Annotated in this window: 49 protein-coding genes, 1 tRNA gene and 1 pseudogene (2 of these 51 only partly in view); 17 read left to right on the forward strand and 34 right to left on the reverse strand. The window is 40.2% G+C overall.

The features are described from left to right. Window positions 1–1,177, reverse strand: partial view of a class I mannose-6-phosphate isomerase gene (locus tag KQP79_RS04125; RefSeq protein ID WP_061447790.1) — the 5' portion only. It extends 554 nt beyond the left edge of the window; the window shows 1,177 of its 1,731 coding nt (coding positions 1–1,177); the start codon lies at window positions 1,175–1,177; its stop codon lies off the left edge, out of view. A gap of 141 nt (window positions 1,178–1,318) precedes the next feature. Between KQP79_RS04125 and KQP79_RS04130 the strand changes: the two genes are divergently transcribed. Continuing rightward, window positions 1,319–2,047 (forward strand): GntR family transcriptional regulator, encoded by a 729-nt coding sequence (locus KQP79_RS04130; protein ID WP_004312375.1) that lies wholly within the window; start codon window positions 1,319–1,321, stop codon window positions 2,045–2,047. 119 nt (window positions 2,048–2,166) lie between these two features. Here KQP79_RS04130 and KQP79_RS04135 read toward each other — a convergent pair whose 3' ends face one another. Beyond that, window positions 2,167–2,958, reverse strand: coding sequence for a hypothetical protein (locus KQP79_RS04135; RefSeq protein WP_061447789.1), 792 nt, complete (start codon window positions 2,956–2,958; stop codon window positions 2,167–2,169). A gap of 703 nt (window positions 2,959–3,661) precedes the next feature. Beyond that, on the reverse strand, window positions 3,662–3,796 hold the full coding sequence (locus KQP79_RS04140) for a hypothetical protein (protein ID WP_262912949.1): 135 nt from the start codon (window positions 3,794–3,796) through the stop codon (window positions 3,662–3,664). 236 nt (window positions 3,797–4,032) lie between these two features. Between KQP79_RS04140 and KQP79_RS04145 the strand changes: the two genes are divergently transcribed. Beyond that, the gene (locus KQP79_RS04145) at window positions 4,033–4,467 is read left to right on the forward strand and encodes a DUF6078 family protein (RefSeq protein WP_008776266.1); all 435 of its coding nucleotides are present in this window, start codon (window positions 4,033–4,035) and stop codon (window positions 4,465–4,467) included. A 155-nt stretch (window positions 4,468–4,622) separates the two neighbouring features. Here KQP79_RS04145 and KQP79_RS04150 read toward each other — a convergent pair whose 3' ends face one another. Genes KQP79_RS04150 through KQP79_RS04160 form a run of 3 tightly spaced genes read right to left on the reverse strand, consistent with a single transcriptional unit; the run spans window position 4,623 to window position 10,206 of the window. After that, a complete protein-coding gene (locus KQP79_RS04150) occupies window positions 4,623–6,002 on the reverse strand; it encodes a TolC family protein (RefSeq protein ID WP_061447788.1) in 1,380 nt (459 codons plus the stop codon). Continuing rightward, on the reverse strand, window positions 5,999–9,139 hold the full coding sequence (locus KQP79_RS04155) for an efflux RND transporter permease subunit (protein WP_009038786.1): 3,141 nt from the start codon (window positions 9,137–9,139) through the stop codon (window positions 5,999–6,001). Before KQP79_RS04155 ends, KQP79_RS04150 begins: the two co-directional genes overlap by 4 nt. Next, entirely contained in the window at window positions 9,136–10,206 is a 1,071-nt protein-coding gene (locus KQP79_RS04160) for an efflux RND transporter periplasmic adaptor subunit (RefSeq protein ID WP_004312366.1), read from the reverse strand. The genes KQP79_RS04155 and KQP79_RS04160 overlap by 4 nt, the downstream gene beginning before the upstream one ends. Window positions 10,207–10,385: 179 nt before the next feature. On the opposite strand from KQP79_RS04160, the gene KQP79_RS04165 reads away from it, so the two are divergent. Continuing rightward, window positions 10,386–11,246 (forward strand): AraC family transcriptional regulator, encoded by an 861-nt coding sequence (locus KQP79_RS04165; protein ID WP_004312365.1) that lies wholly within the window; start codon window positions 10,386–10,388, stop codon window positions 11,244–11,246. On the opposite strand, the gene KQP79_RS04170 is transcribed toward KQP79_RS04165, so the two are convergent. After that, window positions 11,236–12,588, reverse strand: coding sequence for an MATE family efflux transporter (locus KQP79_RS04170; protein WP_032856310.1), 1,353 nt, complete (start codon window positions 12,586–12,588; stop codon window positions 11,236–11,238). The genes KQP79_RS04165 and KQP79_RS04170 overlap by 11 nt on opposite strands. Window positions 12,589–12,693: 105 nt before the next feature. Between KQP79_RS04170 and lysS the strand changes: the two genes are divergently transcribed. From lysS to KQP79_RS04185, 3 genes are read left to right on the forward strand one after another with little or no spacing between them, the layout of a single operon-like run. Beyond that, a complete protein-coding gene (lysS, locus tag KQP79_RS04175; RefSeq protein ID WP_004306657.1) occupies window positions 12,694–14,421 on the forward strand; it encodes a lysine--tRNA ligase in 1,728 nt (575 codons plus the stop codon). Between the two features lie 26 nt (window positions 14,422–14,447). Then, window positions 14,448–15,443, forward strand: coding sequence for an NAD(P)H-dependent glycerol-3-phosphate dehydrogenase (locus KQP79_RS04180; protein ID WP_004299378.1), 996 nt, complete (start codon window positions 14,448–14,450; stop codon window positions 15,441–15,443). Window positions 15,444–15,461: 18 nt separating this feature from the next. Then, a complete protein-coding gene (locus tag KQP79_RS04185) occupies window positions 15,462–16,799 on the forward strand; it encodes a glucose-6-phosphate isomerase (RefSeq protein ID WP_008650174.1) in 1,338 nt (445 codons plus the stop codon). Between the two features lie 157 nt (window positions 16,800–16,956). On the opposite strand, the gene KQP79_RS04190 is transcribed toward KQP79_RS04185, so the two are convergent. Then, on the reverse strand, window positions 16,957–17,463 hold the full coding sequence (locus tag KQP79_RS04190) for a DUF5035 domain-containing protein (protein ID WP_008650173.1): 507 nt from the start codon (window positions 17,461–17,463) through the stop codon (window positions 16,957–16,959). Window positions 17,464–17,653: 190 nt separating this feature from the next. On the opposite strand from KQP79_RS04190, the gene KQP79_RS04195 reads away from it, so the two are divergent. From KQP79_RS04195 to KQP79_RS04210, 4 genes and pseudogenes are all read left to right on the forward strand, one after another. Continuing rightward, entirely contained in the window at window positions 17,654–18,475 is an 822-nt protein-coding gene (locus tag KQP79_RS04195; RefSeq protein ID WP_004306654.1) for a hypothetical protein, read from the forward strand. 23 nt (window positions 18,476–18,498) lie between these two features. Beyond that, window positions 18,499–19,182 carry an HAD family hydrolase gene (locus KQP79_RS04200; RefSeq protein WP_004312359.1) on the forward strand — a complete coding sequence of 228 codons (684 nt, stop codon included), beginning with the start codon at window positions 18,499–18,501 and terminating at the stop codon, window positions 19,180–19,182. Window positions 19,183–19,301: 119 nt separating this feature from the next. Next, window positions 19,302–22,157, forward strand: a pseudogene (locus KQP79_RS04205) (bifunctional fucokinase/fucose-1-phosphate guanylyltransferase); the annotation flags it as partial. Window positions 22,158–22,769: 612 nt separating this feature from the next. Continuing rightward, a complete protein-coding gene (locus KQP79_RS04210; protein WP_004326194.1) occupies window positions 22,770–23,198 on the forward strand; it encodes a hypothetical protein in 429 nt (142 codons plus the stop codon). Between the two features lie 411 nt (window positions 23,199–23,609). Here KQP79_RS04210 and KQP79_RS04215 read toward each other — a convergent pair whose 3' ends face one another. From KQP79_RS04215 to KQP79_RS04275, 13 genes are all read right to left on the reverse strand, one after another. After that, window positions 23,610–24,215, reverse strand: coding sequence for a hypothetical protein (locus KQP79_RS04215; RefSeq protein WP_009038807.1), 606 nt, complete (start codon window positions 24,213–24,215; stop codon window positions 23,610–23,612). 188 nt (window positions 24,216–24,403) lie between these two features. Further along, window positions 24,404–24,790 (reverse strand): hypothetical protein, encoded by a 387-nt coding sequence (locus KQP79_RS04220; protein WP_009038808.1) that lies wholly within the window; start codon window positions 24,788–24,790, stop codon window positions 24,404–24,406. Beyond that, on the reverse strand, window positions 24,783–25,184 hold the full coding sequence (locus KQP79_RS04225; RefSeq protein ID WP_004312356.1) for an aspartyl protease family protein: 402 nt from the start codon (window positions 25,182–25,184) through the stop codon (window positions 24,783–24,785). Before KQP79_RS04225 ends, KQP79_RS04220 begins: the two co-directional genes overlap by 8 nt. A 4-nt stretch (window positions 25,185–25,188) precedes the next feature. Next, window positions 25,189–26,433: a WG repeat-containing protein gene (locus KQP79_RS04230; RefSeq protein ID WP_081104605.1), complete on the reverse strand. Its 1,245-nt coding sequence runs from the start codon at window positions 26,431–26,433 to the stop codon at window positions 25,189–25,191. Next, a complete protein-coding gene (locus tag KQP79_RS04235; protein ID WP_009038810.1) occupies window positions 26,420–26,695 on the reverse strand; it encodes a hypothetical protein in 276 nt (91 codons plus the stop codon). Before KQP79_RS04235 ends, KQP79_RS04230 begins: the two co-directional genes overlap by 14 nt. A 941-nt stretch (window positions 26,696–27,636) precedes the next feature. After that, window positions 27,637–28,092 (reverse strand): JAB domain-containing protein, encoded by a 456-nt coding sequence (locus tag KQP79_RS04240; RefSeq protein WP_032850951.1) that lies wholly within the window; start codon window positions 28,090–28,092, stop codon window positions 27,637–27,639. Window positions 28,093–28,100: 8 nt separating this feature from the next. Then, on the reverse strand, window positions 28,101–29,186 hold the full coding sequence (locus KQP79_RS04245; RefSeq protein WP_032850952.1) for a DUF3871 family protein: 1,086 nt from the start codon (window positions 29,184–29,186) through the stop codon (window positions 28,101–28,103). After that, complete coding sequence (locus tag KQP79_RS04250; protein ID WP_009038813.1) at window positions 29,152–30,039, reverse strand: AAA family ATPase; 888 nt, start codon at window positions 30,037–30,039, stop codon at window positions 29,152–29,154. The genes KQP79_RS04245 and KQP79_RS04250 overlap by 35 nt, the downstream gene beginning before the upstream one ends. Before the next feature lie 94 nt (window positions 30,040–30,133). Next, the gene (locus KQP79_RS04255) at window positions 30,134–30,403 is read right to left on the reverse strand and encodes a hypothetical protein (RefSeq protein WP_008644571.1); all 270 of its coding nucleotides are present in this window, start codon (window positions 30,401–30,403) and stop codon (window positions 30,134–30,136) included. Between the two features lie 330 nt (window positions 30,404–30,733). After that, entirely contained in the window at window positions 30,734–31,408 is a 675-nt protein-coding gene (locus KQP79_RS04260) for a hypothetical protein (RefSeq protein ID WP_008644575.1), read from the reverse strand. Window positions 31,409–31,642: 234 nt separating this feature from the next. After that, window positions 31,643–33,913, reverse strand: a complete 2,271-nt coding sequence (locus KQP79_RS04265) for a DEAD/DEAH box helicase (protein ID WP_061447787.1) — start codon at window positions 33,911–33,913, stop codon at window positions 31,643–31,645. Window positions 33,914–34,013: 100 nt separating this feature from the next. Then, a complete protein-coding gene (locus KQP79_RS04270; RefSeq protein WP_009038816.1) occupies window positions 34,014–35,309 on the reverse strand; it encodes a phage integrase SAM-like domain-containing protein in 1,296 nt (431 codons plus the stop codon). 142 nt (window positions 35,310–35,451) lie between these two features. Next, window positions 35,452–35,524 (reverse strand) — tRNA-Arg (locus KQP79_RS04275). A gap of 221 nt (window positions 35,525–35,745) precedes the next feature. Here KQP79_RS04275 and asnA point away from each other — a divergent pair. Both asnA and KQP79_RS04285 read left to right on the forward strand, forming a co-directional pair. Next, window positions 35,746–36,783, forward strand: a complete 1,038-nt coding sequence (gene asnA / locus KQP79_RS04280) for an aspartate--ammonia ligase (protein WP_004306648.1) — start codon at window positions 35,746–35,748, stop codon at window positions 36,781–36,783. 6 nt (window positions 36,784–36,789) lie between these two features. Continuing rightward, window positions 36,790–37,452, forward strand: a complete 663-nt coding sequence (locus KQP79_RS04285) for a uracil-DNA glycosylase (RefSeq protein ID WP_004312349.1) — start codon at window positions 36,790–36,792, stop codon at window positions 37,450–37,452. A gap of 169 nt (window positions 37,453–37,621) precedes the next feature. Here KQP79_RS04285 and KQP79_RS04290 read toward each other — a convergent pair whose 3' ends face one another. Further along, complete coding sequence (locus KQP79_RS04290) at window positions 37,622–40,336, reverse strand: putative LPS assembly protein LptD (protein ID WP_015531394.1); 2,715 nt, start codon at window positions 40,334–40,336, stop codon at window positions 37,622–37,624. An 89-nt stretch (window positions 40,337–40,425) separates the two neighbouring features. Then, window positions 40,426–40,962 carry an HDIG domain-containing metalloprotein gene (locus KQP79_RS04295; protein WP_004312347.1) on the reverse strand — a complete coding sequence of 179 codons (537 nt, stop codon included), beginning with the start codon at window positions 40,960–40,962 and terminating at the stop codon, window positions 40,426–40,428. A 70-nt stretch (window positions 40,963–41,032) separates the two neighbouring features. Here KQP79_RS04295 and KQP79_RS04300 point away from each other — a divergent pair, with 70 nt between their 5' ends. The 3 genes from KQP79_RS04300 (at window position 41,033) to KQP79_RS04310 (ending at window position 44,260) form a co-directional block, all read left to right on the forward strand. After that, complete coding sequence (locus KQP79_RS04300; protein WP_032856306.1) at window positions 41,033–42,199, forward strand: exo-beta-N-acetylmuramidase NamZ domain-containing protein; 1,167 nt, start codon at window positions 41,033–41,035, stop codon at window positions 42,197–42,199. A 217-nt stretch (window positions 42,200–42,416) separates the two neighbouring features. Then, window positions 42,417–43,751 carry a TPM domain-containing protein gene (locus KQP79_RS04305; RefSeq protein WP_061447785.1) on the forward strand — a complete coding sequence of 445 codons (1,335 nt, stop codon included), beginning with the start codon at window positions 42,417–42,419 and terminating at the stop codon, window positions 43,749–43,751. Window positions 43,752–43,894: 143 nt separating this feature from the next. After that, a complete protein-coding gene (locus KQP79_RS04310; RefSeq protein WP_008650146.1) occupies window positions 43,895–44,260 on the forward strand; it encodes an MmcQ/YjbR family DNA-binding protein in 366 nt (121 codons plus the stop codon). Between the two features lie 222 nt (window positions 44,261–44,482). Here KQP79_RS04310 and KQP79_RS04315 read toward each other — a convergent pair whose 3' ends face one another. From KQP79_RS04315 to KQP79_RS04365, 11 genes are all read right to left on the reverse strand, one after another. Beyond that, the gene (locus KQP79_RS04315; RefSeq protein ID WP_004312343.1) at window positions 44,483–44,953 is read right to left on the reverse strand and encodes a GNAT family N-acetyltransferase; all 471 of its coding nucleotides are present in this window, start codon (window positions 44,951–44,953) and stop codon (window positions 44,483–44,485) included. A gap of 249 nt (window positions 44,954–45,202) precedes the next feature. Further along, window positions 45,203–46,306, reverse strand: coding sequence for a PDDEXK nuclease domain-containing protein (locus tag KQP79_RS04320; protein ID WP_004312342.1), 1,104 nt, complete (start codon window positions 46,304–46,306; stop codon window positions 45,203–45,205). Between the two features lie 98 nt (window positions 46,307–46,404). Beyond that, on the reverse strand, window positions 46,405–47,205 hold the full coding sequence (locus KQP79_RS04325; protein ID WP_004312341.1) for a GNAT family N-acetyltransferase: 801 nt from the start codon (window positions 47,203–47,205) through the stop codon (window positions 46,405–46,407). A gap of 31 nt (window positions 47,206–47,236) precedes the next feature. Continuing rightward, a complete protein-coding gene (locus tag KQP79_RS04330) occupies window positions 47,237–48,091 on the reverse strand; it encodes a class I SAM-dependent methyltransferase (RefSeq protein WP_004312340.1) in 855 nt (284 codons plus the stop codon). Window positions 48,092–48,134: 43 nt separating this feature from the next. Beyond that, window positions 48,135–49,496 carry a MobV family relaxase gene (gene mobV, locus KQP79_RS04335; RefSeq protein WP_004312339.1) on the reverse strand — a complete coding sequence of 454 codons (1,362 nt, stop codon included), beginning with the start codon at window positions 49,494–49,496 and terminating at the stop codon, window positions 48,135–48,137. A gap of 191 nt (window positions 49,497–49,687) precedes the next feature. Continuing rightward, entirely contained in the window at window positions 49,688–50,656 is a 969-nt protein-coding gene (locus KQP79_RS04340; protein WP_005833207.1) for a toprim domain-containing protein, read from the reverse strand. A 152-nt stretch (window positions 50,657–50,808) separates the two neighbouring features. Further along, window positions 50,809–51,873, reverse strand: coding sequence for an AAA family ATPase (locus KQP79_RS04345; protein WP_004307986.1), 1,065 nt, complete (start codon window positions 51,871–51,873; stop codon window positions 50,809–50,811). Window positions 51,874–51,877: 4 nt separating this feature from the next. After that, entirely contained in the window at window positions 51,878–52,165 is a 288-nt protein-coding gene (locus KQP79_RS04350; protein ID WP_004307985.1) for a helix-turn-helix domain-containing protein, read from the reverse strand. Window positions 52,166–52,296: 131 nt separating this feature from the next. Beyond that, window positions 52,297–53,226 carry a hypothetical protein gene (locus KQP79_RS04355; protein ID WP_004307982.1) on the reverse strand — a complete coding sequence of 310 codons (930 nt, stop codon included), beginning with the start codon at window positions 53,224–53,226 and terminating at the stop codon, window positions 52,297–52,299. Window positions 53,227–53,338: 112 nt separating this feature from the next. Continuing rightward, window positions 53,339–54,532, reverse strand: a complete 1,194-nt coding sequence (locus tag KQP79_RS04360; RefSeq protein WP_004307981.1) for a site-specific integrase — start codon at window positions 54,530–54,532, stop codon at window positions 53,339–53,341. Window positions 54,533–54,714: 182 nt separating this feature from the next. Continuing rightward, on the reverse strand, window positions 54,715–55,668 hold the full coding sequence (locus KQP79_RS04365; protein WP_061447784.1) for a bile acid:sodium symporter family protein: 954 nt from the start codon (window positions 55,666–55,668) through the stop codon (window positions 54,715–54,717). 81 nt (window positions 55,669–55,749) lie between these two features. Here KQP79_RS04365 and KQP79_RS04370 point away from each other — a divergent pair, with 81 nt between their 5' ends. Together KQP79_RS04370 and KQP79_RS04375 are read left to right on the forward strand one after the other, a co-directional pair. Further along, complete coding sequence (locus KQP79_RS04370; protein WP_061447783.1) at window positions 55,750–57,009, forward strand: N-acetylmuramoyl-L-alanine amidase family protein; 1,260 nt, start codon at window positions 55,750–55,752, stop codon at window positions 57,007–57,009. A gap of 9 nt (window positions 57,010–57,018) precedes the next feature. Beyond that, window positions 57,019–57,671, forward strand: partial view of an MlaD family protein gene (locus tag KQP79_RS04375; protein WP_004307978.1) — the 5' portion only. The gene runs 241 nt beyond the window's last position; only the first 653 of its 894 coding nucleotides appear in the window; its start codon is at window positions 57,019–57,021; its stop codon lies off the right edge, out of view.

The raw sequence follows: 57,671 nt of genomic DNA on the forward strand, positions 1-57,671 counted from the left end.
TGTTGACATACTTTTCTGCGTCGAACACCAATTCGCCTTTTTGTGCCTTACGCAAATCGTCGATCATCGCTTCTTTATCAACGCCCGTTTTCACTCCCAGATAAACTACGGCATCTTCTTCCGCATCTACCATGTAGTAACTTTCATCCTGTGTATAGTACATACCGAAACTATCACGGATAAATTGAGTGGTAGGATGCACCTGCAAACTCAAATTACCTCCACCTATCGTATCCAAAAAGTCGAAACGGATGGGGAAGTCTTTTCCAAAGCGTGCTTCCACCGGTTCACCAAGCAACTCTTTACTTTTCAGCAAAACCAAATCGACCGAAGGAAGTTCGAAGCGCACTCCGTTCACCTCAAAATAGAGGCTGTTTTCTTCGGGCACACAGTCAAAGCACCAGCCAAAATTTTCGCGTTCACGATCCAAGTCGCAAACTTCTTTCATCCATTGACCACCCCAGGGAGCCGGATCGAAGAAAGGAACTACCCGGAACGGTGTTTTCACCGTTGCCTCTACCCCTTTAAAGAAAGTATCCTTATCAATCATCTTCGGTGTTCCGGCCACATGGGTGTCAATCCAGAATTCTACCCTGTCAAACAATCTTTCCTTATACCTATCACATACTCTCCAATCATTGAAATAGCCTCTCTTGTATTGCAAAGAAACGGCATCTTTCCGATTGTCTATCCCTAAAGCTTTTACCTCATGCCGACGGAAACGTTGTTGAATTTCCCAACGTGCCATATCCGCATATACAATCATCGCATCCTGCGGAGCCACCATGGCAGCTCCCGTACCTATTATTACAATAGTATCCTCCGCTTCACTAATTTGCTTTTGCGCAGCAGCCAATTTATCCGCATCAAAATAATCTTCCAGCTTCAAATTGGTCACATAGCCAAACAACACATCTTCCGTCATGAAGCGTTCCGTCAAAGTTTGGATCTCTTGTTCCGGTTTCATCAAATCACGTACATTCATCACCTTTCCGGAGAATTCTTTTGAAAAAGCATCCAGCACTTCTTCTTCATATACTCCAGTATATAAATCCACTGCCAGCACTTTTCTTGCATCCATTTGCTTTTTTAACACAGAAATGATAGCATCCCAACCCTGAACAAGCATCCCCGCCAACTTCGTAGAAGGAAATTTATCATAATTAGCTTTTCTCATATTATAGTTGTTTTTAATTTTATATGTTCATACATATTTTAGATTGTGCAAATATATAGATTTTATTTTTATTCCAAACAAAACTTGGATTATTTTTTGATAAATCTTATATTTGCTGAAAATAAACCAATCCGGATAGATATGAAAATAGACCATAATAGTGATAAGCCTCTTCATATTCAAGCAGAAGAGATACTTAGAAGACTCATAGAATCTGAAGAGTACAAAAACGGGAAGCTATTTCCCAATGAAGTCGAATTGTCTGAACAATTACACATTTCAAGGAACACATTAAGACAAGCTATCAACAAACTCGTATTTGAGGGACTTCTAGTACGAAAGAAAGGATACGGAACGAAGGTGGTAAAGAAAGGTATCGTAGGCGGAGTAAAGAACTGGCTTAGTTTCTCGCAGGAAATGAAGATGTTAGGTATCGAAATTCGTAATTTCGAACTACATATCAGTTTGAAACGTCCGACTGAAGAAATCGGCACATTCTTTAATTTAGGTTCTAACCCTGATGCCCGCTGCGTAGTAATGGAGCGCGTCAGAGGAAAAAAGGAATACCCGTTTGTCTACTTTATCTCTTATTTCAATCCGAACATTCCATTGACTGGAGAAGAAGACTACACACGCCCATTATATGAAATGCTGGAAACTCAATATAACATAGTGGTAAAAACCAGCAAGGAGGAGATTTCAGCGAGACTTGCAGGGGAATTTATCGCAGAAAAACTGGAAATAAAATCCAGCGATCCTATATTAATAAGGAAAAGATTTGTTTATGATGTGAACGGAGTGCCGATTGAATACAACATCGGATACTACCGGGCAGACAGTTTTACTTATACAATAGAGGCGGAAAGATAAAGAGTATGTTCATACATACACGATATAAAAAGACTATTTTAAAGGCCGAAATTCTTATCTTCCTTTAAAATAGTCTTTTTACATTCCATTTCTTTGCATTATGCTTTATCCATCATTTATCATCTCTTCTCAAACCGACCAACAGAGTGTCCGGCAAGAATCCGGTCCAAACTTTCATCCACAACACCTATCATCTGAAGCTTGGACAATAAATGATAATAGGAGATTTTTCCTACTCCTTCTATTCTCAACAGGCTTTTCCACCCTCTTCCCGATACGATTTCCAATAAGTCCTTTACCGTTCGAGCATCTTGATTATACAAGACATTAGCCAACCGCGTATCAGCTACTTTACAAACGGGTAATTGAAGTATCCACTCCTCCTGCTCAATATTTATATTCTTATTATTATCTGCCAAAGATAAAAAACGGGCATTGATAGCACGTTTTCGATAAGTAGCCAATATATCTTTCTTCAGTTTTAATCCTTTAAGTATAGAGTTATAAATTTGCAATGTCTTTTCATAGGTAATTCGATGCCTACCAGCCACTTTCTCTACTGATTCTCCTATAGAAATAGAATAGAAAACATTGCGGGCAACAGGGTGAAGAATCAATGCTGCCAGTTCACGAATGATTATTTGATATAGAGGTTTACAAGTCTTCTGTGTTCTCAATACATATAGCAGATCATCGTATTTGGAAATGATAAAGTCACGTTCCAATTTCTTTTCTTCTACGATTTTGGAAAGGTAACCTGCTTCTAAACCAAGTCTTTTGTGAGCTTCCAGATAAGCATCCAAACTCTCATCATCCAAAAACAACTGATCGTTGATTCGGGAACTCGTAATATATCCAAGATTTGCCCAATTCTTTAAAATAGCTTCTTGGATGTCGCGTCTTTCAGACATCTGTTTTGTTGTGAGCCAATTTGACATAAAAAAACGGAACTAGATTAATAATATCAACTAGTTCCGTACCTTTTATTATAAAAGAGTACGGAGCTGTCACAATCCCGCAAACAGGAGGTAGTAGCGGCTACCTTTCAGACACGGGCAGACAGCCCGTACCCTATGAGAAGTCATAGAAGTACAGGCGTCTCCCGGTGTCTGAAAAAAAATCCGCTACGATTTCCTGTTCACCGAGGAAACGCACAATCGCATACCATAAAACGGCATGCTACGTTCCAATGACAAAGGTACAAATTCTTTTCGGAAAATAACAAGAGAGATTTATAAATGTTTAGGAAAGAAAACGAATGATGATTGTATAATTAAAGCGTATGTATATAAAAAGCAGGCTTCAATAAGTTTTTCGTTTCATATATAGAATAAAAGGTGTGTCGTTTTGTTTCGTATACAAAACAAAATATTTGATAAAGCTGCTCTAATCTATTTCATAATATCATTCAAGTCAAAATAAAGCAAACGTGTAGCAGAATCCACATCTTCACTATTCAAAGGAATAAATCCATTCTTATCATAAAAAGAAACAGCTGCCGCATACACATCTACAGTTAAAAAGCGACAATCCGTTTTATTTTCAAGTACATTACTTACAGCTAACAAAGCTTCCCGATAAAGAAAAGATTCGTATTTTATTTTTTTAAGATTTTCATTGCCAGTTCATAATCTTCCAACCTTTTTCCCGCTGCTCCGGCGTTTCACTACGCTTCTCTTTCATCCGTTCTTCAAATCGCCGAGCATCTTCTCCGAAAAGTATCGGAGTTTCCTTAATTGGTCTTGCCATACCTATACAACTCCTTTCTTTTGGTTTATACGCTACTAAAACAATTGAATAAATCAGGAAGTGCAAGTTATTACGAAGTTATCTTTTACTCACCAGCTTTATTTTGCATACGAAATAAAGTAAATAGCCTGTATTATTATTTTGTATATAGAACAAAAGACGTACCTTTGCTCTTGCAAGCAGAATATAAAATAAAAAAAGGATAACAACAGCAAACTATAAAAGCATCGAGAATCATGAACAAAAAAATTGACTTTAACGACGTCCCAAAAAATTATTTATACTGCACCTATAACAAATGTCCGCGCCGCAATGAATGCCTACGCCATCAAGCTACGCTCCGTATACCGCAAAACGTTCCTGATTTCCGAACAGTCAATCCCAACCACATAATAGGAAACGAGAATAACTGCAGTTTTTTCAAGCCATACCGTACTTCACGCTTTGCCTGCGGAATAGACCACATATTGGACAACATTCCATATTCTACGGCTGTCATCATCCGCAAAGAATTATATTCTTTGATGGGGCGCAGCATGTTTTACCGCATCCGCAACAAAGAACGGATGCTGCATCCTGACGAACAAAAGCAGATTATCGCTGTCTTTCTAAAACATGGTATCGAAAACAAACCTGAATTCGACCAATATATTGATTTATTCGATTGGTAAGACCTTTATCAGAAACACTATAAAACGGCGTTTCCGGATATTCTGACAAGGGACAATACTCACACCTATGAGAAAAAATACTCATACCAATGGGAATATATTCTCATAGGTATGAGTATTTTTTCTCATAAGGGTAAGTATCATTGAGAATCTTATCATATCTCCGACGAGAGTTGTCCCGCCGCTTTCAAATAAGCCACATAATTCACATACAATTGGAAATGGGCATCCACTTTCGTCTGATAAGCCTGCTGCCAAAGCACTTGTGCTTCCAGATAATCCGAAAGAGTTTCCAGTCCCACTTCATATTGCTTACCACTGACTTTCATATTCTCCTCTGCCTGTTCCAGCGAACGTTCGGAAAGCTCCGTTTCCAACCGGGCCTCATCCAGATTATTGGCAGCTTGCATCAACTCCAGCAACATCTTTTCATTGACATTTTCCTGTTCAAGACGGGCTTGTTCCAACTTCACTTTGGCAGACTTTACTTTATTGGTACGTTCGCCAAAATGAAACAGAGGAACAGAGACATTCAGGAATACGGAAAAAGCACCCTTCTTCATCAAAGTTTCATCATTGACTTCCAATCCGTGAAGATAATCATAACTACCTCTGACGCCGATACGCGGTAACAGCTCACTACGATTCAGCTTTACCTCCTGCTCGGCAATGGCTATTTGTTTGTTCAAGATTCCATATTCAGGACGGGCGGTAATATCAGAAACCTGCACTTTCCATTCCTGCTCCACTTCCGGAAAATCATCAGATATATCAATCTGTGCTGTCAAAGGGCGTCCGATGTAATGACAGAGATTCATACCCGCAAGACGGAGGGCGTTATCAGCCTTTCGCAAAGAAAGTTCACTCTCGTTGAGCTTCACCTGCACTTTCAGTACATCATTTTGCGGTTTCATGCCATGTCGGTGAGCACTCTTCACATTTTTGAAAAGTTCCGTTAGTAAGTTATGATATTTTTCCGCCACTTTTCTCATTTCCTTGGCTTTCACTAACTGCACGTATGCTTTATCTGTATTCAGAATAACTTCCGAAGTAGTTAAGGCTTCGTTCAAGTGTGCCATTTCTTTTCCCAGTAGTGACATTTTATAGGCAGCACGGATTTTTCCTCCCATATAAAGAGGTTGCTCCACTTGTATACCGCCCGAGTAAACAGTTCCGACCTTATAATCCAGATTCAATCCGGGAAAATAAGCGAAACCGCTCGATACCAGTTCTCCGGTAGCAGGATTGGGCAGGAAAACCGGAAGGTTTCCTCCCGGAACTCCGAGACTTCCATCCGCTGTGCTATAAATACCCGTTCCGTTGGCTGTAAAATTAGGGAAGAAATTGGCTTTATAACTAAGAGACATCAATCGGGCTGCTTCCGTCTGCTTATTAGCGGCAGCCATATCCTTATTATATTTCAGTGCCATTTCACGGCATTGCGCCAGACTTAGTTTTTCTTGCGCGGCAAGAGAAACCGACAGGCCGAACAATACACCCGCTACACTAATGGCTACAAGAATTTCTTTTTTCATTTGTCTGTCTTTTTTATATGAAAGAATAATGCATACAAAATCGGGATAAAAAGCAACGTTATCAACGTGCCGAACAGCAACCCACCCATGATAGAAGCCGCCAACGAACCAAACATGGCATCCGGCAACAATGGAATCATTCCCAAAATCGTAGTCAGCGAAGCCATCATCACGGGACGGAGACGACTTTGCGAACTGTCTATCAATGCCGTCACAGGTTCTACTCCCTGATTAATCTGCAAAGTGATCTCATCCATCAAGACAATACCGTTCTTAATAATCATACCGATCAACCCCAATGTACCGACGATAGCCACAAAGTTGAATGTCTTCCCGGTAAGCAGCATTACAGCAACAACACCGACAAATACCAGCGGAATAGTACAGAAGATGATAACCGGTTTCCGGTAATCTTTGAACAGCATGATTAGAATGGATATCATCAGAATGATAGCAAACGGGAAATTCTTGAACAGATATTGCATAGACTTTGTGCTGGCGTTCCTCTCGCCTTGCCATTGAAGCCGATATCCGTCAGGCAGCGGAATCTGTTCAATCTGCGTGGCAATGGATTGCCGCGCCTTCTCCGTTTCTACCCCCGGAACAGGAGAACATTGCACCCGTTGGCTACGCTGCCCGTTATAACGGGGAACCACCGGATCTTCCCACTTCACATCAATCCGCTTACTGATTTGTTTTAACGGAGTTGTTCCCATCAACGTTTCCACCAGTTCTTCTTTTGATAGTGTTCCTGTCTTCAGTTTCATCATCATTTCCTGTGTCAGCAAACCGTTCAGAGAAGGAAGAGACGAGAATATCTGCGTATTGTCCAGGTTTTCAATCGGATTTCCGTGTTCGTCCAGGCAACGCAAGTAGATATTATCTTTGTGAATACCTTCGTAGAAAGACCCGATAGGGATGCCGCTGGTAGCGGTCAGTAGAGATAGGCTTACATCATTACGGCTCAATCCGATAGCACGTGCCGCAGGCTGGTCATATTCAATAGTCAGTACCGGAATTTGCGGTTCCCAGTCCGTGGTAATCAGGTAAACATCCGGGCAATTCTCCATAATCTTGCGGGCACTGTCTGCCAACTGATGCAAAACAGCAGGATCAGGACCGGTAAATTGCGCTTCAATAGGATATTTTTTGAACATCAGATTGTAGCGGTTCATCTTTACGTAAGCATCCGGATAATGTTGTGAAAGATATTGTTGAATTTCCGCCATGTTATCCACCAAATCGTCCGGAGAGGTGAAGTCGATAATCAGTTCACCGTAAGATAAGGAAGGATTGGCTACGTTACGCACCAAGTTATAACGGGCAGGTGTACCACCGATAGAAGTAGTGACGTGTGTAACTTCCGGACGCTTTTTCAGGTAAACTTCGATTTCTTCCAAGTCATGTGCTACACGAGTGGAGTTAGTCCCTTCCGGCAATTTATATTCCATGTAAAGCTGATCGTAGACCATATCCGGGAAAAAGCCCTGCTTCATAAACCGATAACTGAAAGCCGAAAGCAATACCAAAGCAATCATTGTAAACACAAAACTCCAACGATGTGCCAGACTGAATTTCAATAATGAACGGAGCACAGCATAAATCTTTCCTTCATACACACGTTTTCCGGCAGCAGTAGTTGCCGCAGAGATTTCCGGATGCAAAATCCGGTCAGCCATCAACGGGACGTGCACCAAAGCCAGCACCCAACTAAGCAATAAGGAAACAGCGAGTACGATAAACAAATCGCGCGTATAAACGCCTGCCGTATCAGGAGACATAAAGATAGGAAGAAAAGCGATGATGGCAATCAGAGTAGCTCCCAGCAAAGGCATCGCTGTCTGCCGTCCGATGGCAGTCATTGCCTCCATCCGACTCTTTCCGGCTTTCAAATCTACCAAAATACCGTCGATGATAACAATCGCATTATCCACCAGCATCCCCATCGCAAGCACGAACGAGGCCAATGAAACACGCTGCATCGTACCATCCATAAAATAAAGGAACAGGAAGGAACCGAATACCGTCACTACCAAACTGATACCGATAATCACCCCGCTCTTAAATCCCATAGCAATCATCAGAATAACAACTACGATAATCACAGATTCTATCAGATTAAGAATGAACGTCCCCAACGAACTGCCTACGCGTTCCGGCTGATAGAAAACTTTATGACACTCTACTCCTGCTGGAAGGCGTTCGACTTTCAGTTGCTCCAATTTCTTTTCCACTTGATGCCCCACTTTGATAATGTCGGCATCCGAAGAAGCGGCCACCATTATTCCTATCGCACGCTGACGGTCATAAAACAATTCGTTGCGGGTAGGATCTTCATAATCTTTCTCAATACGGGCTATATCACTCAACCGCAACTGATCGGCATCATGTCCCTGAATCAGCATACGACCGATATCCTCCACCGTCTTAAACTTGTCACTGACTGTCACCCGGATACGATTATCGCCATTATCATAGTAACCAGTATAAGTCGTTTGGTTCTGTCCGTTCAATGTGGCTAGCACTTCGGCGGGTTTCACACCCAAGTTAGCCATCCGGTCTTGCAAAAGAGAGATATTAATACATTCGGGACGTTTACCGTATAAGTCGACGCGTTCCACCCCATCCAGTTCGCTGACTTCACGTTTCACCAGTTCTGAATAATCAGACAGTTCCCTATCGGAAAGTCCGTCACCCGTCAAAGCGAAAAACATTCCGTAAACATTTCCAAAATCATCTTTTACAATAGAAGGACTGGCACCTTCGGGAAGTTCTGCCTGTGCGTTCGCCACTTTACGACGCAACAGATCCCAGCATTGTTCTACGTCCGTCTCTTTGACAGTCGTTTTCAGTTCTACCTGAATCAGGGAGAGATCGTTGTAGGAATAACTTTCCACATTATCTATATTCCCCATGGAGCGAATATTCTTCTCCAGTACATCCGTCACCTCTAATTCTACCTGATGCGCAGACGCACCGGGATAGGTGGTGACTACCATGGCAAGCTTTACCGTTATTTCTGGGTCTTCCAGTTTACTCATTTCATAACTGGAATAAGCTCCTCCTACAATCAGTACGGCAATCAGGAAGTAGATTAACTTCTTGTTCTCAAATGCCCATTTACTAATATCAATCATAGCAGTCCTCCCACATTGGTTTCAGCAGCCGGAAGAAGCGGTTCCACCTGTTCTCCCTCTTTTACATGATGCACCCCCGAAGCGACAACCAAATCACCGGGATTCGCTCCGTCTGAAGTAATCAGGCATCTGCCGTCGCTAAGCAGACGGGTGACGGTCACATCACAACGGCGAATAGCGTGACTGGAAGCATCATAAAGAAAGATACTCGTACGCCCGTTCTCACGAAGAATCGCTCCACCGGGAACCGACAGGTTACGCACATCTCCTTCACTACATTCGATAGTTACCATTGTATTCATGCCGGGCGATGGAACTACCTGTTTATCTTCTTTTTTCAGTTGAAGCCGCATGGTGTACAACTGATTGGCATTTGCCTTAGGGGTGACACTAATCAGTTCCAAAGCATATCTTTGATGAGGATAAATATCGAATGTACAATAGTAGCGGGTAAACTGCTGTCGACGAATATATTCCACTGCCGGAAGATTAATCTCCACCTCCGGGCTTCCCTCACTGATGATGGAAACGACGGGCATACCGGCAGCTACCGTCTCATGGGAATCAAAAAGACGTTTCTGCACATATCCGCTAAAAGGAGCATACAAACGGGTGTATGCCAACTGGTCTTTAGCATGGTTATATTTGGCGGTAATCTGTCTCAATCCGTACACGGCCTTATCGTTAGCATCCGGTGTTGTCACATTTTCCTTATAAAGTGCCATCACCCGTTCCGCCTCCGCTTTCACACTTTGATATTCTGCTTCTGTCGCATCCAGCTGAATCTGATAGTCTGTCGGATCTAATTCTGCCAGTAATTGCCCTTTACGCACATAGGCACCGTCATTTACATGCATATACTGAATAGTACCACTCACCCGGAAAGACAGACTTATGTCCTGTGCCGCTTTCACCCGTCCCGGAAACTGCAAAGCTATTTGTCTGTCGGCAGAAAGTACGGTATCAATCTTCACTGCCGGCTTACTGTCTGTGTTTTGTACACGTTGCCCACACGAAGTCAACAGAACTGCTAAAAATCCTGTTAATAAGAAGTCTAATCGTCTCATATTTTCACTTATTAGTTAGTTGCCACAAAAGTATCCCAAGCAAACATGAGGAGAAAGGTTGATTTAGACGAAACATTGTTCTATTTGTACGTTACCTAAGATAAAAAGCCGAAATAGTTTGCTATTTGTATTTATTTGTTTATTACTTTGTAAAGAAATTCATTTCAACGAAAAGGAATATGGAACCACTGATGCCATTCAAGTATGTTATAATATCTCCGGAAGATACTTCCATGAAAGAAGGATGCATTATTTCCGAATTCAACCAATGCGGACTTTTCCTCTGCCAGAAAGGACAGGCGGAAATCCTGTTGGGAGGTAGACCATATCAGATTAACAAAAGGAATCTTTTCATATATACAGCAGCCAACCTTCTACAGATACGCCAAAGAAGCGCAGACTTGGAAGGAATCATGATAGAGGTCGACCTGGATTATGTCATACCAATAGTAAACAAAGTAGCTAACTCGGAAAATTTGCTTTATTTGCGGGAAAATCCCTGCCTGTCGCTCTCTGAAGAGCAATATACATTTGTAGAGAACTTGCTCAAATCTGTAGAAAAACGAATTAACAGGGAGAATATCTGTAACAGTTCCCGTCAGAAACAACATTTAATTTCTGAATTAATCAAATCCTGGGGACAGGTGATATGCTATGAGTTATTAAACATTTATTTCAGTAACGAACCCCAAACACCACTGCCACAGGATAAAAAGGATAAGATCTTCCAAAATTTCATGATTACCCTTTATCGATATTATCGTCAGGAACGTGATGTTACTTTTTATGCAGACAAGCAATGCTTGTCCGCCCGATATTTTTCTTCTGTCATCAAGGAGAAATCAGGGAGCAGTGCTTTGCAGTGGATTATACAGAATGTCATTACAGAAGCTAAATATCTGCTCGATAATACCGATTTAAGTATTAAGGAAATAGCAACCAAACTCAACTTCCCCACACAATCATTCTTCGGGAAATATTTCAAGCAGTATGTCGGTATATCTCCTAAAGAATATCGGAACAAACTTATCAAACAGTAACTTTCTTAAACTGCCGGAACTGCCACCACAACATTCCTCCGGATATAAGACTAGCCGCCAAATCTGCCACAGGCATACTGGCCCAAACGCCCATTTGTCCATAATAGTGAGGTAGAATCAATAAACAGGGAACGAGAAATAACATCTGCCGCGTCAGCGACAAGAAAATGGCTTTACTTGCCATTCCAATACTCTGGAAGAAGTTGGAAGCTACCATCTGAAACCCAACAATCGGGTAGAAAAATACCACAATACGAAAACCTTTAGAAGCAATGCTGATTAACTCTTCGTCCGAAGTAAAGATGGAAGATACGATTTCCGGAATAAACATACCGATCAGAAAACCAATCGTTGTCACTACAGTTGCACAACAAATGGTTACTTTCAGTACTTCCGTCACACGAGGATAGAGCTTCGCACCAAAATTATATCCCGCAATGGGCTGCATCCCTTGGTTTAGTCCCAATACAATCATAATAAAGACAAAAACAATACGATTAACAATACCGAATGCACCGATCGCCAAATCACCTCCATGCTCTTTTAATCCCTGATTAATCAGAATCACAATAAAGCAAGACGCCATATTCATCAGAAAGGGAGACATACCAATAGCCAGCGAATCCAACACGATTTTCCGTTTCAAACGAAAAATCCCCTTTTTCAACCGTATCAGTTCATCTTTGCGGCAGAACAGATGAAGCTGCCAGACCAATGCAATCAACTGCGCACAAACCGTAGCCGTAGCCGCCCCACGGATTCCCCAGTCGAATACAAAAATAAACAATGGAGCAAGCAATACATTGATTATCACTGTCGTTATTGTTGCCATCATCGCTTTCTGCAGATGGCCCGAAGCACGGAGCACTGCATTCAGCCCCAGATATAAATGGGTAACCACATTTCCGAGCAAGATAACCTGCATAAATTCACGGGCATACTTCACCGTTTCATCGCTTCCTCCGAAAAAGTAAAGTATCGGATCGAGAAAAGGAAGAACGATTACCGTAAAAGAGATACCTATAATAAGGTTTAATACAAACACATTTCCCAAAACCTGCTGTGCGGTATCATAATCTTTCTGTCCTAGCTTCACCGAAATCAATGTAGCCGCACCGACACCGACCAACGAGCCGAAAGCCGCGGCAAGATTCATTAGCGGGAAAGTTAATGCCAACCCGGAAATAGCCATCGCACCTACCCCGTGACCGATAAAAATACTATCTACCATATTGTAAAGAGAAGACGCCGTCATGGCGATAATTGCCGGAATGGCATACTGCATTAAAAGCTTCCCAATCTTTTCCGTACCCAACGCAGTGGGTGTCTTTTGTCCTGTCATACCTATTAGTTTGAGACGGCAAAGATACAAAAAAGAGGTGGATTACAGGATATATGAGAAAAGTTTCGTATTTTTGCCTCCAAAATTGAGTTAATACGTAACGAAATGAATATATTAGAACTAAGTGAACAGGAAATCATTCGACGCAACAGCCTGAATGAGCTTCGTGCGATGGGTATTGATCCATACCCTGCAGCAGAGTATGTAACCAATGCTTTCTCTACAGATATTAAAGCTGAATTTAAAGACGACGAGGAGCCACGCCAAGTTTCCGTAGCCGGCCGTATCATGAGCCGCCGCGTGATGGGTAAAGCATCTTTCGTTGAATTGCAAGACTCTAAAGGTCGCATCCAGGTGTACATCACCCGCGATGATATCTGCCCGGGAGAAGACAAGGAACTGTACAACTCTGTATTCAAACGCCTGCTCGACTTAGGTGACTTTATCGGTATCGAAGGTTTCGTGTTCCGCACACAAATGGGTGAAATCAGTATCCATGCTAAGAAACTGACTGTACTTGCAAAGTCTATCAAACCGTTGCCTATCGTTAAATACAAAGACGGGGTAGCTTATGACTCTTTTGAAGATCCCGAACTCCGTTATCGCCAACGCTATGTGGACCTGGTAGTGAACGACGGTATCAAAGAAACATTCCTGAAACGTGCCACTGTTGTGAAAACATTGCGCAATGCTTTGGACGAAGCCGGTTACACGGAAGTGGAAACTCCCATCTTGCAATCTATTGCCGGTGGAGCAAGCGCACGACCGTTCATCACTCACCATAACTCACTGGACATGGATCTTTACCTGCGTATCGCAACAGAACTTTATCTGAAGCGACTGATCGTAGGTGGTTTTGAAGGTGTATATGAAATAGGTAAGAACTTCCGTAACGAGGGTATGGACAAAACCCATAACCCGGAGTTCACTTGTATGGAACTCTACGTACAATATAAGGATTACAACTGGATGATGAATTTCACCGAAAAGTTGTTGGAACGTATTTGTATCGCAGTAAACGGTAGCACAGAAACAGTGGTTGACGGAAAAACCATCAACTTCAAAGCTCCTTACCGCCGTCTGCCTATTCTGGACGCTATCAAAGAAAAGACAGGATATGACCTGAACGGCAAGAGCGAAGAGGAAATCCGCCAAGTCTGCAAAGAACTGAAGATGGAAGAAATCGACGAGACGATGGGTAAAGGCAAGCTGATTGATGAAATTTTCGGAGAATTCTGCGAAGGTACATATATCCAGCCGACTTTCATCACCGATTATCCGGTTGAAATGTCTCCGCTGACCAAGATGCACCGCTCTAAACCGGGACTGACCGAACGTTTCGAACTGATGGTGAACGGTAAAGAGCTGGCTAATGCCTACTCGGAATTGAACGATCCGCTGGATCAGGAAGAACGTTTCAAAGAACAAATGCGTTTGGCCGACAAGGGAGACGACGAAGCGATGATTATCGATCAGGACTTCCTGCGCGCTTTACAATACGGTATGCCTCCTACATCGGGTATCGGTATCGGTATCGACCGTCTGGTGATGTTAATGACCGGACAGACTACCATTCAGGAAGTATTGTTCTTCCCGCAAATGCGCCCGGAAAAAGTAGTGAAAAAAGACGCTGCTGCCAAATACATGGAATTGGGAATCGCAGAAGACTGGGTTCCGGTGATTCAAAAAGCCGGTTACAACACAGTTGCCGACATGAAAGATGTCAATCCGCAGAAGCTGCACCAGGACATCTGCGGCATTAACAAGAAATATAAATTAGAACTGACCAATCCGTCGGTAAACGACGTAACTGAGTGGATACAGAAAATTTAATAAGTTCTTCATCCAAATCCATACAAATGAAATTACCCGGCAAGATAGCGATAATGGGCGGAGGAAGTTGGGCTACAGCCATCGCAAAGATGTGTCTGGCCCAAGAGGACTCTATCAATTGGTACATGCGGCGAGACGACCGCATTGCCGATTTTAAACGATTAGGGCACAATCCGGCTTATCTGACAGGAGTGAAATTTGATACGAGACGCATCACTTTCAGTTCCAACATCAACGATGTTGTGAAAGAATCGGATACACTGATCTTCGTCACTCCCTCTCCTTATCTGAAGGCGCATCTGAAAAAGTTGAAAACCAAGATAAAAGATAAGTTTATCATCACCGCTATCAAAGGAATCGTACCCGATGACAACGTTATTGTATCGGAATACTTCACAAAAGAATATGGTGTGCCACCAGAAAACATAGCAGTCCTTGCAGGTCCCTGCCACGCAGAAGAAGTAGCTTTGGAGCGACTCTCCTACCTGACTATCGCCTGCCCTGATAAAGACAAGGCACGTATCTTCGCACGCCGTCTGGGAAGCAGTTTTATCAAAACATCTGTCAGTGATGACGTGGCGGGTATCGAATACAGTTCGGTGCTCAAAAACGTGTATGCCATTGCTGCCGGTATCTGTAGCGGACTGAAATATGGCGACAACTTCCAGGCTGTATTGATTTCTAACGCCATTCAGGAAATGAATCGTTTCCTGAACACGGTGCATCCGTTGAACAGAAACGTGGATGAATCTGTTTATCTGGGGGATTTATTGGTGACCGGCTACTCCAACTTTAGTCGTAACCGTACTTTCGGAACGATGATAGGTAAAGGGTATTCCGTGAAGAGTGCGCAAATTGAAATGGAAATGATTGCAGAGGGTTACTATGGTACGAAATGTATCAAAGAAATCAATAAGCATCATCATGTCAATATGCCGATACTGGACGCTGTGTATAACATCCTATACGAACGTATCTCACCAATGATCGAGATTAAATTGCTGACTGACTCTTTTAGATAATCTTTAAACAAGAACGATATGATTAGTTTAAACATTGAAAAGACATTTGGATTTATCTCCAAAGAAAAGGTTTTTGCTTACGAAGCTGAAGTAAAAGCCGCACAGGAAATGCTTGAAAAAGGTACAGGCAAAGGTAATGACTTTTTAGGATGGTTGCATTTGCCTTCTTCTATCACTAAAGAACACTTAGCCGACCTGAACGCTACAGCAAAAGTATTAAGAGATAACTGTGAAGTAGTAATCGTTGCCGGTATCGGTGGCAGCTATCTGGGTGCCCGTGCCGTAATCGAAGCTTTGTCTAACAGCTTCACTTGGCTGCAGGAAAAGAAAACGGCTCCTGTCATGATCTATGCAGGACACAATATCAGCGAAGATTATCTGTACGAACTGACTGAATATCTGAAAGATAAGAAATTCGGTGTCATCAATATTTCTAAATCAGGAACTACTACCGAAACTGCTCTTGCTTTCCGTTTGCTGAAAAAGCAATGTGAAGATCAGCGCGGTAAAGAAACTGCAAAGAAAGTAATCGTTGCTGTGACGGACGCTAAAAAAGGTGCTGCCCGTGTTACAGCTGACAAAGAAGGATATAAAACATTTATCATCCCTGACAACGTAGGCGGACGTTTCTCTGTACTGACTCCGGTTGGTTTGCTGCCTATCGCAGTAGCCGGATTTGATATCGACAAACTGGTTGCCGGTGCTGCCGATATGGAAAAAGTATGCGGATCGGACGTTGCATTTACTGAAAACCCGGCTGCTATTTATGCTGCTACCCGCAATGAGTTGTACAGGAATGGCAAGAAGATCGAAATCCTCGTTAACTTCTGCCCGAAACTGCACTATGTAAGCGAATGGTGGAAACAGCTTTACGGAGAATCGGAAGGAAAAGACAATAAGGGTATCTTCCCTGCATCGGTAGATTTCTCTACAGACCTTCATTCTATGGGTCAATGGATTCAGGAAGGCGAACGTTCTATCTTCGAAACTGTGATTTCAGTAGAGAAAGTTAACCACAAACTGGAAGTTCCTTCTGACGAAGCAAATCTGGACGGCTTGAACTTCTTAGCCGGCAAGCGTGTGGACGAAGTGAACAAGATGGCCGAACTGGGAACGCAGCTGGCTCACGTAGACGGTGGCGTACCTAATATGCGCATCGTACTTCCGGAATTGAGCGAATACAACATTGGTGGTCTGCTCTATTTCTTCGAAAAGGCTTGTGGTATCAGCGGTTATTTGTTGGGCGTGAACCCATTCAACCAACCGGGTGTGGAAGCATACAAAAAGAATATGTTTGCCTTGCTGGACAAACCGGGTTATGAAGAGGAATCAAAAGCAATCCGTGCAAAACTATAAATCAAGAACGTTTTATAAACGGTAAACTATAAACAATGAACGGTGAACAACTATGCTATATACATGGATTTGTTCACCGTTCATTATTATATTCAATTGATTGCAGTTTCCGATTGTACCGCTTATTGCCCGTTGTACCGTTTACTGCTCACCACTTCTACTTCTCATCTTCCACTTTCGTCTTCAAACCGATTTCTTCCTGTGCTCCTTCACATTCGGCTTTGGAAGAAAGATAGAACTCTAATTTCACATCACCGTTCTTATCTACCTGTTTAATGGTCGCAATCACCATAATTTTGGCTTTTGACACCCCATCCTTAAAACGAAGCTGTCCTTTTTCCACATCTGTCAGATTTCCCTCTGTAGATACTTCTGTTTGCTCATAAAAGAGTTTGGTATCCACTTCATCGTCATTCTGAAGTTTAAAGGTTTTCAGTTCTGCCCCATTTCCATCCAAAAGCAGAAAGGCTTTCACTTCATCTCCCACTTTCAAGGCGGGCAGTTCCTCCCTCTGATTCGCATAGTCTTTTTCATCGGAACTGGTATTTTCACCGTCCGATTCGATCTTCGCATAAAGCTTTTCTATCTTGATAACAGGACTTTCCCCACTATCAGAGCAGGCGCCTAAAAACAATGGTAGCAACAATAATACTCTCTTTTTCATGCTATCGTCGAGTTTATAACGTTACAAAAATACACATATTCTTCTAAACAGCAAATAATTATGTAGTTAATCGCTTGGGAGCGTCATTTGCAACTATCTTCCCTTTCTAACTTATCTCTCATTTTTTATCGTTATCTTTGCCTCGTATACAGTTGTAGATGAAGCGAATCAAACTTAAAAAACAAATAGAATGGCAGGAAATTTATTAAAGAAGTCCAGTGGACTCATGCTACTATGTAGCGTATCATTGCTAATGATAGTCATGACCGGTTGTCAGGAAGCCAAACTCAAAACTGTAATCGGGATAGCCAACAAACAGTGTCCGCTGGACATGGGAGAAGTCGGCAATATTACCAGTATCATCTACGACGGGGATAACGTAGTGTACACTCTCAACATGAACGAGGAAATTACCAATATTAAGATTTTGAAAGATAATCCGGAAAGCATGAAATCATCTATCAAAATGATGTTTCAGAATCCGGCTGCTGATGTAAAGGAAATGCTGAAATTGATGGCTAAGTGTAATTCCGGATTACACATGATATTTGTAGGGAATAAGTCGGGCGAACAAGCGGTTTGCGAACTTACTGCCGAAGAATTGAAAGAGGTTATCAATACAAATGCCGACCCGGCACAAAGCGGACAGACAAAGCTTGAAGCGCAACTGAAAATGGCGAATCTGCAATTTCCAATGCAGGCCAGTGAAGAAGTCGTTGTCGAAAAAATCGAAATCATAGGTGAATCGGTTGTTTATATATGCAGTGTGGACGAAGAGTTGTGTCCTATCAGCCAGATTGAAGAAAACGCAGCTGAAGTGAAAGAGGGTATTGTGTCAACGCTAGCAAGTCAGACCGATCCTGCCACCCAGATATTCATAAAAACCTGCGTGGAGAACAATAAAAATATTACCTACAGATATATCGGCAAGGATTCCGGGAAACAATACGATGTAGTTATTCCCGTGTCTGATCTGAAGAAAATGCTCATAAAAAATAAAATATCATCTTAAAAAGATTCCGCAACGTACAAAGTATGAAAAAGAAACTGAAAGCCGTCCTGTTTGACATGGACGGCGTACTCTTTGACTCTATGCCTTATCATTCGGAAGCCTGGCATAAAGTAATGAAATCTCATGGGCTCACTCTTAGTCGCGAAGAAGCATATATGCATGAAGGACGGACAGGAGCCTCTACAATCAATATTGTTTTTCAACGTGAATTGGGTAGAGAAGCCACACAGGAGGAGATAGAAAGTATCTATCAGGAGAAAAGTGTTTTGTTCAATTCATATCCCGAAGCAAAGCCTATGCCCGGTGCATGGGAGTTACTGCAAAAAGTGAAGAAGGACGGGCTGATTCCGATGGTGGTCACCGGCTCCGGTCAGTTATCCCTGCTCGAACGGCTGGAACACCACTATCCGGGAATGTTTCACAAAGAACTGATGGTTACAGCGTTCGATGTAAAATATGGCAAACCCAATCCCGAGCCGTATTTGATGGCTTTGAAAAAAGGAGGGATCAAAGCGGATGAAGCGGTTGTAGTAGAAAACGCTCCGTTAGGAGTGGAAGCCGGACACAACGCGGGTATTTTCACCATAGCAGTCAATACGGGTCCTTTGAACGGGCAAGTGTTGCTGGATGCCGGGGCTGATTTATTATTTCCATCCATGCAGGCACTTAATGACACCTGGGACATGATGACTGAAAATGACATCTAAAAGCTGAAAAGAAAATTTATTCTTCAAAACAGAAGAAAAATATTGAAAAGCAGGAATATAAATAGTATTTTTACGGGAGTTTAATTCGCTTAGATTCTATCTAAGCCAACGCAGATTCTACTATGCAAAAGTTATTATCTTTACCACCCAATTTGATCCATTGCTTCCACGAACTGGAAGAAGTTAACCATACCGATTGGTTTTGTACATCAGACCCCATAGGGAGCAAACTAGGCTCCGGCGGCGGAACCACATGGTTATTGCAAGCTTGCCATCAGGCATTCGCTCCACAAGAGTCTTTCAGCAACTGGATAGGACACGAAAAAAAAATATTGCTCCATGCAGGCGGACAAAGCCGTCGGCTACCCAGCTACGGCCCTTCCGGCAAAATATTAACTCCTATCCCGATCTTCAGTTGGGAAAGAGGACAAAAGCTGGGACAGAATCTGTTATCATTGCAGCTCCCGCTCTATGAAAGGATTATGAATCAGGCTCCGGCCGGTCTGAATACGCTGATTGCTAGCGGAGACGTATATATCCGTTCGGAAAAACCGCTTCAGGATATTCCGAACGCAGATGTAGTATGCTACGGGCTGTGGGTGAATCCTTCATTGGCAACTCATCATGGCGTGTTTGTTTCCGACCGGAAAAAACCGGAGGTGCTCGATTTCATGTTGCAGAAACCTTCTTTGGAAGAGTTGGAAGGATTGTCGAAAACTCATCTTTTCCTGATGGATATCGGCATCTGGATTTTGAGTGACCGCGCCATAGAAGTATTGATGAAACGGTCATTGAAAGAAGGTACGAAGGATATTACTTATTATGACTTATACTCGGACTATGGTTTGGCTTTGGGAGAGCATCCTAAAACGAAAGATGAAGAAATCAATCAGTTATCCGTAGCTATATTGCCGTTGCCAGGTGGAGAATTCTACCATTACGGCACAAGTCACGAACTGATTTCTTCTACTTTAGCCATACAGGACAAGGTACGGGACCAAAGAAGAATCATGCACCGGAAAGTAAAGCCAAATCCGGCTATCTTTATACAGAATTCCATCACACAAGTTTCTCTTTCTGCCGACAACGCCAATTTATGGATTGAGAATAGCCATGTGGGAAAAGAATGGAAATTAGGTTCCCGCCAGATTATTACAGGAGTTCCTGAAAACCAGTGGAGCATCAATTTGCCGGATGGGGTTTGCATTGACATTATTCCTATCGGTGAGAATGAGTTTGTTGCGCGTCCGTATGGATTGGATGATGTATTCAAAGGAGCGTTGGACAAAATAACGACTACTTACCTTAATGTTCCTTTTACCCGTTGGATGGAAGATAGAGGAATTACCTGGGAGGATATAAAAGGGCGTACAGATGATTTACAATCGGCATCCATCTTCCCCAAAGTGGCTTCTGTGGAAGATTTAGGCATATTAGTACGCTGGATGACCTCGGAGCCACAACTGGAAGAAGGGAAAAAACTTTGGTTGAAAGCAGAAAAAGTTTCTGCAGACGAAATATCCGCAAACGCCAACCTCAAGCGTCTTTACGAACAGCGCAATGCTTTCCGCAAGGAGAACTGGAAAGGATTGGCGGCCAATTATGAGAAGAGCGTATTCTATCAACTCGATTTGCTGGATGCCGCAAATGAATTTGTACGTTTCAATCTGGGCATGCCTGACGTCTTGAAAGAAGATGCTGCCCCCATGTTACGGATACACAACCGGATGCTTCGTGCACGTATCATGAAACTACATGAAGACAAGGATTGTGCCAAAGAGGAACAGGCAGCCTTTCAACTGCTTCGCGACGGTTTATTGGGGGTAATGAGCGAACGAAAGAGCCATCCCATACTCAACGTTTATTCCGATCAAATCGTATGGGGACGCAGTCCTGTGCGTATTGATGTGGCCGGAGGGTGGACGGACACACCTCCCTACTCTCTTTATTCAGGGGGAAGTGTTGTAAATCTTGCTATCGAACTAAACGGTCAACCACCGCTACAAGTATATGTGAAACCATGCAAGGAATATCACATCACTCTTCGCTCTATCGACATGGGTGCAATGGAAGTGATAAGGAATTACGAGGAACTGCAAGATTATAAAAAGGTAGGTTCTCCATTCTCTATTCCGAAAGCCGCCCTTACATTGGCGGGCTTTGCACCGGCATTCTCTACGGAATCTTATCCTTCTTTAGCTAAACAGCTGGAAGATTTCGGTTCAGGAATCGAAATTACTCTGCTGGCTGCTATTCCTGCGGGCTCTGGCTTGGGAACCAGTTCCATACTGGCATCTACCGTGCTCGGAGCAATCAATGATTTCTGCGGATTGGCTTGGGATAAAAATGATATATGTAGTTACACATTAGTATTAGAACAGCTCCTGACCACTGGAGGAGGTTGGCAAGATCAATATGGCGGTGTCTTTTCCGGTATTAAGTTGCTTCAATCCGAAGCTGGTTTCGAACAGAATCCATTAGTACGCTGGTTACCCGATCAGTTCTTTGTTCATCCTGATTACCGCGACTGTCATCTGTTATATTATACGGGAATTACTCGTACTGCTAAAAGTATTTTGGCAGAGATCGTCAGTTCCATGTTCCTCAATTCCGGTCCGCATCTAAGCTTGCTGGCCGAAATGAAAGCTCATGCAATGGATATGAGTGAAGCCATTTTACGAAGTAATTTCGAGAGTTTCGGTCGTTTGGTCGGCAAAACCTGGATACAGAACCAGGCATTAGACTGCGGAACCAATCCACCGGCAGTAGCAGCCATTATCGAAAAAATCAAGGATTACACCCTGGGATACAAACTCCCCGGTGCAGGTGGCGGAGGCTATTTATATATGGTAGCCAAAGACCCGCAAGCAGCCGGACAAATCCGACGGATACTGACGGAACAAGCCCCCAATCCTCGTGCTCGTTTTGTAGAAATGACTCTTTCTGATAAGGGACTTCAGGTTTCAAGAAGCTAAAGAGAAAGCGTTACCATATTGCCGGTCAATCATCCGGAACCATAAAAAACAAGCTTGGACAGATTCAAACGAAATGTCCAAGCTTTAATTTTTCAACGCCATAATGATCTGTTTTACATGTTGAGACTTGAAATAACTGTAAAGTAAATCATAATAATGATAAAAGCAATAGCTCCGATAATCAGCGCAACACTACCCCATTTCTTTTTTCTAGCTTCTTCCATTCTTATTTATATTTATTGGGATTAATATAATTTATCGTCAAATGTCTACATCTGGAAAGCTATGAACATACTACTACAGAATATCATTCCTTACTTTTTCATATCTACAAAGTTAGCATTTCTCACGAGAATCCTTTTATTTAAATCAACTTTTTCATTCTATTTAGGCTAAATTATGCAACTACATACAATAATAACTAACTAGGTTTGAGAAAATGCAAAGCAAAATACATGACTGACTATCTAAGGATTATGAATGTAAATATCAAGAATATGAAACACATTTATTTTACTCATTACCGCTTTTATATCACACAAAAACTGTACATTTGCACTATAAATAATATACTAGACTAAAAAAAGGATCAAAAACAAATAAAATATAAAGATGAAATTACTTAAACTATTATTCTTATCCGCCATCTTGCTATCCGCATGCAACAATGACTCGACAGACACTCCGGAAACAGGAGAGCCCAAACAGATTATCGTAGAAATGGCCTCCAATGATTTTACAGATGTCTCCGGCACATATACTCTTGAGAACAATAAAGAATACTGTACTCGGGAAGACGGAAAATATAAGATATTATTGGTCAAGAGTACATATATAAATAAGGAGGGAAAGGAAAAGGATATTCTTACCTATGGCATTCTGGATGTAGCAAATAAAAAATACATCTGCTATACAGCCAACATAGATGTAGCCCAAAGACTTGAAAGAGACTGGGAATTTTATAATCAAATAACTAATCCGGATTTTCCAGATGACCCAAATAGACGATTAGTTTGTAATTCTTATACAAAGAAAGACTAATAATAGAACCTCTTACGAGATAAAAGAAAGATTTCACTTTGATAGTCAACATATAACATTGGTTTCTTGGGAACAACAATAGACCAACAAAAATCAATTACAAGGGCTAAATCCTGCATTTAGTTTTAGTTATCCAAGGTATAAGAAAACAGAAATCCCTCAATAATCAACTGATTATCAAGGGATTTTTCTGTGACCCGGTGCGATTCAAACGCACGACCTTCAGAACCGGAATCAGGCATAGTAACACCTTTATCTTTAATAGTTGTTAGTTTGTTTATACTTTCTCTTAACAGCCTATAGAACAACTATAGACCAACAATAGTAGTATTACTGCTATGCTAGTATCATACTACTAATAGCACTTGGAGTGTGCTAAGTTTCTTCCTTTTGTTTCATAACTAAATCAGTTTAAAGTGTTATCTCAATAGGTCTAAATCTGATTTGTGTATCAATGAAGTAGAGTTTATCATCAATACCATACAGCACATTATTAGGTACTGCATCAAAAACCTCATATTCTGCATTGTGATATTCATCCTCATAGACCATTTCAAAGCCTAATGCTTGCATGTGTTCTGCTATTTCTTCCTCTGTAGCTTCTCTTTTAGCTCTGACATAAGGTTGAACTAACACAGCACAAAACTCATATTGACTGTTATAAGCAAAGCCAATCATCTGATAAGTGACATTGCTAAAGAATAGGTTATGAGCTTCTATCCTAATGAAGAAGTTCTCAAGGTCTTCACCTGCATACTCAAAGTTGTTTAATTTGAATACAACATCTTCATGCCCTGTGAATACTTCATTTTCTCCCCCTTTACTAAGGTAAGATAAGGGGAGAGAGTTAATGTTAATCCATAAGTTATGTTGAGTAGCAAATAGTTTTAGCTCTTCAATTTGCCTTCTCTTATAGCCTTCTGCTGGTTCAACATTTCCTGTTGCTTCTTTTTCTCTTCTAATGAGATTGGTTGCTTCTGCCAAGAGGTTATTGACTTGAGAGTACTCTCTATCCATTGCTTGTGGAATTCATTAATATATGTTCTATCCATACTTTAATCTGTTAAAGTGGTTGATGCAAATGTAGTAAATCAGTCTGATTTATCCAACATTACACTTCTATTTATTTAGAACACCTTCTCTATAGATGAGATGTAGCTATAATGGTAAGGATAACCATAACATAAGTCTTATTGCTTTCATAATTATTCTTTTTTCTTCATTTTAAGATACACCTTGTTGTCTTTTGTTATTATAAGCACTGGAGAATACTCATTAAATAGTGATACTTTTGGATGAAAGTCACCCTCATCATAGTTATTCTTTTCCATAAATAGCATTATATAATCTCTGGCATTATCTATAATAACTCTAGCTGTAAGTTCAGGACTTTTGTAATCCATATATGAGAGTTTATACCCTTTATCTTCAACAGAACTTAGATCTACTATATACTTTATTTCAAGAGGTACTATTTTAGCTATATAATTTTGAGTATCTGATGACCCCTGATGGTTATATAGTATAATTGCTGTTACTACAAATCCTATTGCTAATATTATAAGGAGTATTGTTTTTCTTATTTTATTCATAATTGCTTACTATTAGTTTGTTGAAATTAATCACCCACTTGTTCTCCAGTAGAAAGTCAGTTCCAAGCAAGCCATGTACCTGTATGCCACTTTCATCTTCAATGCCTTTAAAGGTATCAAGTAAGGGTCTTACACAGAACTTGGGCTTATAAACCTGACCTTCAAAAGTGAAAGGTAGAGCAACCATATCTACCTTATGCTTAGTTCCTTCTATTCCACTGATATAATAGTCACCAACTGGTTCTACTATATCCTTGAAATATTCTACTACAGTACTGTCTATCAGGCTACAGGTGCTTCCAGTATCCAAGATGAAACAAAGGTATTTATTTTCTATTTTCACATGGATAATAGGAAGTTGTACTTTATTTAAACCATTTATTATAGAGTACATAATGTTAGTCCCAGTTGGAATATTCTTTCTGCCAAACGACTTCTCCTCTCTTATTGATATATCCTTCAATCATTAATGCTTCTCTTTTAATTTCGAAGGAAGCCAATCCTTTTTTGAAGGAAGAGCAATTGTCATATTTACATGGAATCTTTACCTGAAAGGTAGTATCTATATACCCCCAAAGATTGTCTTTTTTAATAGCCGCATAGTTCTCCTTAAATGGTTTTACTTCTTCATATTCTTCTGATATAATATTCATTCTTTTATCAACAAATACCCAATTAGTACTATCTATTTTTACTCCTGCATAACCATTGCCAAATCTTGTTATATCTATTAATGTGCCATCTATTAGATAGTTGCCATTCTCGTCAATGAAATTATAACCTAAATTTAGTTTTCCAAGATGATTATAAGTACAAGCAATTCCATCATTATAGGGATAAATTGTTGTAGTCATGTTGAAGGGAGTACCTATAATTTTACCTGATTTATTGATGATAATGGAAGACTTAGTAAAACTAAATTTGCCATCATCTCTCCTTTTCATCTCTCTGAATTCAACAATAGCCTTACTTTCTCTAAAAGTGGATGCAGAAGAGTATTTACTTTCAATAACAAGATTACCATTAATATCAATATATCCCCATTTAGGTGAATCTCTTAGACCTTTATTTAAAACCTGAACAGCGGCTAATCCTTCAGTAAATTGATATCCATCCTTGTATTGGGGAGTGATAATAGTTTCTCCTTTAGAATTCATATAACCAAATAATTTCGTTATGCTGTCTTGGTATAAAATCCTATCATCAGAACAGCTTAACCATTGTAAATTTAGTTGTTTACCTTTTGATATTAGTTCTTTTATACTATTCCAATCATTCTCAATATTTTCAAATTCATAAATTAGAGTTGTGTCAATAGCTAATTTATTATCTAATGAGATATATCCATATTTGTATCTAATCTTCTTTTGTTCAGATAGTAGATTAATAAATGATGAAGCCTTCTTACTCGTGAGAGTATCGGAAAGTATAACACAAGTGGTATCAACAATAATTAATGCTATTCCTTCATTAAAATATGAGGCATATAAGTATTGTGGCTTTATAACTTCATTACCTAAGCTATCAATGTATCCATATTTTCCATTTTTATATATAGGATATAAATTTGTGGGGACTTGACTACATGAACATAGTACTAAAGTACACCATATTAATAATAAATAGGAACTATAATTTTTCATTTATTCTTTGATTTATGTCATCTATAATAAAAGATAGCATTTGATTAATTTGATTGATATTGCAAGTAAAAGGATAACCATAGCCAGTTTTAGTAATAGCTATGTAACTATTATGAGTTGGATTACTTTCATCGTTTGCAAGTGATAGTTTTGACAAATCTCGAATAATTAGTGAATGTGTTATTGGAATATTATCAACATTCACTACTGGCATAGAGTTAAGAAAGGCTGTTAACTCTTCTGTAATCAAAATTCTTTCCATAATAAATTTCCTTTTGTAGCATACTACAAAAAGAAAGTGTGAGCCTAACCTTATTGGGAGTCCAAGGTATTACCACATACCTACAATCACACAATATAAGGGAAGCCCACACCTAATGGTATGAGTATCCACTACTTACTGCTGTGATTGTTAGTCTTCAAGGTGGTAATTTTAGGACTGTCACAAGTAAGAAGCAAACACTTCTTTTCTAATATGTCTTGTTAAACTTCTATTTCATTAGTTGTCATTTAATTAATACTGTTGCAAAGATAGAACTTTCCAGTAATACTTCATCATTTGACTGCCATAATTTAATAGGTTTCAAAGCATATTAGTACCATAGGTGCAGGCTATATCCTTATTGTACAAAGGTAAGCTTAATTATTTACTTTCTATATGCTAAATTGATAAATAGAGCACCAGTAACTATCAATATTAGCCACTGTAATATCATATCCAATGCTGTCATATATACACTAGTTAAAGCCCCAGTCCATTACAGAACTAGGGCTATCAACAACAATAAAATCACATAGTAAGAGGCATATAACCTCTTAATCCTTAAGTATCATACTGGTGAGGACAAACCCTACCAGAATCAAGATAATCTCACACATAATTCAATCAACATTTAATTTAGTCTAACTTACTAACTATTGCTACAATTCATGTTTACATACTTCACCGAACCTCAAGTGGTTAAGTTATTATAGCAGCACTTCCCTCTATCCTGTAATCAAATACCATCAACCTATATTAGAAGAGGCAGTCAACTTCTATTAAACTGTCCTCTGATTTGCCATTCTGCATCACTTACTTTGTATATATAATATGTAAGAAAGTGAGACAAGAGAAATTTCCCATCATAATGGTATAATAACAGTAGAGGGGAATGGATTTAATAGAAGGTAGGATATTGTAGACCTTAGAAGGTTAAGTATTTATAGTTTTCCTTCATCATAATAGGAGTAGTATTCCTTCTCTGGGCTTAAGATTACATGGTCTGCTACATGAATCTCCATGAGTTCTGCTGCCTTCTTGACCTTTTCAGTCAAAGCATCATCCAAAGTACTGGGTTTCATGCTTCCAGAAGGGTGATTATGTGCCAATATTACCTGTGTTGCATTAGCCAATAAGGCAGCTTGTAATATCAACCTCACATCTACATAAGTTGCAGATATTCCACCTTCTGAAATAGGTACTATACCCAGTACTCTGTTAGACTGATTAAGCAGTACTACTTTAAAGCTTTCCTTGTATTCTATTGTATCATCAGGGAAGTACTTTATCAATAGTTCATAGGCATCTTGTGAGCTATTTATCTTGTATCTAGTTGATGATTTGACATTGCTTTTATAGCTCAATTGAACCTCTGCTACATTCATTATACTGTCCATAAGATACACTAATTAATGAACCAACTATATTCATTCTCACCATATAAAGCCTTATTAAGTCCTTCAGCCAATTGGGTGGCATTAAGTGACCTGTCCAAGAAGTTGTCAATGTAGCTACTTTTATTAGCTCCAGTTAGTAAGTTGTACACATTCCACATGCTAATTTCCCTGCTGTCCAAAAGGGTGCTAAAGTTATCATCATTATAATATGCTTTGGCAACTAATCCTATCTGGGTATCAGTCATTAGCATCTGTGGTAACTTCTTCTTCTGGTCTACAGGTAAGAATTGATATAATCTGCATCTACCTAAGAATTGTGCAAATTGGGACTCTCTCATATAGCTATCCTTATAAGCTGACATATAATACAAGTGTTGGGCTATATTGTACTCTTGGAACAGCCTCACCACTGCATTGAATAGTTCAGTTGTACTCATAACCTTTAATTCTGACCTGTAACCATCTGTTGATACACACATGTTACAGCAGACTAAGTTTTTGAAGCCAATGAACACCTTGAACTTCTCTGCACTCTTCTTGCTGTACAGATTCATGTGATTATAAGCTCTTACTCCACCTATGGTTAAATTCAGTCTGTTACCTGCAATATCCTCATATATGGTAGGTATCTCAAAACAGAACATCATTCTCTCAAAGTAGATGGTTTTATCAGATTCCAGTAGCTGATTTACTGGCTTATGAATAGCTTCCGGTATTCTGCCTTTGATAACATGGCTTACCCTAATGGCAGGTTCTTCTATTCTCTCATTGGAGAAGACTTTATTAGCTGCTTCCCATACAGTTTCAATGAAACTGGAGTGTGATATAGTAACCTCATTGTCCTTAGAAAACACAGGTGTAATACATTCCTCTTTGAGGTACTGCATGGTTACTTCCTTTGTATTAGCTTCAATAAAAGGTAACTTATTACTTTCTCTGGTGCTTATGGAATCAGCTTCTACAGGATTTGTTGACATAATACCTGTGTTGATGACTTCCATTGGCTCAACTATTTGAACATGAGAGCCTTCTTTGTTGATTCTATTAGGGTATATCAGATTAGCTCTGACTGGCTGCAACTGCATTATTTCCATATCTAATGTAATTAGGGGTATAGTTAATAGTTGGTTGATTCTTTTGTACCTGAAGTGCTGCTTTCTTCTGCATGAATTCTGATGTTAACTGCTGATACCATTCAGGATAAGCATGATAGATGGCAGTCAGTTCTTCAATGGTTTTACTGCTGTTAATCTTGCTCCTTATCATCTCCAGATTGACACCATCATTACACCAATCTGCTATGTTCTGTCCTGTAGTAGGTGTAATGGTAAAGTCAGGCTTACCTATAAACAGGTTTGTCCTGTCTTTGGATGCAATAGTCTGGTGCTTCATATTAATATCAAATACTATGGTAAATTCATAATCTATACCATCTCTCATGACTGCTTTTAGTCCTACTTTCTCTGGTATCATCTTGCCATTCTTCTCACTTAGAACATAGTCCTGTTTGCATCTCATAGTGCATATAATATGCCTATTGGATTGTAGAATTTTCTGCATGAAAGCATTGATTCTGGGTGTCACCTTCTGCCAATTAGTGAAGCTGTTACCTTGTAATCCTGCATGGTATTCAAGCAAGTTATCCCAACACTGTGAGATGCTATCAATTATGATAACTTCCATACCTGCACCTTCACATATTTCAATAGCTTGTATATAAGTTTCAGGTGTAAAGTTATCACTTAGACTTAATACATTATAAGCACCTAAGTGAGCATAAAGGTCAGCACTTCCATTCTCACTGTCAATAATGGCTATCTTAGTCCAGTCATTACATAAACCATAAGCTAAAAGCAATGCAGAATAGGTCTTACCTGAACCTGCACAGCCTTGTAAAGCAAGCTTAATTTTAGCCTGCTTCTTGGATGAAACTCTTAAATTCAACATATCTGAATAGGATTAATTGTTATACACAGTCTATAAAGAAAAAAGGAAGCAAGTCCTAATAAACTTGCCTCCTTGAGGTCTACATTGAGACCTGTCATAAAGTTGCTAATGTCATAGCTCCACCTTCACCTCTTTGATGCAGCATATAGAACATATCACCTGTATCTGGTGAACATACTTGAGAGATAACAGGATTGGTTACTTCTCCATTAAGAAATTTGTCACTTGCTGCACCTATTTCACAGCCATAAACAAAGAAGCACTTCCCTGTATGAGGATTTTGCTTTACCTCAATCTTACTTACTCCCTTTTGAGCCTTGAACTCATTCACTGTCACTGTCTCTAAGAACTTTAACTTTTCCATAATCTTGTATTTTATTGTTGTGCAGACAGACTATTCTGCTGCTGTTGATTCAGTTACTATGGTGGGGTAATGAGCTAACTGTAATGAGCTTATAATGTAAATCCAATATTCCCCAATATGCATAGGGGGACTATCCCACTCCTAAGGTAAGGGGAGGGAGACTTTGTGACTTAGAGTGCACTTGTAAGTATCAAATTGAAGAAAAAAATAAAAAATTTAGAAGTATAATATATCAGGTGACAGTAAGAAGTGCTATATATTAGTTATGTACATATAAAGCAATCCCCTGCCTTCTGGTGGGAAAACAGGGGATATTGGGGTATGTATCATTCATTCATCATTAATAGTATCAAGGTAATGCTTGATTTCATCATCATCTGGTACATGTGATATAACTTTGTCTATCCAAGTATCGTGACCCAAATGAGGGTACAGAAGGACTTTAGATTCCATGTGCTCAGTCCATGCTAGTGCCATTGGAACATCATAAGAAGACCAGATTACTTTCTTCTCAATCAATAAGTCTCTATACTTTTTATATGTATTCTTTGCCATATCCAAGTGGCTATAAATGGCTTTGTCTGATAGGTCTACCCTGAACTCTTTGTTAACACAAAGGCAGTATAACCCTATCATAACTCCTTTCTCTTCTGGACTTAAAGAGCTGTCACTGAATAACTCTGCCCATATAATTCTGAAATTCTTAGGAGGATTGGGTAGATAATAGATATTCCTTCTAATCTCTCTTTGCTGCTGTATAGTCTCTACTCTATATCCTTTATCTTCTAGCTCCTTTAGTCTGGGGATAAAGGAATCTTTGATATAATCTGTACTTACTCCTGTAAGCTCTGACAACTGACTGATAGTAGTATCTGTTGTCATGTAATTGCTTTCCCTTTGAGGATAGGCATTAATATAGAGACCTGCTAATAGGTAGAGCTGCTTTGGATTGAAGTACCTGCAAGCTTCAATGGGGATGATAGTGAATTGTTTAACTATTGTCATTAATTCTGATTTTATAGGGGTCAAAATCCACCCCATACTAATTACCTACAGTAATAAAGGATTAAAGGTAATTAGTATAGGGTGATATTTGACCCTAAGGTTGCTTCTGTTGATAGCTAATGTCATATTAGAGATATATCACTCCTATAACCATCTGATTATCAAATGTAAATATAGTAAATAAAGTCTATAATACCAATATTCTTATCATTTATCTGATTGTATATTAACCTTCTATAACACAAATAACTTTAACAAGTTATTCTCTTTGGTAGCTATCCTGCCAGTATGTTCTTTAAAACCTCTTGGATTCTCTCCTCTGATGGTGTACTTATTCCCAGATGTCCTGTCAGTGGCATATATGCTTTTCAATAAGGCTACATACTTTCTAGGTTTCAGTACCTTATGTAGATGATACTGGACTATAGGAGCTAATATCTCTTGTATCTCACTTGCTGAATAGCTCTTATTTAAGGTGAAACTTCTTCTTATTGCAACCTTGAAAGGATGCTCTTCATCTAGTGCCCAATACATAACTGCATTATTGAGATTCTTGTAAGCTATATTGTTACTTGTTCTAATCTCCCATAGCTGATGTAGCAAACTATCAAGGTCAACATATTTGTAGAGCTTAATGAATCTCTCTAAGAATATCTTTGTCCTGCTTCTACTTTGCCTAATGTATAAGTGCAAAGTATTGTCATTCAACTGCCCTGTGGTTGATAATACTTTGATGTTATCTATGGCTTCTTGAATGTAACTATCTGTCAACTTATTCTGTGCATCCTTATTGGTTTTCTCTATGCTGTTTTGCTCTGGAGAAACACCATAAGGTAGGGATTTATAACTAATGATGTTAACCTGTTTACCTAGTACTTCTTTCAAGGTTTCAGGCATAAAATATGAGGCATATAAGTCGATTCTTTCAATGATGTAATCTATATTGAGGTAGGCAGGTACATTCTTTCCATATATATCCTTTCTAGTCAAGTTAATTAACTCATTCCCTGCAATTCTTTCTTGCGCTTTCTCTCTTATGGCTTCTTTGATTATTGCAAATAGATCAGCCAAGGTATAATCCCCCTGTGAGATAGTATCTGCTGATTCAAGTACTTTGAGTACCTTTTGGGCTTTGTTTAATAGAGTGGCAGTGTCCTTTTCCATACTTTCCATTACTGATACATATCCTAAGGTGTTATATATGATAGTTTCACTTAGTATTCCATTATCCTTTCTGCATCTACCATGTATTTGTGTCATTCTATCTAAGGTCAACATTGAGTGACTTCTTCTTACATCTGATACAGTGATTAGATGGTAACTATCCTCTATATCTATACCAGTGAAGTAGCAACAGGTGGCAAAGTTAATCCTAGCAGGTAAGGTATCATTGTCTCCTAGTTTAGGTGCAAAGTATTCTCCTGCTTCCTTTATGGATACCTCACTACATAGGATAGCACATTCCTTTCTGGTTTCTTCATCTAGTGATGCTATAATGTTTCTTATCTGGAGTATGGAGTTATAGGCAATGAACACCTTCTCTGTAGGATGGGAGATAACCTTTTCTATGACAGCCTGTGTGACATTATCTGTATGTAGTAAGTCTATATTTCTATGGGTATTGTATTTCCATGTTATAGGAAATCTACATTCAGTCTTTAAGTGTGGATTGCTGAACTCCTTCATAGTAGCTGTTACCATACATCTGTTCTTTAATGGGAACATAAGGTAGTAGTCAATCACATTCTCCAATTGGGGTCTGAAGTTGTTGTCAGTCTGGAGAACATCAATCTCATCAACCATAAGGAAATAGTCTTTGTAGTTCTCTTTTCCTATGATACCTAATAGTCTACCTAGACTGTCTGCAACTACTAGAAGTTTCTTGTATCCATCTTTTGCTAGGTATTCCTCAATCTGCTGATTAGTTACCTTTTCCTTTTCACCTTTAATCTCACTACCTACATATAATGTATTAGGATGCTTTGAGTGTTTACCATAAGCCAGAGCCTTAGTAGGAAAGACTATGATTGAATTTCTCTTTGAGTTTATCTCAAGGGTAGTAGCTCCAATGCCGGGTATCTTCTTGTCTATAATACCATGAGGCATCTTATCTATGAAGTCAGCCAGATTCCAGAAGGAGTCACCAACTTCTTCTCTTATTACTTCTGGTTCTCTGCCAAATAGCAAGTTATCCAAACTAGTTATTACTGTATCTTGAGGTATGGTTTTAGTTTCTCCTACTTTCCCAGAGGATAATATCTCAATGTACTCTACAGGTGCATCATGTAAGTCACCATAAGTATTAGGTACTGTCTCTTCTAATTGGTTTTCAACTATGGAAGATTTAACCTCTTTAGAGTGCTCTTCTGATACAGGAGTAGTGCCTAATGTTATAACTTCTGACAGGTTGGTCTTCTCATCAGGAATCTGGAGATTGTATAACTCATCTATGAAGCTACTATCAAGTCCTGCTATTTCCTTTGCCAGTTCATCTTCTATGCTCATGTCTCACTTAGTTTGTAGTTAGTATATAGATTGTAAGTGAACAAATATACTAAAGAGCCTCCATAATTCAATCAATTACAGAGGTTCTTTTATGTTAAACTTACTTCACTTCTGGACTAGGCAGCTCACTATAACTACCAAATACATACTCAACCACCTTCTTGTTAGCTTCATTCTCTATCTTGAAGTCTCTTTCAATATAGATGTCAGTGACTTTCATAGCCTCATCAATATGATTTAAGGCAGCATGAACTGTATACTTATCTATACCTACTTTATTAACAGCTAATGTAGCCCATGAGTGCCTTGCAGCATAGTATTCCAAATCATCCACTTTCAGTATTTTGCCAATTTGCTTTAACCCAAGATTGATGGCTCTGTTGAAGTTCTTGAAAGTAGAATAGAGATGATAGAAACAGAATACCTTCTTCTGGGTGTAATCTTCATATTTCTTCATTAAAGGTAGTAAGACAGGAAGAACATCTACTTTCATCTTAGCTTTATCAAGTCTTCTGTCTGTAGTCTTAGTCCTGTAATAGGTAATTGAACCATCTTCCATTTCAGTACAGTTGTACAAGTCAGCAGAATTCATCCCTATTAGGCAGAAAGAGAGGATAAAGCAATCCTTAGCTAGGTTAAAGGGGCATAACCTTTCTCTACCATTAGCATTAATGATATAAGGTAATTCCCATATCTTCTTAATTAACTCTGCTGATAATGCTCTCTTCCTAGTTGCTTCCTGCTTTGGTATCACCAAGTTCTCAAAAGGTGAGTTAGGTATCCTAATGAGATTCCTGTCATAATCATTGTACTTCTTCTTAGCTTCGTTGAATAGATGTCTGATGCTACTAGTGTACAGTGATACCATTCTGTTAGAGGGTATTCTCTTTCCTTTCTTCTGAAGTTCTGCCACCTGTTTAGCCCTTTTCTTGTGAAGGTATTCCATGAACTCCATCATTAACAACTTGGTAACTTGGTTAGTATTTAATTTGTCCTTTCCTAAGAAGGCAATGAAGGCATTGAGGGCAGTTTGATAATTTCTCTTACCCTTGACCTCTGTAGCTGCCAACCAGTCTTTGCAGAACTGGATAAAGTCAATAGGAGTATTCTTTTCCTTCTCTTTCTGGATATAATCAAGTACATCACTTAAGGTTAAATTGGAAGCCTCCAATGGAAGCCCCATGCATAACTCTTCATAGTATCTGACCAATCTGTCAGCTTCCTTGATGTACTTTGGATTCTTTAACTTGAAGTCCTTAGTCAGGTCTTCTGCTCTTACAAAGATATGAGTAGCCAACCTCTTAACCTCTCTGTTGTAGGTTAGCCTAATTTTTACGTTATAAGTTTTATCAACTTTTTGCTTAGATTTTAAGACTTCAGCTTTGATAGTCAACATGTTACATTGGTTTATTAGGAACAACAATAGACCAACAACTATACTTTAAAAGGGGATATTTAACCTAAATTTTGTACCTAAAGACTAGCACTAAAACAAAAGAATCCCTCAATAATCTACTGATTATCAAGGGATTCAACTGTGACCCCGGTGCGATTCAAACGCACGACCTTCAGAACCGGAATCTGACGCTCTATTCACTAAGCTACGGGGCCATTCTTTCTAAATGCGAGGACAAAAGTATAAAAAATCTTCTCATCTTCCTAATGATTCTCCTTTTTTTATAGTTCTTAAGGTACTTCCCTATATTAGAAGACTGTTATTTTGAAATGCTTTAGAGCATTTACTTTATCAAATTGACAATCTTTTAGAGAATATCCATTACATATATCAATTTTATTCCTATCTTTGCCGACAATTAACATTTAACAAACCTATGAGTTACTTGATAAAACCTAAGAACTATAAGCCGCTACTCGACCTCAAACAGACCGAGCTGGGAATCAAGCAAATAAAAGAGTTCTTCCAATTAAACTTGTCATCCGAACTACGCCTTAGACGTGTGACTGCCCCTCTTTTCGTATTGAAAGGAATGGGTATCAATGATGATTTGAATGGAATAGAACGACCTGTTTCTTTCCCAATCAAAGATCTGGGCGATGCGCAAGCCGAAGTGGTTCATTCATTGGCTAAATGGAAAAGGTTGACCTTAGCTGACTATCACATCGAACCGGGATATGGTATTTATACGGATATGAATGCTATTCGGTCAGACGAAGAACTGGGCAATCTGCATTCTCTCTACGTAGACCAGTGGGACTGGGAACGTGTTATCACCAATGAAGACCGGACTGTGAACTTCCTAAAGGAAATCGTCAACCGTATTTATGCGGCTATGATCCGTACAGAATATATGGTATATGAAATGTATCCGCAAATCAAACCTTGCCTGCCACAAAAGCTACATTTCATTCATTCAGAGGAATTGCGCCAGCTTTATCCGAACCTGGAACCTAAATGTCGCGAACATGCCATCTGTCAGAAATATGGAGCTGTGTTTATCATAGGAATAGGCTGTCAACTTGGTGATGGCAAGAAGCACGACGGACGTGCACCGGACTATGACGACTACACTACCAAAGGACTGAACGACCTGCCCGGACTAAACGGCGACCTCCTATTGTGGGACAATGTACTGCAACGCTCCATCGAATTATCATCGATGGGAATCCGTGTAGACAAAGAAGCCTTGCAACGTCAGTTAAAAGAAGAAAAAGAAGAAAAAAGACTGGAACTTTATTTCCACAAGCGATTGATGAATGACACCCTTCCCCTGTCTATCGGAGGAGGTATCGGACAATCCCGCTTGTGTATGTTCTACCTTCGCAAAGCTCACATCGGAGAAATACAAGCCAGCATCTGGCCCGAAGATATGCGCAAGGAATGTGAAGAACTTGAAATACACCTTATATAACAAACTATGAATGTACAAATTGAAGAAAGCTGGAAAGCACATTTAGAACCCGAATTCGAAAAAGACTACTTTCGCACACTGACCGATTTCGTCAAAAGCGAATATAGCCAGTATCAGATCTTCCCTCCGGGAAAACTGATCTTCAATGCTTTCAACCTTTGTCCTTTCGACAAAGTGAAAGTTGTAATTATAGGACAAGATCCTTACCATGGACCGGGACAAGCGCATGGTCTCTGTTTCTCTGTAAACGACGGAGTGCCTTTTCCCCCTTCATTAGTGAATATATTCAAAGAAATCAAAGCCGACATCGGCACAGATGCCCCTGCTACGGGAAATCTGACTCGCTGGGCAGAACAGGGAGTATTGTTGCTCAACGCTACGCTGACCGTACGTGCTCACCAAGCTGGTTCACACCAGAACCGTGGCTGGGAAACATTTACTGATGCTGCAATCCGTGCCCTGGCAGAAGAAAAAGAAAACCTGGTATTTATCCTGTGGGGATCATACGCTCAAAAGAAAGGAGCGTTTATCGACCGCAACAAACACTTGGTACTCACTTCCGCCCATCCCTCTCCTCTTTCTGCTTACAACGGCTTCTTCGGAAACAAACATTTCAGCCGTACAAACGACTACCTGAAAACCCATGGAAAAACAGAAATCGCATGGTAGTTGGAGAAGTTGAGAATGGAGAGTTGAGAGTTAAGAATAAAGAGTAAAGAGTAAAAAAAATGGCTGCACTATTCGTCGAATGATAGCGCAGCCATTTTTCTTTTCTATATTGTAGCAAAACAATTACACGTCCGAATTTCCACTCTCAACTCTCCACTCTCAACTTATCCTAGTACCACTGAATGTTACTTTGCGTTTGGCTTCTCTGCTCATACTTCAAGTCTTGCAGGATGCTTGCATTCGCACGGATGGTAACATTGTAATATTTCCAGCGTCCGAAAGGAGAAAGACTGGCGGACAGGTTGAAACAGTGCAAGTCACGGGAGATTGTACAAGAAGTCTGCGTAATCTCTTTTGCCTGAAAATCATAGCCCGAGTTGAACGAGAGCGACCAGTTATTAGAAATCTTTATATTTCCGTTTGCATTGATGTTATGCGTATACGTATAAGGATATCGCATGGAATAACGGTTAATAGGCTTAGACCTATCTTCACGGATATTAAACGAATAGCTAAGGCTTAACGACCAAGGCATCTTAAACACCTGATAACCATCCGGGTCTGCCTGTGCTTTCTCTACTTTCTTAGGTGTAGTACCATCTCCTTCCGTTCCGTCAGATTCTTCATCGTCACTATCCTCCGACTTCTTATCTTTTCCTTTTTCATCCTCCTCTTTCGGACCGAACCATTTCTTCCATGTGTCATTATTAAAGGTATAGTTGAAAGAAGAACCATATCCTTGGAAACGCCCAAAACGACCATACGACCATTCTGTACGGTTACTGGTCACTACATTACCGCTTTTATCGAATGTATAAGCATACGTAGCGAATTGGGCATTCATATTGAAAGTATAATTCTTGGTCAGTTTCAGACGGAGGTTCATACTTAAGTCACTCCACGGTCTTTCCTTTGCCGCCATATTATAGGACATATTGGCACTCAAATCATCAATAAGGCTAACTTTCTTGACTGTATCATTCTTTGCGTCATAATACTTCATCTCCAAGTTATTAGCTATCGAGAAACTAACCGTTCCCGACCCCTCACGAGAAGGCACGCCATAAGGCTGATTGGTAAAAGGAGAATAATATTGTGTATTACCATTATAATCGGTATATTCTTCCCAGTACTTGCCAAATCCCGGAGCACCACTCAAACTCACCTGCGGTGTGAATACGTGACGAATCTGTATCTCCTTCTTCTTCGCAAAGATCGGTTTATACATACCATACAATTTCGTACTTAGAGCCAAACTAGCCGAGTAATTGGATACACGATAAAAGCCGTTAAGAGAATCGCCCGGCAATGATTCCAGCCTGTGAGTATCTTCGTTATAATGCTGATTGATTTTACGGGTGTACCATCGTTCTGTATAATTCACAGAAGGATTGACCTGCAAATATTTGAACAGCGTAAAAGTAGCACTGATAGGAATGTTATGGTTCATCGCATTCTCCCATGAGCTTAGTCCGGCTTTGAACAAATGGTCATCTTTAGTACGGATACTGTTTGTCAGACGTCCCGTATAACCAATGGAAATCTTCTCGTACCAACGTTCGGCTCCTGCCGCTTTCTTGCGCTTGAACGGAAACAGACGGCTCAACGTAATATTCAAGTCAGGCAAAGTGACCGCAATAGAAGAGTCACGCATTGTCTGTGCGATATTGGTAGTTCCGGATAAGGTCAGACCGATATCGGGAAAACTACGAGAATAACTAATACTTGATGTTTTGGTATTTTGAGTCAACAACTGCGAATTATAAAGGTTGTTGATATTAGAACGTTCATAACTACTGGTCGAGAAGTTCACACTGGCAGAGAATGTAGTGTTCGGACTGGCTTTAGCATCCTGTCGATGGTTCCATACCACCTTAAAGTCCTTAGCAACTGTATAGTCCGGCATCCCTTTATCTCCAGTCTTGGTGACCTGATAGTCCGCTTGCAGCGTACCGGAATATTTATAGCGTTTATTATAGTTTGTCAATCCAGACAATCTCCATGAACCTTTCGTGAAGATATCTCCCGTTATTTTCAAGTCCATGATATCACTCATGGCAAAGTAATATCCTCCTTCTGCCAAACCGAAACCACGACTGGAGTCATCCATATAAGTCGGCATAATGAAACCGGAAGAGTAACTGCTGGAGAATGGGAAGAAGAAGAACGGCACAGCCAACGGCAGAGGCACATCTTCCACAACCAGATAGGCAGGTCCTGTCACTACATTCTTTTTAGGGCGCACCTTAGCTCTCGTCAGCTGCATATAGAAGTGGGGATGATCGTGATGATCGCAGGTTGTATAACGCCCATGCTCCATGAAAATTTCATCATTGGCCCCTTTCTTCGCCTTGCTTCCGGTCACATATCCTTCTCCCTGCTGGGTGACGATATCAGTAATTCCCGCTTTCTTGGTTTTGAAGTTATATCGGATTGTTTCCGTATCATACGAGGTATCACCTTCTTTAAATACCGGTTTACCTTTTTCCACTCCGGTAGTATCCTTGATACCATAAGCATGCACAGTACTACTATCCAGATTCATCGAAATAACTTCCGCAGCCAGTTCGATGTTCTGATAATTCACTTTTCCGCTACCATAAAGTGTAGCGGCTCCTCCCAAAGTAAAGACAGTGGAGTCGTTGGATTCATAAACAACCGGTGCATCGAGTGGTTGTTTCTTCTTTACCGGTGCGATGGAATCAATGCGTACCGTTACCGTATCTGCTTTCAACGAATCATTTCCCTGAAGGGAATCCGTTTGTGCGGTATTGGAGGCAATCATTCCTCTTCTTCGACGCTGAGACGTAGCCTCATCGGGAAGCATCAGTAAGACAATCAGCAGTATGAATGATATAAGTATTTTTGCTTTCAATGGCGCCATTAACTAATAGTTTACGCTTGAAGTGGCAAAAGTACACAATCTTCACCAAATATGAGTTAGAATCTTCGTTATTTAATTATTTTTTAGTGCTATAAAAAGAGAGAACACCATCTATCAAAGCGGCTTAGGCCTTCTTCACCATATTTTGCAATACTTTGCCGCGCTTTTTCCACAGTTTTCTCTTCATCCAGATGGGTTTTAGAAAAGAATTTATCCGCAAAGCAAATCAATTGCTCTTCCAGGGTAATGGGCAGCATCTCACGATGAGGAACGGGGAGCTGCTGGGCAATGATATCTTCCAACGAGAGTCCGGCTCCCGTATGGCGTTCGCACACCAATGCGTGTTGGGGGAAACCTTCCGCCCGCAAGATTTCAGCTCCCAAATATCCGTGGGCGATATAAGGATGAGTGCCAAAGCACTGAATGGTGGGAGCATCGGTCTGAAAAATTCCAATATCATGCAACAGAGCAGCTTCTTTCACAAAACTCCGGTTTAAACGCAATTCGGGATGAGCATCCAGCATTTTCATTGCCTTTCCGGACACCGCCAGACTATGAATTACTAAGATTTGTCTCTGCTGCGTATTTTCCGGATAATATTTATCAATGATTTCGTATGGATTCATGTGCTTTATTTTTTGCTCTCTTGATGAGAAATTAATATTTTTGTGCAATATTACAAAAAAAATTACCGATATGCAAACTCGAGCTTCCTTCATTCTTATATTTCTATTCATTATGTTGTCACCAATGCGTGTAAGCAGTCAAATTGTCACGGGAGCAGAACAAATGGATCAATATATGCCGTTGCTGAAAGGAAAACGCATCGGAATGGTAGTCAACCACACTTCTGTCGTGGGAGCAAAGCGGGTTCATCTTCTCGATACCTTATTAAGGAGAGACGTCCGGGTAGTCAAAGCATTTGCCCCCGAACATGGTTTCCGCGGTAACGCGGATGCAGGTGAAACGGTGAAAGACGGAAAAGATTCCCGCACCAGTATTCCTATCGTATCGCTTTATGGTGATAACAAAAAGCCGTCTGCCACCCAACTAAAAGATGTTGACGTGATCTTATTCGACATTCAGGATGTAGGGGCACGCTTTTATACCTATATAAGCACGATGTATTATGTGATGGATGCTTGTGCAGAGAACAAGAAAGAAATGATTGTACTGGATCGCCCCAATCCGTGCGACTATGTGGATGGTCCGATACTCAAACCTGCTTACCGGAGCTTTGTCGGCATGCTTCCCATTCCTGTACTTCACGGATGTACTATCGGCGAACTGGCACAGATGATAAACGGGGAAGGATGGATTGCCAACAAGAAAAATCCTTGTTCATTAAAGGTAATTCCAATGACCGGGTGGAAACATGGAGAGCCTTATTCACTCCCCATCAAACCGTCGCCCAACCTCCCGAACGATCAGTCTATCCGATTGTATGCTTCACTCTGTCCTTTTGAAGCTACCCGCGTCAGCGTGGGACGGGGAACAACTTTTCCTTTCCAAGTATTAGGCACACCTAATAAGAAATACGGAAGTTTCACTTTTACTCCCCGCTCCTTACCCGGTTTTGACAAAAACCCGATGCACAAAGGTATCACCTGCTATGGGGAAGACCTCCGGAATGTAACCGATGTGAACGGATTTACACTCCGCTACTTCTTGAACTTTTATCGCTTATCCGGTGAAAGCGCAGCCTTCTTCTCCCGTGCCCGATGGTTTGATTTGCTGATGGGAACTGACAGCGTACGCAAGGCTATCCTCAAAGGAGAATCGGAAGAGGCTATCCGGAATAGTTGGCAAAAGGAGTTACAGGATTACAAAGAGATTAGAAAAAAACATCTTCTCTATGAGTAAAAAACTAGTATCATACTCTCATTCATTTTTATAAACCACTTATAATTAAAAGAATAAGTATGATAGATACCCATATTTCATGAAGAAAGTATGATAGATACAAAATTTCAGAAACATCTATCATTCTTATTCATCAGATAATAACTATATTAGCAAAAAGAATGAGAGTTATGATAGTTATTTTCTACTCTAAGAACAATCAGTTAATAACACAATAATGAAAGATAAAACACAAAAAAGTTTCAGGGGAATAGTCCGGATATTACTTCTTGTTTTCTGTTATACCTTTGGTAGTCATGCTTTTGCATTGGCTTTAGAGCACGAACAAACAGTAGATATTTATAAAGTAACAGATGTCCCCAATCCGCGTAATGAAAGCTCTTCCAATTGGGTCAGCAATCCGAATCAGATATTGGATGAAAGTTATGTGTGGGAAATAAATAATATGTTGTCACAGTTAGAAGATTCATTGAGTATTGAAGTGACAGTTGTTGCACTCCCTTCTATCGGTGAAGATATTCCGGCAGAGTTTGCCCACAAGCTTTTTGAACACTGGGGCATCGGAAAGAAAACGGACGACAACGGATTACTGATTCTTTTAGTGCTCGATCAACGTAAAGTCACTTTCGCAACCGGATACGGTTTGGAAGGAGTACTTCCCGACGCTTTATGCTTTCGCATTCAACAGAATGAAATGGTTCCGTGGTTTAGAAAAAACGACTTTGACAGAGGAATAACAGAGGGAGTCCGGGCTGTAACATTGGTGCTTTATGGAAGCGACTATGAGCCCGTTTCTCAAGGCACTTCTGATAATTACTGGAAAAGTGCCAGCAATACGTTGTGGAATTTTCTGGCAAATCAACCGCTCATGCTTTGGATATTCTTGATACTGGTAAATGTTCTCACTTATCGCATGAAAGTAAACAAAGCTCGCCCCAAAGACAGTTCAGCATTAGCAGCAATCAAAGTCCTGACACATTACAGCCCACTTGGATGTCTTGTATTGTTTTTTCCGGTCTGGCCTGCACTTATTGCGGCATCCTTATGGTACAAGTTCTACCAAAAACAACGTGTTATTTTGCAGAGTAAAACCTGCGATTCTTGCAAAGCTGTGGCTTTACAACTTTTACCCAATGAGCTTGCAACCCCTTTATTATCTGCTTCCGAACAAATGGAACACAAACTAGGTTCTGCTATCCACCGTATTTATCAATGTACTTCCTGCGGCTGGCTTTTACGGTATAAATCTATCACCATAAGCGAATATAGGATGTGTAATCAATGCCATACCATTGCTTCCAAGCGTATCAGCCCGTGGAAAACAATTAAAGAGCCCACATATTCCGATGCCGGATTGGAGGTTGCCGACTATCTTTGCCTGATGTGCGGAGATAAAAAGCAGACAACACAGAAGATCCCCCGCAAGACACCCCCCAATAGTGACAGTTCTAGTAATAGTCACAGTAGTAGTGGCAGAAGCAGTAGTAGAAGTAGTAGCGGCAGTTTTGGTGGTGGACATAGCGGTGGCGGTGGAGCGTCAAGTAGTTTTTAAGATCAACTATCCATCCGAAGAAGTCGACTAACCAAATAAAGGACATGAAAACACATCTCACCTGAATATTTTCATAGAAAGATGGTTGTCCACTCCCTTATTCTAACTATTTTTGCATAGATAACCGAACATAAAAAAGTGAAATGAATATAGAAGAATTTAGAGAATATTGTCTGTCTTTTAAAGGAGTTCACGAGAAGATGCCTTTTCCCAATGTACCCGACCAATATAGCCGTGACGTTCTATGCTTTTATGTTGCGGACAAATGGTTTTGTTTCGTTAACATTGAGATTTTCGATTTTTGTTGCATCAAATGTAACCCTGACGAATCTGGAGAACTGCAAACTGAATATGCCGGTATAAAACCAGGCTGGCACATGAATAAGAAATATTGGATCAGCGTTTATTTCAATCAAGACGTATCTGATGATAAGATCAAAGAACTCGTAAGCAAATCCTATGATATTGTAGTCAAAAGTCTGACAAAGAAAGAACGGGTTTCTGTTTGAGATTGCAAAAAGTCTTCCAGTGCTTTCAGGTCTTTTATTTCAAATATTCTTTCCATCGTTTTCATTTTCAGCTCCGATGTCTTGTGTTGGGGAATGTTTTACATTTTTCACAGCGTGCACTATTCAATTGCGCTCCCAGACAAGGATTTTTTTGCCGTGTATAGGTAGGACACCCACCACAAAACACGCCACATGCCGGGACACGACCATTATAAATTTTCATCATACAAGGCTTTTGGCCATCCAATAGTTAGTAAGAGACAGCTGATTAGCCCTGCGTTTTTGCTCTACTTCTACTATATACCCTCGCTTTTCAAAAAATGGACGGGCTGTTATACTCACTTCAGAGGTAATCCGCGTAATCCCGGCTGCGACGGCATAACGTTCTATCTCATTCAACAATAGTGTAGCAACACCTTTGCCCTGAAAATCCTTATGAATAAACATTGAATGCAAATAGCCCTGAGGTGTAATGGATGAAAAACCGACGATTTCAGATTGCCGATTAACAGCAACAATAAAATAGTGAGTTTTTATCATACCCTCTATTTTAGAAGGATCATCTCCGCACGATGCCCAATCTTCAACCTCGGCCTGTGAATAGTCACGCCTGTTTATCACTAACACTGTGTTTCGATATAGAGACTGAATTTCCTCTATATCCGTATTTAAAGCTATCCTTATAGTAATCATATAATCCCTAATTATTCACTATTTTATCTCTTTCTCTTTTCCACAACTGCCACGAATTGATTATATTCTGCCACATATTATATATTGATTAGCATATATAATTGATTATCAGGAAAGAAGCCCACCTATTACTAACAGTGGGTAACAAAATAGTAACAAAAAAAACGAAGAAATTCGCTTTGTGGTGGGCTTCTTATGCAAAGGTAACAAAAGGCAATTACCTGCCAAAAAAGAAATAAGGCTTTTGCTTTACAATAGCTTTTTCAAGTCCTCAATGTCGGGCAGAGCGTTACGAAGTCGTTCCGGCATATCTTTAGATGCACGATAAGTAGCAACTCCCATCGGCTTGTTATAATCACGAACGGCAAACTCTACAAAGGTTTGATTCATTTCCCTGCAAAGAATTATCCCTATAGAGGGATTCTCGTGCGGCTTTCTGATATATGTATCTAAAGCGGATAAATAAGTATTCAACTGCCCCAAATAAGATGTACGGAATTTTCCGGATTTCAACTCGACCGCGACCAGGGAATTAAGCTCTCGATTGAAAAAGAGCAAATCAATGAACATTTCTTCCCCTGCAACCTCCATACGATATTGATTGCCTATAAAACTGAAATCTTGCCCAAAGGTCATGATGAACTTCTTCACGTTGGCAACAATCGCCTTTTCTACTATCTTTTCATCTAAATCCTCTTCTTGTTCATCCAGTTCCTCCACATTAATGAAATCAAGCAGGTATTCATCTTTGAATGAACAAACAGCTTTTAGAGCTTGCTTAGTATCAGGCAATGTTTGTGCGAAATTATTAGGCAAAGTTCCCCGATGGCTGTATAGGTCTGCTTTTAAGTAATCCCTTAAAGTGTATTTACTCCAATAACGAGTAGCGCACTCATGTATATAAAATAGCCTTGCTTCCAAAGTCTTAGCTTTGGATATTATTTCGGTATGATGACTAAAGCCGATTGAAAGGAAGTCTGACCAGTTAAATTCATCAGCCAGTGGCTGATGAATTTCTACAAGAAGCAATTTTTCATTCAACACCAAATCATCAGCCAACGGCGGATGATTTAAAACCTTATCCCACTCCTCATAAAAAATACGCATATTTCTTATGCTTGTTGCTGAAAATCCCCTTAGCCCCGGCAATTCTTTCTGCAACAAAGAAGATATTTGTTCAATTGCACCTTTCCCCCAAAAGCCTGTACGAGAATTTTCCGACACATAACGTCCGATGCCGTAATAAAGAGATAGCTGTTCCTTGTTCACCGATACGGCTGCACGGTACTGGCTGCGTAGGATAGCTTCTTTTATGGTCTTTACTGCTTCTCTATAACTCTGATTTATATCCATTTGCGATTTATTATATGCGACAAAAGTACAAAAATAGTGCTGTCAGTACAAATAAGTTTAGTCCGTTTTGGATATATAGACAAAGGAACGTACTAAACTTAATCTGTAACCTTTTTATTATAATACTCCAAAAACGCTACTTCGCCTATCTCACTTAACAGTTTCTGATTTTCAATAAAATTCTGTCCATACTTCAACCAACGCTTAGTAAAGCCTTTAAATCTGGCACATGGGAAGCTGCTGCATTGGAAACAATGTGTTATCTCTTTCTCCAAACAACATAAATGAAATGTTTTGCATTTTTCACAGCGAGAACTATTCAGTTCGGCTCCTTTACAGGGATTTTTCTCTCTTGTATACGTAGGACATCCCCCGCAGAACACACCGCAGGCAGGAATACGTCCCTCATAACGTTGGATTTTAGTTACTTCCCTTGCCATCCAAAAATTAGTAAGAGAAAGCTGATTCGCCTTGCGCTTTTGCTCTTCCTCTACTACATAACCTTTTTTTTCAAAGAAAGGGCGAGCAGTCAAACTCACTTCGGATGTAATCCGCATAATCCCGGCTGTAATTGCATACCGTTCTATTTCTTCCAAAAGCATCGTAGCAATACCTTTACCTTGAAAGTCCTTGTGAACAAACATAGAATGTAAATAGCCATGAGGCGTAATAGATGAAAAACCAACGATTTGTGACTGTTGATTAACAGCTACAATAAAATAGTGGGTCTTTATCATCTCTTCAATGTTAGAAAGGTCATCTCCGCAGGATGCCCAATCCTCAACTTCTACCTGCGAGTAATCGCGTCTATTTATCACGATAACTGTATTTTGAAATAACTCTTTTAGTTCAACCGCATCCGACTGTTGAGCTTGCCTGATTGTAAAATCCGTTTTCATATCTATTATATTAAATTCTTTCCAGCCTTTCTTATTTTGTAGCTATTATAGAATAGACCATCGGAATATGATTACTCAAATGTTTTATCCTATATTTGTTAGGTTCACATTCAACTGTTTGGGAAAAACAATTATAGGGTGAATAATCAAATTCATCAAAAGAAGATATGGTAAGCCCACTTTGTATAAGGCTATTTATAACCTCCCTCAAACTATGATTCCACGTTACACATTCTTGCAACAAATCATTTTCCCCGTCCGTATAGGTTCCCTCTTGTGTTTCTCTGATTGCACCGGAATTGAAGTAGTTATATTCAATCCTTTTAAAGTCATCATCAAACATCCACACAATCGGATGAAACTCCACAAATACAAACTTCCCATTTGGTTTTAGATAATTTGAAATAATCTGAGCCCACTTATTCATATCCGGCAACCAGCCAATCACTCCATAGCTTGTAAATATGATGTCGAATTGTTCATTCAAATGAGCAGGCAAATCATAAATATCACAGCAGATAAAAGTTGCATTAACATTTGCTTTCCCGGCTAATATCTTTGCATGGTCAATCGCTTTATCGGATAAATCAACACCTGTAACATTTGCGCCAAGTCTACCCAACGAAATAGTATCTTGTCCGAAATGGCATTGTAAATGCAGAATAGATTTCCCTTTTATATCTCCAAGTAAACCAAGTTCTATATCATTGAGAGACGACTCACCTTTCAAAAAGCCTTCGACATCGTAAAAGTCAGATTTCAAATGCACATCTACCCTGTTGTTCCAAGACTTCCGGTTTATTTCTAAATAATCAAAATCTTCATTCATTCTTTTAATATTAAATTGATTATATGCAAATATAGCAAAAGGTACAGTATCATTCATTGTGAATTGTACTTTTTACTGTATTTCAGCCAAATACCTCTCTTTACAGGCTAAAACCTTTGCTCCTTTTCTGCTCCTCTTTCGGTTGTATCCTTTGATAGAGTTTGCTAAACTGCTCCCTGAACCAATCGGAAACATTTTTTCGATTGATGATTAGCACCAATTTGTTCTTTCCAACAGTTGAAGCTGTTACTATTTGTGCAGTCACCTTATCCGTTACGAAATTCCGTTTATACTCTTCGGAATAGAGTGTGCCATTATGTTCTATCTTTTCCCCTAACATCAGTTTTGCTGTTTGTTCAGTTGAGAAACCGACAACACGACATAGCCTTTCCATTCGGAAAAGTTCTTTTAGTAGTGGTAGCCATGCACAAGCCTTTTTAATCATCTGTGACAGCCGTGATATCTCCTTTCGGGTTTCATCCAGTTCCTTGATGTGCTTACCCTGCACTTTTACCAATTCCCTGCTGTACTGTTCCCGTTGCTTCTGCATCATAATTTGCAGTCTTTCGATGCTCTCGTCACGAGCAACAACTTCATCACGAAGCTGCTGGTTCTCCTGTTTCAGTTCTTTGATTTCTCCACTGCCCAAAAGAGAACCTACCTTTGCGATAATGGCGGTTTTAGCTTCTGTCTTAACCACTTCCAGCCGTTCTGTGCCGATTTCTCTTTTGATTTGTAGTAGTCGTTTCTCCGCTGCTTTCTTTTCGGATTGGAGTTGCTGCACGTCTGTTTCGAGTTCACCCGTCTGTCGTTTCAAATCGCGGTAATATTGGGCTGTAGTGGTATGTCTGGCTTCCGATCCACGTACACCACGCTGCAAACCGTATCTCTCCATAACTTTAGCGTAATCATCATGATAGGCTACCAACCTATCACGGTTCAACACATCATCTGCACACAATCGGGCTGCATCGGTTTTCTTGCGATAGGTACGTTTTCCCTCCGTTTGCTTTTTCTGCTTCGCCTTTCTGCGCTCACCCATTACTATCGGCACAATGGTAGCATGTATGTGCGGTGTGGTTTCGTCCATGTGAAGAACTGCGGAAACGGTGTTCTCCTTTCCGAAAGTCTTGTGCAACCATTGCATACTATCGTCACACCATTCATCTATACGTCCGTCCTGTTGTATCTTCATCATGTCCTCGTGCGTTCCCGACAGCATAACACGAATAGCCCTTACTTGGTCAGGCGTAATTTTGCGCTTGATGCCTGCCGACTTGATGCGGTGGGCTATCGCTTCGTCACGTTCCGTTACTCCTTTGGGAAGTTGTACAAGTTCCCGATTGAGATGCGTTCGTGTGGGGTCAACGTTAGACGCTATCACCCGGCGTTCAATGTGGTCGGACATCCGGGCATCGGATGCGCCTTTTGCTTTCTTGAAATCAAGGGTAAAATATCCCATATTGAATTACATTTTTTCGTTAGACAATTCCGCTTGCCTTGCATACGTGCCGCATGGCTCACGGGGTTTCAAAAGGGGCATCGCCCCTTTGCTCGATAGGGTGTTTTTAGCGGTGCTTGCACTGCGTTAAGAAAACGCCCTATTGAGCTATGGCTTTTCTTTACTTAAAAGCCTGTGGGTGCGTGCGGCGGTTACATCCTAAAACCTTTGCCTTTCTTCTTGGTTGGTTGCTGCACCTGCCTTTCGGTCTGTTTTGTCGGTTGTGGGAACTCTAACGACTGCGACAATTTCTTACCCGTAAGATAGTCGTTCAAATCTTTATAGTTACTGTAGATACGAGAAGAATCTCGGACACGCCAGCCGTATTCCCGATGCAATTCCTGCACGGCTTTCATTCCTGCCGCATCGTTATCGAAAAAGCAATGTATATGTTCATAATTCCCTAACGGGTACAACGCTTTAGAGAGATTGGAAACGGAGTTCAAAATGATGTAGTCTTGCTTGTCAAGGTCGGGATAGGTAAGACAGGATTTCTGCCGTAGGGTCAGAAAAGAAAGATAATCCATAAATCCCTCGAACATGTAGCAGGTTTCTCTCGGCTCTCCCTTCTGTCGTATATAAGTGATGTCTTTGGGTGCGATACAACCTTTAAAATACTTGTTGCGTACCTCGTACCCACCCGAAGCATTCGGAAAACCAACAGCAAAGAACTGTTTGCCATTATTCACAAAACGGACTTCCTTACATTCTCTTTTTGCCAGTTCCGTATTTATCCCCCTCTCCTGCAAGTAAGAATACAAGGCAGGAGAAGAAAGCGGCACAACTTCCAACTGCTGAAAACTCGGCTGTGTAGAAGATTGCTGCCGAAAAGAGAAAGAAACAGGACGGACGTGTAATGCCTGCTGCGCAATCTTATCTAAAAGGTACGGCACACTGTCGGATGCGTAGAGTTCTTGCGCCAATGCAATGATGTTGCCACCTTTGCCTAATCCGAAATCATACCACAAATTGCGGTCAGGATTCACTTTGAAAGAGGGTTCTTTCTCTTCCCTGAATGGTGATTTATACCAAAGACTGCTGCCTTGTTGTTTCACGGGATTATATCCCAAACTGTGCAAATAGTCTGCCAACTTTATATTTTTGGATTCTTCGATTGTCATAATCTAAATGTATTGATGATTGAATAATTGAAACAAATTCCGTTTAGTCCGCTATATATACGCCTGAACTGTACTAAACTTACTTTGTACTTACAGTATCAAAAGAAGTTCATTCCTCTTATATATACACACGGACTAAACCAAACCTATTGTTAGTAGTGGAAATCAGGGTTATACTTATAACCTTTACCCTCTTTTACAAGCATTCGCTTGTTTACAAGAAACTTATTCAGCTTCACAAGCACATTGCGCCCACGTTCAAAACCGATACTTGCGTAACCCTCCTTTAAGGCAGCTATCACTTTAGGATAACCTTGTATCACTTGTTTACCAAAGCCGTTAGTCAATGCTTCACGGTGTTGTAGCTCGGTCAACTCTGTAAGCGGAAAACTACGGTCTTGCTTGGGCTGTTCAAAAATGTAATCTTCCGCTATTTCAGGAAGCGCACTATCATTAATACGAAATGCAAACGGCTCGAAATCTTTATCACGGATATGCATCGCTTTTACTTCACTGATATTTACGTCTTGAGTGCTTTTAGTAACCTGCAAGACCGTTTCAGCCTTATTGTTAAGCTCCGTACCAATATGCCCTCGCGTATTGTCATCCCCTTTGTTCAGATGCAAGACAGTGTGAATATGTAGATTGTATTCACTCGACCACTTCATCAAGAGATTTATCAGTTCGGATGATTCGCTCGGACTATTGATGTCATACATCAAGTCACGTATGCCATCTATGATAACAAGTCCTATATCTTCCATATTGGCAAGCATATAGTCGATTATCTGCTTACGCTTATCCGGTGTACATTCCCGCAAGACGACAAAAATAAAATCATCCCTGTCTTTATCGGTGGGAAGACCTGCCAAACGCATAATACGTTCCATTACCTTGTGACAGTGGTATTTACTCTGTTCGGTATCTACATAAAGAATTTTACGTTTATTTTCCGGTAGGAAAGCCGAATATTGCAGAACTTCGTCATTCTTCAACGCTGCCGCCACAATGGCGGAAACGTTGAATGTCTTTTTACTCTTTGCCTTACCTGTAGATGCACTGAAATTTCCCAATGTGCCGATAGTAGAGCCATTTACCCAAAGTATTTCGGGCGGTACATCGTAAGTGTCGGTTATCTTTAGATGAATGGTTTTCCAAAGGACAGCAAAATCTTCCCTCGTCATCTTTTGCGTTTCCGTTCCTTTCTTGTTTTCCATAGACTTACTTTTTTAAGGGACGGTTAAGAACATACTTCTGCGCTTCCTGTTCTATCTGCGCTTGTGTCTTTACAGGATTTTGACGTAGCCACGCTTCCAACTCTGCTTTCTCAAAATAAAGCATCTTGCCCTGCGGTTTGTAGTGCGGTATCAGGTTACCCGAAGTCAGTTTATACAGGTAACTTTTGGAAAGGTTTAAAAACTTGCTTGCTTCCTCGAAACTAAGCACGTTTTTTGAAAGGAACACTAAATTTTCGAGTTCTTCAACTCGCATCTCAATACTCTTACTCATACTATATAAGTATTTGCGTGAAACAATATGGAGTGCATGCCCTCCGTTTACTTGTAATCGATTACGGGGGCAAAAGTATTGAGTAATAGCTTGATAGCGGATTAAGTTATGTTTGAGGTCTTAACCTGTTCTTAAAGTTTTTTCAGTTGTTTGATATACTTGTCTATGATTGCATATCCTTTCACATGGTCTATGTCTTTCACATAATTCGTAGCTGTGGCTAAATCACCTTGATTGAGGTATTTATCCCTACTTTTGTCTTTGGAAAGAAAGAGTTTATGGTTGGCAATAACCGATTGCCAATTGGGGGTAATCAGGTTGCGATAGCTCAACTCTGAAAAAAGAAAAGCGAGATACCTGTTATTATTAGACCTGAATATGACTTTGGGCTTGCAAGAGAGTATCGCTTTCAGGTCGTCAGAAGTTACGGGGGCATTGAACATCTTAACCTCATTCATACATTCCGCAATCAATTCTATCTGACCGTCATTAAGAATTGATTCAAACTGATTTTCCGTTTCAGCGACGGGAGGTACGGCTATTACTGGAGAAACGATAGTTGGCTCCGGATTCAGTTCTACCTGTTCCTGTTGCGGCTGTGTTTCTACCTGCGCTCTATCCTCTTTCTTTTTTCGCAAGTATGCCGAATATCTTTCCAACACAACAGCTTTTACTGTCATGGAGAAATAAGGTAGTTCTTCATCGTAAACTGTATTATCCTGCGCATATTGGGAATAATTGAACGAAAGAGGAGAGAATGAAAGATATTTTCTTTTTTCATCAGGCTTCAAGGCTTCATAAAAACCGCTTTCCCAAAAGAAATCGGGTACAGAGTAGAAATTTTGGATGTCATTCAGTGCTGAATAACGGATATATAGTTGCGCTAATTCATTAACAGCATGTATATATTCCTGACGTTCCAGTTCATCAGCCTGTTCTCCATTCAAGTATCGAACCTTGACGATGATACTGTCTATCAAAATTTGGCAGGCATAGTTTATGCAACGGTTGAATATGCCTTGTATATAATCGAATTTTACTTTCAGTTCTTCTTCTGTCATAATATGCTCTGTTTCAGTTAGTAGCGGCAAAGATATATTTTTCCAGTAAAACATAGGCAAAAAAAGAAAGAAAGTGCGGCTATCAGCGTTCCGTACTTTCTTTCTTTTTAAATTAATCCGTTAAGTTTGGTATCAAACTTATCGCTTCTTCTTTCTTTTTATCTACAATCTTGGCATAAATTTGAGTTGTAGCAATGTTCTTATGCCCCAATAACTTGCTAACTGTGTATAAATCTGCACCTAATGTTAACATCATGGTAGCGTGGGTATGTCTTGCAACATGAAATGAGATATGCTTAGTTACTCCTGCTGCTTTCGCCCATTTTTGAAGTATATTATTTATAGTACCCTCATGTGTCAAAGGGAAAATAAAATCATCATCTTTCGCTTCCCCCCGCTGTGGCAGCCACTTTAAGGCTTCATCAGATATAGGCAAGTAAAGCGGCTCTTTGGTTTTCTGCATCTTTATTTCAATTCTAATCCTTTCACCGCTTTTCTGTAAATCACTCCATTTCAACTTTCTTATGTCGCTTACCCGTAATCCACACAAACAACTGAAAAGAAAGGCTTGCTTCATTATCTCATACTTACATTCAGTAGCTATAAGCAGTTTCAGTTCTTCTATCGTCAGATACTCCCTACGGCTCGCTTCCGCTTTTACCTTATCGGCAAAGTTAAATTCCTTAGTAGGATTAATGGTTATAATTCCTTCTTTAAATGCTTTATTCAGAGCGGTGCGCAATACTCCGTAATAAGCGACTACCGAATTATTACTTAACACTCCTCCTGCTTTTGCCAATCCGTATTTGCTTGCTTTCTTGGCTTGTTTTAAGAAATCCACAAAGTTACTAAGGAAATCTTTGTCTATATCACGGAAAGCGATATAGTCCCCTCTGAATAGTTTCAATTCACGGATAGTGTTACCAATAGTCTTTTCATAATTCAAGCTACCACGCTCTTTAGATTGGTTTCTCATGTTCACCAAATAGTCAATTACATTCGCTTTTGACTTATTAGTGTTCTGAAATCCATGCGCATCATTCTGTAGCTCTACTATCCGCTTGCTTTGAATCGCTTTGGCAAGAGCCAGCGTAGTTTCATTCTTTGCCTTATCTTCCCTTGTCTTTTCAGGAATAAGATAGAGTTTCAAAAACTCATACTGACGCTTACCGCCAACATAGTTTTCTTTCCGAATAACATCACCTGTGTAATAGTCCAAATATATAGACTGGTTACCATTGGCAAGTTGCTTAAACCGGATTCTTACAGGCTCCTTCAATTTAGCCTCTTGTTTCTTCTTCGCCATACTTATGTTTTTATTTTGTTACCGATGGCAAATATAGATATTTTTTTTGTTACTCAATGCTATTCAAGTAACAAACTGGTAACAAAATAAACGCATTTATTGGAATAAGCAGGAAAATAGGAAAAACAAAGGAAAAGTTGGGTACAAATAGCAAACACCTAAATATCAATAGATTATATTCATTATTTTATCTCATTCTTTCTCTTTTTCCACAACTGCCAGCTATTAATAATATTCTGCCACAACACATACGAACCGGGAGCCACAGAAGACAATGGATTCAAATAGGTATGCGCCATCCAAATAGCCAGAATTGTATTCTTTTGTCCAAGTGCTTGCCCACCACTGATACGGTCATTATAAATCGAGCCGATTGTCTTCCCCAAAAAGAACTGCAAACAACAGGCAATCAGTGCTCCGACAGCAATCATGATTTCCGTAAAACCATCCGCCGGGTCATTGAGCAAAGAATACAATGTTTGCGCAGTTACGATAGCTAAAGATACAGCCCACAAATAAAAAGCAAGTTCATGATAACCCAATAACTTCTGATGTACTTTCGGCAAACACTTGCTCAACAACCAGGCAACCAAAAAAGGACAAATTAACAACGGAAATACCTTACCCAAAATAACAAGAAATGCCTCCCAAAAAGTGACATCAGGATGGACCTCCACCAAAGGAAAAAGAATGGGCACAGCAATAGCCGCTCCAATATTTGCTATCAATGTATAAGTAGTCAGACTAGCCGCACTCCCTCCCAACTTGGAAGTAATCACCGCAGCAGCCGTAGCCGTTGGACAAATAATGCAAACCATCACTCCTTCTGCTACAATTTTATCAAAGCGATAAAGCAACAGATAAGCAGCCAACGCTCCACCAATCTGAATCAATAACAACCACATATGAAGAGGTTTTAGCTTCAAATCACGAGGAGATACCTTACAGAAGGTCAATAGCAACATCGTAAAAATAAGATAAGGAGTCAGGAAAGAAAGACTGATAAACAGTGGATAACCCACAGCACCTACCAGCATAGCAATAGGTAACGTCCAATTCTTCAAAAACTTAAGCATCGTCGTACATTTTAACTTCGAAGCACAAAGTAACGGAGATTTAGGGAAAAAAGCTATCATTAAACCGAAAAAAACACAAAACTTAATGGCAAATCATGAGTTTTCTACAAATTTCTACTACATTTGCACCGTATTATAGATATGAAACTGAATAGACCGTACATATTATACATATTTATTTGCCTCTGGCTACTTTTTCTACCCTCATGTACCAACCACTTATGGGGGAAGGATTTCGTAGTAGTTATTGACGCCGGACATGGTGGACATGATCCTGGTGCTATAGGCAAAATCTCGAAAGAGAAAAATATCAATTTGAACGTTGCCCTGAAAGTGGGAAATCTAATCAAGAGAAACTGCGACGACGTCAAAGTGATCTACACCCGTAGCAAAGATGTCTTTATTCCTTTGGACCGACGGGCAGAAATTGCAAACAACGCAAAGGCGGATCTCTTTATTTCCATTCACACCAACGCGCTGGCAAACAACCGTACAGCCAAAGGGGCTTCAACCTGGACGCTGGGTTTGGCCAAATCAGACGCTAACCTGGAAGTTGCCAAGCGGGAGAACTCCGTTATCCTCTACGAAAGTGATTATAAAACAAGATATGCCGGTTTCAATCCGAACTCTGCCGAATCATATATTATATTTGAGTTCATGCAGGACAAATATATGGAGCAGAGCGTACACTTGGCCTCGCTGATGCAAAAACAGTTCCACCAAACCTGTAAACGGGCAGACCGGGGAGTGCATCAAGCTGGATTCCTCGTCTTAAAAGCAAGTGCGATGCCAAGCATTCTTATAGAATTAGGATTTATTTCTACTCCGGAAGAAGAACGCTATCTGAATTCCGAAGAAGGGACCGGAAGTATGGCCAAAGGTATTTACCGGGCTTTCCTGAATTACAAGCGAGAACATGAGTTACGCCTTACGGGAGTCAGCAAAACGAATCTCCCAACCGAGCAGGAAGAGGACAACGCCCCGAAAATTGCCCAAAAGGATACTGAAAGCATAAACACAGCTCCTCAACAGCAAGAATTACTAGCCGAAGCAAAAACCAAACCAGCTGCAACAGCAAAAACAGCACCAAAGCGCCCAATTGTGGCAGAAAGCGCAACCAATGACAGTGAAATTACGTTTAAGATACAGATACTCACTGCTTCCAAGCCTCTCGCCAAAAACGACAAACGGCTGAAAGGACTGAAAGACGTAGATTATTATAAGGAAGGGGGAATATACAAATATACGTATGGAGCCGCCGCCGATTACAACAAAGTGTTGCGTACAAAGCGCACCATTACGGCACAATTCAAAGACGCCTTCATCGTCGCTTTCCGGAACGGTGAGAAAATGAACGTCAATGAAGCGATTGCCGAATTCAAGAAAAGAAAAAATAAATAAAAAGATAAAATGAAGTACATTACAAAAGAAGTCAGAATAGGTATTGCAGGTATCGTTGCACTATGTGTGCTTATATATGGAATCAACTGGCTGAAAGGTATACACATGTTTCAGCCTTCCAGCTATTTCTATGCCAAATTTGAAAACGTAAACGGACTCACTAAATCAAGCCCGGTATTTGCCGACGGTGTCCGTGTAGGTATTGTACGTGACATCTATTATGATTATGCCAAACCCGGAAATGTGATTGTTGAAGTAGAACTGGACACCGAGTTGCGGATTCCTAAAGGAAGTACCGCCGAACTCGTATCCGAACTTATGGGAGGCGTACGTATGAATATTCTCCTGGCAAACAACCCACGTGAAAAATATGCCGTAGGAGATACTATCCCCGGCACAATGAACAACGGCATGATGGAAAGCGCAGCAAAACTGATACCGAAAGTGGAAGAGATGCTGCCTAAGTTGGACTCTATCCTCATCTCCCTAAACAATATCTTAGGTGACAAGAGCATTCCTGCCACTCTGCACTCAATAGAAAAAACAACCGCCAACCTGGCAGTAGTCAGTTCACAAGTGAAAGGACTAATGAGCAACGATATTCCTCAACTCACAAGTAAACTGAATACCATCGGAGACAACTTTGTGGTCATCAGCGGAAA

This window comes from Bacteroides sp. DH3716P (genome assembly GCF_025914115.1).
GTDB lineage: Bacteria > Bacteroidota > Bacteroidia > Bacteroidales > Bacteroidaceae > Bacteroides > Bacteroides ovatus.

Coding starts and splice junctions, on each gene's coding strand:
- KQP79_RS04130 (WP_004312375.1), top strand. CDS start 1,319: ATGAAAATAGACCATAATAGTGATAAGCCTCTTCATATTCAAGCAGAA.
- KQP79_RS04135 (WP_061447789.1), bottom strand. CDS start 2,958: ATGTCTGAAAGACGCGACATCCAAGAAGCTATTTTAAAGAATTGGGCA.
- KQP79_RS04140 (WP_262912949.1), bottom strand. CDS start 3,796: ATGGCAAGACCAATTAAGGAAACTCCGATACTTTTCGGAGAAGATGCT.
- KQP79_RS04145 (WP_008776266.1), top strand. CDS start 4,033: ATGAACAAAAAAATTGACTTTAACGACGTCCCAAAAAATTATTTATAC.
- KQP79_RS04150 (WP_061447788.1), bottom strand. CDS start 6,002: ATGAAAAAAGAAATTCTTGTAGCCATTAGTGTAGCGGGTGTATTGTTC.
- KQP79_RS04155 (WP_009038786.1), bottom strand. CDS start 9,139: ATGATTGATATTAGTAAATGGGCATTTGAGAACAAGAAGTTAATCTAC.
- KQP79_RS04160 (WP_004312366.1), bottom strand. CDS start 10,206: ATGAGACGATTAGACTTCTTATTAACAGGATTTTTAGCAGTTCTGTTG.
- KQP79_RS04165 (WP_004312365.1), top strand. CDS start 10,386: ATGGAACCACTGATGCCATTCAAGTATGTTATAATATCTCCGGAAGAT.
- KQP79_RS04170 (WP_032856310.1), bottom strand. CDS start 12,588: ATGACAGGACAAAAGACACCCACTGCGTTGGGTACGGAAAAGATTGGG.
- lysS (WP_004306657.1), top strand. CDS start 12,694: ATGAATATATTAGAACTAAGTGAACAGGAAATCATTCGACGCAACAGC.
- KQP79_RS04180 (WP_004299378.1), top strand. CDS start 14,448: ATGAAATTACCCGGCAAGATAGCGATAATGGGCGGAGGAAGTTGGGCT.
- KQP79_RS04185 (WP_008650174.1), top strand. CDS start 15,462: ATGATTAGTTTAAACATTGAAAAGACATTTGGATTTATCTCCAAAGAA.
- KQP79_RS04190 (WP_008650173.1), bottom strand. CDS start 17,463: ATGAAAAAGAGAGTATTATTGTTGCTACCATTGTTTTTAGGCGCCTGC.
- KQP79_RS04195 (WP_004306654.1), top strand. CDS start 17,654: ATGGCAGGAAATTTATTAAAGAAGTCCAGTGGACTCATGCTACTATGT.
- KQP79_RS04200 (WP_004312359.1), top strand. CDS start 18,499: ATGAAAAAGAAACTGAAAGCCGTCCTGTTTGACATGGACGGCGTACTC.
- KQP79_RS04210 (WP_004326194.1), top strand. CDS start 22,770: ATGAAATTACTTAAACTATTATTCTTATCCGCCATCTTGCTATCCGCA.
- KQP79_RS04215 (WP_009038807.1), bottom strand. CDS start 24,215: ATGGATAGAGAGTACTCTCAAGTCAATAACCTCTTGGCAGAAGCAACC.
- KQP79_RS04220 (WP_009038808.1), bottom strand. CDS start 24,790: ATGAATAAAATAAGAAAAACAATACTCCTTATAATATTAGCAATAGGA.
- KQP79_RS04225 (WP_004312356.1), bottom strand. CDS start 25,184: ATGTACTCTATAATAAATGGTTTAAATAAAGTACAACTTCCTATTATC.
- KQP79_RS04230 (WP_081104605.1), bottom strand. CDS start 26,433: ATGAAAAATTATAGTTCCTATTTATTATTAATATGGTGTACTTTAGTA.
- KQP79_RS04235 (WP_009038810.1), bottom strand. CDS start 26,695: ATGGAAAGAATTTTGATTACAGAAGAGTTAACAGCCTTTCTTAACTCT.
- KQP79_RS04240 (WP_032850951.1), bottom strand. CDS start 28,092: ATGGACAGTATAATGAATGTAGCAGAGGTTCAATTGAGCTATAAAAGC.
- KQP79_RS04245 (WP_032850952.1), bottom strand. CDS start 29,186: ATGGAAATAATGCAGTTGCAGCCAGTCAGAGCTAATCTGATATACCCT.
- KQP79_RS04250 (WP_009038813.1), bottom strand. CDS start 30,039: ATGTTGAATTTAAGAGTTTCATCCAAGAAGCAGGCTAAAATTAAGCTT.
- KQP79_RS04255 (WP_008644571.1), bottom strand. CDS start 30,403: ATGGAAAAGTTAAAGTTCTTAGAGACAGTGACAGTGAATGAGTTCAAG.
- KQP79_RS04260 (WP_008644575.1), bottom strand. CDS start 31,408: ATGACAATAGTTAAACAATTCACTATCATCCCCATTGAAGCTTGCAGG.
- KQP79_RS04265 (WP_061447787.1), bottom strand. CDS start 33,913: ATGAGCATAGAAGATGAACTGGCAAAGGAAATAGCAGGACTTGATAGT.
- KQP79_RS04270 (WP_009038816.1), bottom strand. CDS start 35,309: ATGTTGACTATCAAAGCTGAAGTCTTAAAATCTAAGCAAAAAGTTGAT.
- asnA (WP_004306648.1), top strand. CDS start 35,746: ATGAGTTACTTGATAAAACCTAAGAACTATAAGCCGCTACTCGACCTC.
- KQP79_RS04285 (WP_004312349.1), top strand. CDS start 36,790: ATGAATGTACAAATTGAAGAAAGCTGGAAAGCACATTTAGAACCCGAA.
- KQP79_RS04290 (WP_015531394.1), bottom strand. CDS start 40,336: ATGGCGCCATTGAAAGCAAAAATACTTATATCATTCATACTGCTGATT.
- KQP79_RS04295 (WP_004312347.1), bottom strand. CDS start 40,962: ATGAATCCATACGAAATCATTGATAAATATTATCCGGAAAATACGCAG.
- KQP79_RS04300 (WP_032856306.1), top strand. CDS start 41,033: ATGCAAACTCGAGCTTCCTTCATTCTTATATTTCTATTCATTATGTTG.
- KQP79_RS04305 (WP_061447785.1), top strand. CDS start 42,417: ATGAAAGATAAAACACAAAAAAGTTTCAGGGGAATAGTCCGGATATTA.
- KQP79_RS04310 (WP_008650146.1), top strand. CDS start 43,895: ATGAATATAGAAGAATTTAGAGAATATTGTCTGTCTTTTAAAGGAGTT.
- KQP79_RS04315 (WP_004312343.1), bottom strand. CDS start 44,953: ATGATTACTATAAGGATAGCTTTAAATACGGATATAGAGGAAATTCAG.
- KQP79_RS04320 (WP_004312342.1), bottom strand. CDS start 46,306: ATGGATATAAATCAGAGTTATAGAGAAGCAGTAAAGACCATAAAAGAA.
- KQP79_RS04325 (WP_004312341.1), bottom strand. CDS start 47,205: ATGAAAACGGATTTTACAATCAGGCAAGCTCAACAGTCGGATGCGGTT.
- KQP79_RS04330 (WP_004312340.1), bottom strand. CDS start 48,091: ATGAATGATACTGTACCTTTTGCTATATTTGCATATAATCAATTTAAT.
- mobV (WP_004312339.1), bottom strand. CDS start 49,496: ATGGGATATTTTACCCTTGATTTCAAGAAAGCAAAAGGCGCATCCGAT.
- KQP79_RS04340 (WP_005833207.1), bottom strand. CDS start 50,656: ATGACAATCGAAGAATCCAAAAATATAAAGTTGGCAGACTATTTGCAC.
- KQP79_RS04345 (WP_004307986.1), bottom strand. CDS start 51,873: ATGGAAAACAAGAAAGGAACGGAAACGCAAAAGATGACGAGGGAAGAT.
- KQP79_RS04350 (WP_004307985.1), bottom strand. CDS start 52,165: ATGAGTAAGAGTATTGAGATGCGAGTTGAAGAACTCGAAAATTTAGTG.
- KQP79_RS04355 (WP_004307982.1), bottom strand. CDS start 53,226: ATGACAGAAGAAGAACTGAAAGTAAAATTCGATTATATACAAGGCATA.
- KQP79_RS04360 (WP_004307981.1), bottom strand. CDS start 54,532: ATGGCGAAGAAGAAACAAGAGGCTAAATTGAAGGAGCCTGTAAGAATC.
- KQP79_RS04365 (WP_061447784.1), bottom strand. CDS start 55,668: ATGATAGCTTTTTTCCCTAAATCTCCGTTACTTTGTGCTTCGAAGTTA.
- KQP79_RS04370 (WP_061447783.1), top strand. CDS start 55,750: ATGAAACTGAATAGACCGTACATATTATACATATTTATTTGCCTCTGG.